This window comes from Agrobacterium sp. V1, from assembly GCF_030518355.1.
Classification (GTDB): Bacteria; Pseudomonadota; Alphaproteobacteria; order Rhizobiales; family Rhizobiaceae; genus Agrobacterium; species Agrobacterium cucumeris.
The window spans coordinates 1,844,423-1,901,207 of the sequence record NZ_JAULSF010000002.1 but is presented as its reverse complement, the minus strand read 5'-3'; the positions used below and the strand labels follow the sequence as shown (position 1 = coordinate 1,901,207).

54 protein-coding genes (2 of these 54 cut by a window edge) are annotated in these 56,785 nt (G+C 59.8%); 20 read left to right on the top strand and 34 right to left on the bottom strand.

Translation table 11 applies throughout. The features are described from left to right. The 5 genes from QSV77_RS22525 to QSV77_RS22505 form a co-directional block, all read right to left on the bottom strand. A protein-coding gene (locus QSV77_RS22525) for a HAMP domain-containing sensor histidine kinase (RefSeq protein WP_302735113.1) crosses the window boundary here: on the bottom strand, positions 1-652 show its 5' portion. It extends 686 nt beyond the left edge of the window; the window shows 652 of its 1,338 coding nt (coding positions 1-652); its start codon is at positions 650-652; its stop codon lies off the left edge, out of view. 37 nt (positions 653-689) lie between these two features. Beyond that, positions 690-1,343 carry a response regulator transcription factor gene (locus QSV77_RS22520; protein ID WP_142842513.1) on the bottom strand — a complete coding sequence of 218 codons (654 nt, stop codon included), beginning with the start codon at positions 1,341-1,343 and terminating at the stop codon, positions 690-692. Between the two features lie 66 nt (positions 1,344-1,409). After that, positions 1,410-3,077, bottom strand: coding sequence for a phosphoethanolamine transferase (locus tag QSV77_RS22515; protein ID WP_142842512.1), 1,668 nt, complete (start codon positions 3,075-3,077; stop codon positions 1,410-1,412). A gap of 183 nt (positions 3,078-3,260) precedes the next feature. Then, a complete protein-coding gene (locus QSV77_RS22510; protein ID WP_302735112.1) occupies positions 3,261-3,524 on the bottom strand; it encodes a hypothetical protein in 264 nt (87 codons plus the stop codon). Between the two features lie 252 nt (positions 3,525-3,776). After that, a complete protein-coding gene (locus tag QSV77_RS22505; RefSeq protein ID WP_302735111.1) occupies positions 3,777-4,691 on the bottom strand; it encodes a LysR family transcriptional regulator in 915 nt (304 codons plus the stop codon). A gap of 155 nt (positions 4,692-4,846) precedes the next feature. Between QSV77_RS22505 and QSV77_RS22500 the strand changes: the two genes are divergently transcribed. From QSV77_RS22500 to QSV77_RS22475, 6 genes are all read left to right on the top strand, one after another. After that, positions 4,847-7,009 carry a TonB-dependent siderophore receptor gene (locus QSV77_RS22500; protein ID WP_302735110.1) on the top strand — a complete coding sequence of 721 codons (2,163 nt, stop codon included), beginning with the start codon at positions 4,847-4,849 and terminating at the stop codon, positions 7,007-7,009. Positions 7,010-7,036: 27 nt separating this feature from the next. Continuing rightward, a complete protein-coding gene (locus QSV77_RS22495; RefSeq protein ID WP_302735109.1) occupies positions 7,037-7,939 on the top strand; it encodes an iron-siderophore ABC transporter substrate-binding protein in 903 nt (300 codons plus the stop codon). Continuing rightward, entirely contained in the window at positions 7,936-9,903 is a 1,968-nt protein-coding gene (gene fhuB / locus QSV77_RS22490) for a Fe(3+)-hydroxamate ABC transporter permease FhuB (RefSeq protein ID WP_302735108.1), read from the top strand. Before QSV77_RS22495 ends, fhuB begins: the two co-directional genes overlap by 4 nt. Positions 9,904-9,933: 30 nt before the next feature. Beyond that, positions 9,934-10,743, top strand: a complete 810-nt coding sequence (locus QSV77_RS22485) for an ATP-binding cassette domain-containing protein (protein ID WP_302735107.1) — start codon at positions 9,934-9,936, stop codon at positions 10,741-10,743. Positions 10,744-10,991: 248 nt separating this feature from the next. Next, positions 10,992-11,519, top strand: coding sequence for a DUF992 domain-containing protein (locus tag QSV77_RS22480; RefSeq protein ID WP_142842507.1), 528 nt, complete (start codon positions 10,992-10,994; stop codon positions 11,517-11,519). 97 nt (positions 11,520-11,616) lie between these two features. Continuing rightward, on the top strand, positions 11,617-12,012 hold the full coding sequence (locus tag QSV77_RS22475) for a cytochrome c family protein (protein WP_302735106.1): 396 nt from the start codon (positions 11,617-11,619) through the stop codon (positions 12,010-12,012). A 3-nt stretch (positions 12,013-12,015) separates the two neighbouring features. On the opposite strand, the gene recX is transcribed toward QSV77_RS22475, so the two are convergent. The 6 genes from recX to QSV77_RS22445 all read right to left on the bottom strand — a co-directional run bounded on the left by recX (position 12,016) and on the right by QSV77_RS22445 (position 18,090). Then, positions 12,016-12,606: a recombination regulator RecX gene (recX, locus tag QSV77_RS22470; protein WP_110759016.1), complete on the bottom strand. Its 591-nt coding sequence runs from the start codon at positions 12,604-12,606 to the stop codon at positions 12,016-12,018. 70 nt (positions 12,607-12,676) lie between these two features. Beyond that, a complete protein-coding gene (locus tag QSV77_RS22465) occupies positions 12,677-13,597 on the bottom strand; it encodes an SMP-30/gluconolactonase/LRE family protein (protein ID WP_302735105.1) in 921 nt (306 codons plus the stop codon). A gap of 34 nt (positions 13,598-13,631) precedes the next feature. Further along, positions 13,632-14,579, bottom strand: a complete 948-nt coding sequence (locus tag QSV77_RS22460; protein ID WP_065116281.1) for an ABC transporter permease — start codon at positions 14,577-14,579, stop codon at positions 13,632-13,634. Beyond that, complete coding sequence (locus QSV77_RS22455) at positions 14,576-15,517, bottom strand: ABC transporter permease (RefSeq protein ID WP_142842503.1); 942 nt, start codon at positions 15,515-15,517, stop codon at positions 14,576-14,578. The genes QSV77_RS22460 and QSV77_RS22455 overlap by 4 nt, the downstream gene beginning before the upstream one ends. Beyond that, positions 15,514-16,977, bottom strand: a complete 1,464-nt coding sequence (locus QSV77_RS22450) for an ATP-binding cassette domain-containing protein (RefSeq protein WP_302735104.1) — start codon at positions 16,975-16,977, stop codon at positions 15,514-15,516. The genes QSV77_RS22455 and QSV77_RS22450 overlap by 4 nt, the downstream gene beginning before the upstream one ends. A gap of 99 nt (positions 16,978-17,076) precedes the next feature. Further along, positions 17,077-18,090 carry an ABC transporter substrate-binding protein gene (locus QSV77_RS22445; RefSeq protein ID WP_302735103.1) on the bottom strand — a complete coding sequence of 338 codons (1,014 nt, stop codon included), beginning with the start codon at positions 18,088-18,090 and terminating at the stop codon, positions 17,077-17,079. A 302-nt stretch (positions 18,091-18,392) separates the two neighbouring features. Between QSV77_RS22445 and QSV77_RS22440 the strand changes: the two genes are divergently transcribed. Continuing rightward, positions 18,393-19,628, top strand: coding sequence for a GAF domain-containing sensor histidine kinase (locus QSV77_RS22440; RefSeq protein WP_302735102.1), 1,236 nt, complete (start codon positions 18,393-18,395; stop codon positions 19,626-19,628). A gap of 1 nt (position 19,629) precedes the next feature. Beyond that, positions 19,630-20,352 (top strand): response regulator transcription factor, encoded by a 723-nt coding sequence (locus QSV77_RS22435; RefSeq protein WP_262517580.1) that lies wholly within the window; start codon positions 19,630-19,632, stop codon positions 20,350-20,352. Positions 20,353-20,354: 2 nt separating this feature from the next. Here QSV77_RS22435 and QSV77_RS22430 read toward each other — a convergent pair whose 3' ends face one another. Both QSV77_RS22430 and QSV77_RS22425 read right to left on the bottom strand, forming a co-directional pair. Next, entirely contained in the window at positions 20,355-21,371 is a 1,017-nt protein-coding gene (locus QSV77_RS22430; protein ID WP_302735101.1) for a DNA topoisomerase IB, read from the bottom strand. A gap of 102 nt (positions 21,372-21,473) precedes the next feature. Next, on the bottom strand, positions 21,474-22,700 hold the full coding sequence (locus tag QSV77_RS22425; protein ID WP_302735100.1) for a PQQ-dependent sugar dehydrogenase: 1,227 nt from the start codon (positions 22,698-22,700) through the stop codon (positions 21,474-21,476). A gap of 183 nt (positions 22,701-22,883) precedes the next feature. On the opposite strand from QSV77_RS22425, the gene QSV77_RS22420 reads away from it, so the two are divergent. Next, on the top strand, positions 22,884-23,069 hold the full coding sequence (locus tag QSV77_RS22420) for a hypothetical protein (RefSeq protein ID WP_065116289.1): 186 nt from the start codon (positions 22,884-22,886) through the stop codon (positions 23,067-23,069). Here QSV77_RS22420 and QSV77_RS22415 read toward each other — a convergent pair whose 3' ends face one another. Genes QSV77_RS22415 through QSV77_RS22405 form a run of 3 tightly spaced genes read right to left on the bottom strand, consistent with a single transcriptional unit; the run spans position 23,070 to position 25,002 of the window. Beyond that, positions 23,070-23,696 carry a class I SAM-dependent methyltransferase gene (locus QSV77_RS22415; RefSeq protein ID WP_302735099.1) on the bottom strand — a complete coding sequence of 209 codons (627 nt, stop codon included), beginning with the start codon at positions 23,694-23,696 and terminating at the stop codon, positions 23,070-23,072. It abuts the gene before it with no gap. Positions 23,697-23,704: 8 nt separating this feature from the next. Further along, positions 23,705-24,373: a pseudouridine synthase gene (locus QSV77_RS22410; protein WP_302735098.1), complete on the bottom strand. Its 669-nt coding sequence runs from the start codon at positions 24,371-24,373 to the stop codon at positions 23,705-23,707. Positions 24,374-24,414: 41 nt separating this feature from the next. Then, complete coding sequence (locus tag QSV77_RS22405) at positions 24,415-25,002, bottom strand: YigZ family protein (RefSeq protein WP_302735097.1); 588 nt, start codon at positions 25,000-25,002, stop codon at positions 24,415-24,417. A gap of 67 nt (positions 25,003-25,069) precedes the next feature. On the opposite strand from QSV77_RS22405, the gene QSV77_RS22400 reads away from it, so the two are divergent. Further along, a complete protein-coding gene (locus QSV77_RS22400; protein ID WP_302735096.1) occupies positions 25,070-26,299 on the top strand; it encodes a TIGR03862 family flavoprotein in 1,230 nt (409 codons plus the stop codon). Here the strand turns inward: QSV77_RS22400 and QSV77_RS22395 are convergent. The 3 genes from QSV77_RS22395 to QSV77_RS22385 all read right to left on the bottom strand — a co-directional run bounded on the left by QSV77_RS22395 (position 26,291) and on the right by QSV77_RS22385 (position 29,459). Then, a complete protein-coding gene (locus QSV77_RS22395; protein ID WP_269701579.1) occupies positions 26,291-27,352 on the bottom strand; it encodes a glycine betaine/L-proline ABC transporter ATP-binding protein in 1,062 nt (353 codons plus the stop codon). The two genes, QSV77_RS22400 and QSV77_RS22395, sit on opposite strands and share 9 nt — an antisense overlap. Further along, the gene (locus tag QSV77_RS22390) at positions 27,345-28,232 is read right to left on the bottom strand and encodes a proline/glycine betaine ABC transporter permease (RefSeq protein ID WP_302735095.1); all 888 of its coding nucleotides are present in this window, start codon (positions 28,230-28,232) and stop codon (positions 27,345-27,347) included. Before QSV77_RS22390 ends, QSV77_RS22395 begins: the two co-directional genes overlap by 8 nt. Before the next feature lie 228 nt (positions 28,233-28,460). Beyond that, positions 28,461-29,459, bottom strand: a complete 999-nt coding sequence (locus QSV77_RS22385; protein ID WP_142842492.1) for an ABC transporter substrate-binding protein — start codon at positions 29,457-29,459, stop codon at positions 28,461-28,463. Between QSV77_RS22385 and QSV77_RS22380 the strand changes: the two genes are divergently transcribed. Both QSV77_RS22380 and QSV77_RS22375 read left to right on the top strand, forming a co-directional pair. Continuing rightward, the gene (locus QSV77_RS22380; protein ID WP_302735302.1) at positions 29,359-29,700 is read left to right on the top strand and encodes a hypothetical protein; all 342 of its coding nucleotides are present in this window, start codon (positions 29,359-29,361) and stop codon (positions 29,698-29,700) included. The genes QSV77_RS22385 and QSV77_RS22380 overlap by 101 nt on opposite strands. 133 nt (positions 29,701-29,833) lie before the next feature. Next, the gene (locus tag QSV77_RS22375; protein WP_302735094.1) at positions 29,834-32,809 is read left to right on the top strand and encodes a PAS domain-containing protein; all 2,976 of its coding nucleotides are present in this window, start codon (positions 29,834-29,836) and stop codon (positions 32,807-32,809) included. Between the two features lie 23 nt (positions 32,810-32,832). On the opposite strand, the gene QSV77_RS22370 is transcribed toward QSV77_RS22375, so the two are convergent. The 10 genes from QSV77_RS22370 to QSV77_RS22325 all read right to left on the bottom strand — a co-directional run bounded on the left by QSV77_RS22370 (position 32,833) and on the right by QSV77_RS22325 (position 45,324). After that, positions 32,833-33,777: a glyoxylate/hydroxypyruvate reductase A gene (locus QSV77_RS22370; protein WP_302735093.1), complete on the bottom strand. Its 945-nt coding sequence runs from the start codon at positions 33,775-33,777 to the stop codon at positions 32,833-32,835. 127 nt (positions 33,778-33,904) lie between these two features. Continuing rightward, positions 33,905-36,253, bottom strand: a complete 2,349-nt coding sequence (locus QSV77_RS22365) for a polysaccharide biosynthesis tyrosine autokinase (RefSeq protein ID WP_142842488.1) — start codon at positions 36,251-36,253, stop codon at positions 33,905-33,907. A 108-nt stretch (positions 36,254-36,361) separates the two neighbouring features. Beyond that, positions 36,362-37,267, bottom strand: a complete 906-nt coding sequence (locus QSV77_RS22360; RefSeq protein WP_269701588.1) for a UTP--glucose-1-phosphate uridylyltransferase — start codon at positions 37,265-37,267, stop codon at positions 36,362-36,364. Between the two features lie 67 nt (positions 37,268-37,334). After that, complete coding sequence (locus tag QSV77_RS22355; protein WP_302735092.1) at positions 37,335-38,330, bottom strand: glycosyltransferase family 2 protein; 996 nt, start codon at positions 38,328-38,330, stop codon at positions 37,335-37,337. Then, the gene (locus QSV77_RS22350) at positions 38,330-39,274 is read right to left on the bottom strand and encodes a glycosyltransferase family 2 protein (RefSeq protein ID WP_302735091.1); all 945 of its coding nucleotides are present in this window, start codon (positions 39,272-39,274) and stop codon (positions 38,330-38,332) included. Before QSV77_RS22350 ends, QSV77_RS22355 begins: the two co-directional genes overlap by 1 nt. Next, positions 39,271-40,269 (bottom strand): glycosyltransferase family 2 protein, encoded by a 999-nt coding sequence (locus tag QSV77_RS22345; protein WP_302735090.1) that lies wholly within the window; start codon positions 40,267-40,269, stop codon positions 39,271-39,273. Before QSV77_RS22345 ends, QSV77_RS22350 begins: the two co-directional genes overlap by 4 nt. A gap of 17 nt (positions 40,270-40,286) precedes the next feature. Continuing rightward, on the bottom strand, positions 40,287-41,468 hold the full coding sequence (locus QSV77_RS22340) for a glycosyl transferase family 1 (RefSeq protein ID WP_302735089.1): 1,182 nt from the start codon (positions 41,466-41,468) through the stop codon (positions 40,287-40,289). 61 nt (positions 41,469-41,529) lie between these two features. Next, on the bottom strand, positions 41,530-42,321 hold the full coding sequence (locus tag QSV77_RS22335) for a family 16 glycosylhydrolase (protein ID WP_302735088.1): 792 nt from the start codon (positions 42,319-42,321) through the stop codon (positions 41,530-41,532). A 4-nt stretch (positions 42,322-42,325) separates the two neighbouring features. Further along, complete coding sequence (locus tag QSV77_RS22330) at positions 42,326-43,474, bottom strand: acyltransferase (protein WP_368045862.1); 1,149 nt, start codon at positions 43,472-43,474, stop codon at positions 42,326-42,328. Positions 43,475-43,845: 371 nt separating this feature from the next. Then, the gene (locus tag QSV77_RS22325) at positions 43,846-45,324 is read right to left on the bottom strand and encodes a lipopolysaccharide biosynthesis protein (protein ID WP_302735087.1); all 1,479 of its coding nucleotides are present in this window, start codon (positions 45,322-45,324) and stop codon (positions 43,846-43,848) included. A 119-nt stretch (positions 45,325-45,443) separates the two neighbouring features. On the opposite strand from QSV77_RS22325, the gene QSV77_RS22320 reads away from it, so the two are divergent. After that, positions 45,444-46,409 (top strand): glycosyltransferase family A protein, encoded by a 966-nt coding sequence (locus QSV77_RS22320; protein ID WP_302735086.1) that lies wholly within the window; start codon positions 45,444-45,446, stop codon positions 46,407-46,409. A 51-nt stretch (positions 46,410-46,460) separates the two neighbouring features. Then, a complete protein-coding gene (locus QSV77_RS22315; protein ID WP_302735085.1) occupies positions 46,461-47,414 on the top strand; it encodes a polysaccharide pyruvyl transferase family protein in 954 nt (317 codons plus the stop codon). Positions 47,415-47,605: 191 nt separating this feature from the next. Here QSV77_RS22315 and QSV77_RS22310 read toward each other — a convergent pair whose 3' ends face one another. Then, on the bottom strand, positions 47,606-48,598 hold the full coding sequence (locus QSV77_RS22310; RefSeq protein WP_269701602.1) for a glycosyltransferase family 2 protein: 993 nt from the start codon (positions 48,596-48,598) through the stop codon (positions 47,606-47,608). A gap of 109 nt (positions 48,599-48,707) precedes the next feature. Then, positions 48,708-48,986 carry an exopolysaccharide production repressor protein gene (locus QSV77_RS22305; protein WP_142842614.1) on the bottom strand — a complete coding sequence of 93 codons (279 nt, stop codon included), beginning with the start codon at positions 48,984-48,986 and terminating at the stop codon, positions 48,708-48,710. 339 nt (positions 48,987-49,325) lie between these two features. Between QSV77_RS22305 and QSV77_RS22300 the strand changes: the two genes are divergently transcribed. Then, the gene (locus tag QSV77_RS22300) at positions 49,326-49,592 is read left to right on the top strand and encodes a DUF6074 family protein (RefSeq protein WP_271362773.1); all 267 of its coding nucleotides are present in this window, start codon (positions 49,326-49,328) and stop codon (positions 49,590-49,592) included. A 73-nt stretch (positions 49,593-49,665) separates the two neighbouring features. On the opposite strand, the gene QSV77_RS22295 is transcribed toward QSV77_RS22300, so the two are convergent. Beyond that, positions 49,666-50,562 (bottom strand): tetratricopeptide repeat protein, encoded by an 897-nt coding sequence (locus QSV77_RS22295; protein WP_142842476.1) that lies wholly within the window; start codon positions 50,560-50,562, stop codon positions 49,666-49,668. A gap of 135 nt (positions 50,563-50,697) precedes the next feature. Next, positions 50,698-50,925, bottom strand: a complete 228-nt coding sequence (gene rpsU / locus QSV77_RS22290) for a 30S ribosomal protein S21 (RefSeq protein ID WP_006313768.1) — start codon at positions 50,923-50,925, stop codon at positions 50,698-50,700. A 317-nt stretch (positions 50,926-51,242) separates the two neighbouring features. Between rpsU and QSV77_RS22285 the strand changes: the two genes are divergently transcribed. Genes QSV77_RS22285 through QSV77_RS22265 form a run of 5 tightly spaced genes read left to right on the top strand, consistent with a single transcriptional unit; the run spans position 51,243 to position 56,736 of the window. Further along, complete coding sequence (locus QSV77_RS22285) at positions 51,243-52,496, top strand: sarcosine oxidase subunit beta family protein (RefSeq protein WP_046801680.1); 1,254 nt, start codon at positions 51,243-51,245, stop codon at positions 52,494-52,496. Beyond that, positions 52,496-52,906, top strand: a complete 411-nt coding sequence (locus QSV77_RS22280; RefSeq protein WP_302735084.1) for a hypothetical protein — start codon at positions 52,496-52,498, stop codon at positions 52,904-52,906. The genes QSV77_RS22285 and QSV77_RS22280 overlap by 1 nt, the downstream gene beginning before the upstream one ends. An 11-nt stretch (positions 52,907-52,917) precedes the next feature. Further along, positions 52,918-53,232, top strand: coding sequence for a sarcosine oxidase subunit delta (locus QSV77_RS22275; protein ID WP_137087356.1), 315 nt, complete (start codon positions 52,918-52,920; stop codon positions 53,230-53,232). After that, complete coding sequence (locus QSV77_RS22270) at positions 53,229-56,189, top strand: sarcosine oxidase subunit alpha (RefSeq protein ID WP_302735083.1); 2,961 nt, start codon at positions 53,229-53,231, stop codon at positions 56,187-56,189. The genes QSV77_RS22275 and QSV77_RS22270 overlap by 4 nt, the downstream gene beginning before the upstream one ends. Then, entirely contained in the window at positions 56,182-56,736 is a 555-nt protein-coding gene (locus QSV77_RS22265) for a sarcosine oxidase subunit gamma (protein WP_302735082.1), read from the top strand. The genes QSV77_RS22270 and QSV77_RS22265 overlap by 8 nt, the downstream gene beginning before the upstream one ends. On the opposite strand, the gene QSV77_RS22260 is transcribed toward QSV77_RS22265, so the two are convergent. Beyond that, positions 56,733-56,785, bottom strand: partial view of a DUF2332 domain-containing protein gene (locus QSV77_RS22260; RefSeq protein WP_302735081.1) — the 3' portion only. The gene runs 1,000 nt beyond the window's last position; 53 of the gene's 1,053 nt are visible here — the last part of the coding sequence; its start codon lies beyond the right edge, outside the window; its stop codon occupies positions 56,733-56,735. The genes QSV77_RS22265 and QSV77_RS22260 overlap by 4 nt on opposite strands.

Here is a 56,785-nt window from a genome sequence, read left to right as displayed (position 1 = left end):
GCAGCAGATTGACCGAGCGGGCGATGGGATGCAGTTCGCCGGGAAAAGGCTGCGTTTCGAGCGGCGCAAGATTGCCGCCATCCTTTTTGCCGATCTCGTCGCGCAGGGTCTGTATCGGTTGCAGGGTCCTGCGCACCACCACGATCACTGCAAAGATGCTGGCGGGAATGAGGATGAGTACGGGCAAAAGCAGCGCACTCCCCGCTTCCTCGATCGCCTCGCGCCGGTTGGCGAAGGCATCGGCGACCTGCAGGAAATAATTGCCGTCCGGCGTTGCAACCGTGTAGATGCGCTGTGTCGCGGTTTCGGAAAAACCGGGATCGAGTGAGACTTCGAAAGGCTCCGTCGAACTATCATGCGAATGCAGCACGACCTGTCCTTCGCGGTCGCGCACCTGATAGGTCAGATATTCCGCACCTTCCGCCGAAGGGTTGAGCTTGCGCGAGGCGGGGGCCGTGTTGTTTTCCCTGAGATCGTCGGCCAGAAGCGGCAGCAGCCTTTCGGCCGTCTCCTGCACGCCGGCATCGAAAATCTCGGCAAATTCGTCCTGCATCACCATGACGCCGAGCCCGCAGGCGAGGAGCCAGGATATGGCGACGACGCTGGTCAGCGCCGTCACGAGCTTGCGGGTCATGCTGGTCGGTCTGGCCATCTCTGCCTACTTGTTATTTACTTGCTAGCCGTCTGGCTCACTTGATCGTGTAGCCGACGCCGCGCACGGTCTCCACGCGGTCATGGCCGATTTTCTTGCGCAGCCGGCTGATATAGACCTCGACCGTGTTGCTTTCTATTTCCGCGCCGAATTCGTAAAGCGTGTCGTGCAACTGGGCTTTGGAGACGACGGCGCCGGGATGTTCAACCAGCTTTTCAAGCACGGCCCATTCGCGGGCGCTGAGTGTCTGTGCCGTTCCATCGACCGTGATATTGCGCGCCACCTGGTTGATCTCGATGCCGGGCAGGCGAATGACGGGCGCCGAGCGGCCCTCGTAACGGCGCGAGACCGCCAGCATGCGCGCAGAAAGCTCATCGAGGTCGAAAGGCTTGACCAGATAGTCATCCGCGCCGGCGTTCAGCCCGGCAATCCGGTCGGAAACCTGATCATGTGCCGTTAGGATGATCACCGGTGTGGCGTCGTCGCGCTTGCGCAGCGCTTGCAGAAGGGTGATGCCTTCGCCATCCGGCAGGCGCATGTCGAGCAGGATCAGGCCATAGGCCATGGTCAGCGTTGCCGCCATGGCGTCGTCCAGCGTCTTGAACCAGTCAACAGCATGGCCGGCCGCTGCGACATGGTCTCGCAACGCTTCACCTAAAACATGATCGTCTTCAACAAGCAGAACCCGCAAGACAGCTCCCTTTATCGCGTCGTCCTGCGTATCGCTTTCACGGGATAAGCGTCAAGCACTGTTCGTTCAGCTGCTCTGGCGCTGGGTGCAGCCGCCGAAGACGTCCAGCGAGGGATCGTAGACGGAAGTGGAGACGTTCATCATGCCAAGGATGCTGTGGAAATAATTGTCGTGGGAGCGTCCACCCTCTGCAGCACTTTTCGCAAGGCAGGCCCGGTTAAGCCCCATGGACTTGGCGAAATCATCGTCGAACCAGACCAGAAACGGCACATGGGTCTGCTGGTCAGGGGCAAGCAGGTAGGGTGCGCCATGCAGGTAGACACCGTTCTCGCCAAGCGATTCGCCGTGGTCGGAGGCATAGATCATGCCGGTCGCCAGCCTGTCGGAGCGTGCTTTCAGCTTGTCGATCACGGTCGAGAGGAAGTGGTCGGTGTAGAGAAGCGTGTTGTCATAGGAATTGACGATCTCGGCATCGCTGCAATTGCCAAGCTCGGCTGTGCGGCAATCCGGTGTGAATTTGCGGAATTCGTCGGTGTAGCGCAGATAATAGGTCGGCCCGTGGCTACCCATCTGGTGCAGCACGATGACGCTATCCTTCGTGACGTTGTTGAGCCAGGCGTCGAGCTTGTCGAAAAAGATGTCGTCGCGGCATTCTCCGCCGGTGCAGAAGCGGCTGTCATTGGTGGAAGGCAGGTCGAAATAGGGGATACGGTCGGCGACATTCTTGCTGCCGGTGTTGTTGTCCAGCCATGTTGCGCTGACACCGGCGTGGACGAGGACGTCCATGACGTTTTCATTCGCGAGCGCCTTGCTATGGCTATATTGCGAACGCGGGAATTTCGAGAACATGCAGGGAATGGACATCGCCGTCGCGGTGCCGCAGCTGGTCGTGTTGGGGAAATAGATCACGTCGCGCTTGGCCAGTTCCGGATTGGTGTCGCGCCCATAGCCGTTCAGGGAAAAATTCGCGGCGCGAGCGGTCTCGCCCGCAACGATGACGGTGATGCGTGGCTTATGGACACCTCCAGCGGCGGGAAGAACCTTCGCATCCCTGCCGATTGGGCTGACCTGTATTTCGGCTTCCTGACCGGCCTGCGTGAAATAATGGACGGCGGACATCATCGGCGACAACGGGTTGACGCTTTTGACGATATCCTTGTGCTGCCGGATGGCGGTCGTGAATGTCTTTGAATTCGCAAAGCTGATGATGCCGACGATGCCGAGGCACACCAGGATGCTGATGGTGTTCCACAAAAGCTTATCGAGGATTGGCCGATGCCGGATGCGGATGGCGGCGATGACGATGGACGGCACCAGTCCGTAAATCGCCATGTGCCAGACAAAGCCGGGAGTAATCAGATTGCCCGCTTCCGCCTGCGTGGTTTCCATGGCGTTGCGGATCATGTCGCTGTCGATGACAACGCCGTAACGGTCCATGAACCAGGAGGCGGCAGCCGCTGCGAATATGACGAAGACCAGAAACGGCTTGATGAGATATTTGGCGGAAAAAATGGTGATGAGGGCGCCAAAAAGCGCCGCCATGGCGACATAAAGCGCAACGATGGCAACCGGATAAGCGGAAAGATAGGTGTGAACCTTCGACCAGAATGTCTGGTTCATGAAAAACAGCAGATAAGCCGCCGTCAGCAGGCTGAGCGGCACGCTGCCGATTTCCGGACGATACGATTCAACGCCTGTCGCTTTCGCGGTAAAAAGAGCCAATGCCAGGTCCACCAGATTTCAAATGTGCCGGCGGTGGCGGAAAACGAGCGAAACACCCCGTTCACGCCGCCGCATGGGCCGATGGATGGCGGATGCGTTATTTAGCTGACATCAACCTGAAAGCTCTGTCATGAAAGTGTCATATCAAGGCGTGGGTGCTTTCAGATCGATGGCTGGGCCTTGGCGTTGCGTCACCTAGCTCAGTCCGATTATCCCCGTTGCGGTGGTGCGGGTTGCAAATACGCGTGTTGCCCGGACCGGCAAAAGGCTGCCCGCGGAAAGGTTCTGGAAAGTGACGGTCGTTCCGGAAAGCAGGGTGAGGGAAAGCTGCCCGCCATTGCCGACATAAATGGCACGCGTGGGCGAAGGAAGTGGATTAGTATCGTCGGGCACGATGTCGAAACCGTGGGATGCCGGTGATTCCAGGCCGGCGGTGTAGTGTTCGTAAGTCTCAGCCATTGCTGTCTCCCGTAAATCAAAATCTGCCGTGATTATGCGGCGGATCTGGGTAGCGGGAATAAGCGGGCACGATTTATCTGCGGCGGGTTTTTCGTCTCGCATGCGGTTTTCCCGAATGACGGGTATTTTCCGTGCAATCTCCGGCGTTTGGCTTCACAGGCCTTGTCGCCATTCCCGTCGGGCAATCCGACGTGGCGGATTTTGCGTTCACATCAGGGAGTACGCCGCTGCCAGAGGTGAGTGCTTTCTGCCTTAGCTGCGTGTGTGGAGAATGAAGGCTCTCACTGCCGGAGAAGCTTCCGTTTTTCGATGGGCGATGGCGAGATCAGAGGTGGTGGAGCTTGCGGCAAGCGGCACATAACGTACGCCGGGCAACCTCAGGCAATCGAGTGAGCGTGGCACCAATGCCACGCCGAGACCAATGGCCACCATGCTGGCAATGGTGGTGTAGTCCCGGCCTTCCGGGCTGATCGTCGGCTGGAACCCGGCCTCGTTGCAGGCTTTTATCGTATTGTAATGAAAGCCGACATCCGGCGGCTGTCGCGGGGTGATGAAGGTTTCCCCTGTAAGGTTCTTCAGATCGACCTGCAGCGCAAAGGCCAGGGGATGATTTTCCGGCAGCGCCGCCATCAGCGGTTCGCGCAGAACCACCTGGGTGGCGACCCCTTCCGGAATGGGCGCCGGTGGGCGGATGAAGGCGAAATCCAGATTGCCGTCGGCGATCTTGGCCAGTTGCAGCCGCATCTCCATTTCGATGAGTTGCAGTTCCACATCGGGATGGGAAGCGCGGAAACTGGCGATGAACTTTATCAGCAGGCCGGAATAGGCGGCGGACGCTACATAACCGATGGAGATGCGGCCGGTCTCACCGCGATCCACACGTTTGAGGGCCGCAAGCGTTGCCTCGGCGTTGGCAAGGATTTTCCGGGCATCCTCATAGAGCAGCTGGCCGGGCGTGGTCAGCTTTACCGACCGGCGTGTCCGGTCGAGCAGCGGCATGCCGACAATATCCTCAAGCGCCATGATCTGCTGGCTCAAACCCGGCTGGGCAATGCCGAGGCGGGCGGCGGCGCGCTCGAAATTGCGCTCATCCACCAGCGTGGTGAAATAGCGCAGGTGGCGCAGCTCGAATGTGTCCGCCCGGCTTGCCGGCTTCCTGCCCATCATTGCGGCCTTTCGCAGTAGATTTGAATAATTCCAAGCTATTATCGATCGGGTTTTTCATAATCAATAGTTCTGAAAAAAACCGGCCGGGCTTATTGGATCACAATCTACACCTTGCGTAATAAGATGACTTAAATTCTCCAGAAAAATATCCGTTAATGACGGTGCGGGTTATAAAGGGTCTTGGCGTGCAGGGAAAAACCAAACACATTTCCATTCTGGCCGGCGGCTGCGCCGCCATTGCCTATGTGGCGTTTTTATCCTCAGGCGCTGCCCTTGCTCAAGAAGCCGGGACGACGGTGCTCCAGACCATCACCCTGGAAGGCGCGAAAAAACAGGACCCCAAGGCTCCCGTGAAGGGTTATGTGGCGAAAACCAGCGCCAGTGCCACCAAGACCGGCCGATCCCTGATCGAGACGCCGCAATCGGTCTCCGTCATCACCCGGGATCAGATGGATGCGCAGAATGTCCGCAATCTCAGCGAGGCGCTGAATTATGTGCCTGGTGTCGTCGCGCAGCCGTCAGGCTCCGATCCGCGTTTTGATGCGCCGCGAATTCGCGGCTTCGCCGGAAACCAGCTGCAGTTCCTCAATGGTCTCCGGCTGATGCGCACGGCCGGCGCACCCTCCTATGAGGTCTATGGTTTGGAGCGGGTGGAGGTCATTCGCGGGCCGGCCTCGGTGCTTTATGGTCAGGGTAATCCCGGTGGACTCATCAATCTCGTCAGCAAGCGGCCGACCTTCGAGCGTTTCGGTGAAGTGGGCGCGCAGATCGGCAGCTTCGATTATTACCAATCGATGTTCGATATTGGTGGTCCGGTGGCGGATAGCGACAGCTTCGCCTATCGGCTGACCGGTCTTGCCCGCAATGCCCATGCCCAGACCGACAATCTGCAGAACGATCGTTATTTCATTGCGCCGGCTCTCACATGGCAGCCGGACGAGGATACGAAGCTGACGGTTCTTGCGTCCTATCAGCACGATAATCCAAGTTCACCTTCCGGCCTGCCGCCGGCGCTGACGTATTCGCGGCCTGGCAACATGCTGGACCGCAGTTTTTATGTCGGCGATCCGTCCTTTGATACGTCGAACCGTAAATTCACCAATATCGGCTATGAATTCGAGCATCGTTTCGACGATACTTTCACCTTCCGGCAAAATGCACGTTATTCCAATTTCGACTGGTCCTACCGGGCGCTCGGCATGTCTTCAACCAGCGGCGGCATGATCGGCAATCTCATCCGCCGGAACGCGACATTGCAGGACGAGCTGCTGAATACCTTCAATATCGACAACAGCCTGCAGGCGGATTTTTCAACCGGGCCGGTGGATCACACCCTGCTTGTCGGGCTGGATTATCGTTATTTCGATAACAACGTCAAAACCGAATTCTGGGCCGCGACGCCGCTCAATCCCGTCAACCCGGTCTATGGCGGGCCGATCAGCCTGACCTCGCGCACGCTTTATGCCGATGTGAAGACGGATATCTCGCAGATCGGCCTTTATGCACAGGACGAGATGGCGATTGAGAACTGGCGCATCACTGCTGGCCTTCGGCAGGACTGGGCGAGTACCGGTGGCACGACCTTCAACGGCACGACCTATCGTGCACTCGACAAGGACGACCACAAGCTCACCGGTCGCGTCGGCGTCAGCTATCTCTTCGATGGTGGCATCGCACCCTATGTCAGCTATGCCACGTCCTTCGAACCGGTGCCGCAGCCGGCTGTCGGTGATGCGCCGAAGCCGACCACCGGCGAGCAATGGGAAGCCGGTATCAAATACCAGCCCGAAGGTTTCGACGGTTTTTTCTCCGCGGCGATCTATGATCTGAAGCAGAAGAATGTGACGACGACGGTGGGCGGCGTGACGCAGCAGATGGACGAGGCGCACGTGAAAGGCCTCGAACTTGAAGGCGTTGCAAGCATTGCCGACGGGCTCGATCTGCGTGCGGCCTATACCTACATGGACAGCGAAGTGGCGGGCCGCGTCAACAACGGCAGGGAACTGGACAATGCACCACAGCATGCCGCGAGCCTGTGGCTCGACTATACATTCGCGGAGGATACGGCGCTTGAAGGCTTCGGTATCGGCGGCGGCGTCCGTTATGTCGGAAAGCGTTATGGCGATGCGGCCAATACCTTCGAGATGAAGGGTCTCGCTTTGCTCGATCTCGGTGTGCATTACGAGAAGAACGGCTATCGCGCTTCGCTCCTCGTGCAAAACTTGACTGATAAAGAATATATTTCTAGTTGCTCCACTTTCGGATGCTATTACGGTGACGGAAGAACGGTTATGGGCAAGCTGACCTATCGTTGGTGAAGCCATATCAAGTGAAGCAGCAGGGGCATGACGCGCAAGGATCTATGGATGTCCCCCCTTTGGGGGCGGCGGGAATTTTTAGGCCTGCTCGCCGCTTCGGCTCTTGCAGGCAAGGCGCGGGCGGCGGTGACGCCCCGCATCGCCGCAATCGACTGGGCCATGCTCGAAACCTCCGTGGCGCTCGGCGTCATGCCGGTGGCGGCAACCGAACTCATCCAGTTCAGGGTTGGTGCGGTCGAGCCGGAAATCCCTGAGAGCGTCGTTGATCTTGGTCTGCGCGGCGCACCGAATTTCGAGCTACTGCAATTGACGCGGCCGGATCTCATTCTGATCTCGCCTTTCTACACGCGCTACACCGGCAGGCTGGAAGCGATTGCGCCGGTCTTCTCGCTGCCTTTTTACGTGAAGGGCGAGCCGCCTTTCGGAAAGGCGCTTGCGGCAGTGTCGGCTCTTGGCGAGAAGCTCGGCCGGGCTGATGAGGCGCGCAGGGTTTTGAGCGAAACGGACGCGGCGCTGCAAGCCATGCGCACCCGCCTTGCCGGTTTTTCCGCGCGGCCGACCTATGTGATCAATATTGGTGACGCCCGGCATTTTCGTGCGTTTGGTGCGGACAGCATGTTCGGGGATGTGCTTGGTCGGCTGGGGCTCGCCAATGCCTGGGTGGATCGTTCGCAATTCACTTTCGCAGCGCCGGTGCCGCTGGAAAATCTCGCCGCGTCGCTGGAGGCGCGTATCGTCATCGTCTCCGATATTCCGGTGGAAGCCCGCGAGAGCCTGCGCAACAGCGCCATCTGGCGGGCCCTTCCGGCCGTGCGGGAAAACCGCGTGGTCATGCTTGGCAATATCGGTCCCTATGGCGGCATCACCGCCGGCATGCGTTTTGCGCGGCTTCTGACCGAGGCTTTGACGACGCAGGGAGAAGCCCTGTGACGGCGCGGCCTCTCCAGCTTTTCTGCGGGCTTCTGTTCGTGCTGGCCTGCGGGCTTTCGCTGCATGCCGGCCTGCAACGGCTAACTTTCAGCGCATGGCCCGGCCTGCCATTCGATGCCGCCAAGCTGTCGATGGATCAGGTGATTTTCGCCTTCAGCCTGATGCCGCGTGCAGCTGTCGCCATTCTGGCGGGTGCGATGCTCGGCCTGTCCGGTGCGCTTCTCCAGCAATTGCTGCGCAATCCGATTGCCGACCCTTCGACGCTCGGCATTTCCGCCGGTGCGCAGCTGGCTATCGTCATCGCCACCCTGTTCTTTCCCTCGGTGCTGGATGGCAACCGCGCCTTTGTGGCACTCACGGGCGCTGCCGCTGCCGCCGGCATTGTCTTCCTTCTCGGCTGGCGGCGGTCCTTCGAGCCGGTGACCATGGTGGTATCTGGGCTGCTGGTTGGCATCACTGCCGCCTCCGTTTCGGCGGCGCTGACGCTGGCGCAGGGCGAATATCTGATGTCGCTTGTCGTCTGGAACGGCGGCTCGCTCAGCCAGCAGGACTGGTCGAATGCCTTCTCTCTCGGCTTCCAGCTCCTCGCCGGCCTTGTGCTGACCGGTTTGCTGATAAGGCCATTGACGGTTCTCGGTCTTGGCGATGCCGGTGCGCGATCGCTCGGCGTATCGCTGTTTTCGATCAGGCTGGCGGTCGCGGCCGTTGCAGTTGCGCTTGCCGCCTTCGTTGCTGCCGCGGTCGGCCTCGTCAGTTTCATCGGCCTTGCCGCACCGGCGCTCACCCGGGCACTCGGCGTGCGGCGGTCATCCGCAGTGCTCATGGTTTCGCCACTGCTGGGCGGGCTGCTACTCTGGTTCTGCGATGGTCTCATTCAGCTTCTGGCGAGCACAACCGCCGAAGTTTTCCCCACGGGCGCGGTGACGGCGCTGATCGGCGGACCGCTGCTTCTGTGGCTGTTGCCGAAAATCCGACCGACCGATGTCCACCGCAGCGAAGGCGGCGATGTTGCGGCAAGACGCCGGCTTGCCGCACTGCTGCCGGTGCTCGTCATCATGGCTGTGCTGATCTTTGCAGCGCTGGCCATTGGCAAAGGCCCGGATGGCTGGACGGTGCTGGGTGCCGGTGACCTGCAAAGCCTTCTGCCGTTCCGCTGGCCGCGGCTGGTGGCGGCCATCGCTGCCGGCGGTCTGCTGGCCATGGCGGGTGCGCTTCTCCAAAGGCTGACCGGCAATCCCATGGCAAGCCCGGAGGTAATCGGCGTCAGCGGCGGCGCAGGCCTCGGTTTTGCCGCCGCCATCACGATTTTTCCGGCGGCAGGCCTCTTTGAATTGTTCGCGGGTGCCGGCATCGGCTCGGCGGCGGTCATGACCCTCGTGCTGTTCTTTGCGGTGCGCCGATATCTGGCGCCGGAAAAAATACTGCTTGCGGGTATTGCCGTCAGTTCGCTTTGCTCGGCGGTGCTTTCGGCCCTGCTTGCCATTGGCGACCAGCGCGCGTGGCAGATTCTTGCCTGGCTCAGCGGTTCGGGTTCCACGGCCACGCCCGCTTCGGCGATATTTCTTGCCGTGCTTTCCGTCGTTCTGCTTTCGGGTGCATTGTCGGTGACGCGCTGGCTGACAATCCTGCCGCTCGGCCGGGATGTGCCGCTTTCCCTCGGGCTGCCGCTCAGTCTCGCACGCATTGCCGTCATTGCGGTGGCCGGCATCGCCACCGGTGCGGCCTCGCTGCTTGTCGGTCCCTTGAGTTTCGTCGGGCTGATGGCGCCGCATATCGCGCTTCGCGCTGGCTTCACCACGCCGCGCGACCATCTGCTCGCTTCATTCCTTTTCGGAGCGGTACTGATGGCGCTTTCCGATCTCGGGGCGCGAACGGTCACCTTCCCCTATGAGCTGCCGCTTGGGCTTTTTGCGGCACTGGCCGGTGCGCCTTACCTGATCTGGCTTTCAGGCAGGCGCCAATGATGTGTCTGGGCATTTACGGAGATAAGAACCATGGGTGAGGCAGCGCTTGCCGCCGGCTACGACGATACCCCGCTTTTTTCATTGGATGGGGTGACGATGGAGGTGCCCGGCCGAACATTGCTGCAGCCGCTGACGGCAAGTTTCGCGACCGGCAAGACAATCGGCCTGATCGGCCATAATGGTTCGGGAAAATCGACTTTGCTCAAGATTCTGGCGCGGATCCAGGAGCCAACCGCGGGGAAAGTGTCGTTTGAGGGAAAGGCGCTGGGTGACTGGGGCAATCGGGAGTTTGCGCGAAAACTCGCCTATCTGCCGCAATATACGCCGGCCGCCTCCGGCATGCTCGCCAAGGAGCTGGTGGCGCTCGGTCGTTATCCCTGGCATGGCGCGCTTGGCCAGTTTACCAGGGCGGATCAGGAGAAGGTGGATGAGGCCATCGAGCTGACCGACACCGTGGCCTTCCGCGACCGGCTTGTGGACACGCTTTCCGGTGGCGAGCGCCAGCGCGTATGGCTTGCCATGCTGGTGGCCCAGAATGCCGAAAGCCTGCTGCTGGACGAACCGATATCGGCGCTTGATCTCGCACATCAGATCGAAGTGTTGTCGCTGGTACAGAGACTGTCGCGCGAAAAGGGTCTCGGCGTCATCGTGGTGCTGCACGATGTCAACATGGCGGCACGCTTTTGTGACGAGATCGTCGCCCTGCATTCCGGCAATCTGATTGAAAGAGGAACCCCGCAGGAGATCATGACGCCAGAGGCGCTGAAGCGGATTTATGAGGTGCGCATGGACGTCATGACGCATGCCGCCACCGGCTTGCCGGTCGCGCTGCCGCTTTGAGTTTGTTGCAGCAAAACAACGCCTGAAAGCGCTTGTTGTTGACAGTCATTTTCAACGCATTTTCCGCCCTAACAATGTCTTAATGGCATCCTACCGCCATTAGACATTGTTAACCGCTTTCCTTTCCTTGCATCCAATTAAGTTGTTTTGGATCGATTTCAGGGAACAAACGTTAACAGTGCGGAATTCAATATCCGGAGAGGGCAAGAAGGGCTGCTGCGGGTAGGACTAAAACAGGAGAAAATAAGATGAAAAAGGCTGTTGCCGTAACTTTTGCCGCATTGACGATGGGCCTCGGTGGGGCTGCATCCGCACTGGCTGCCGACCTTGCGAGATATGAGCCCGCTCCGCAGGAGCAGGACGACCGCAACGGCGTCAAGATCGGTTATCTGAGCTGCGATATCGGTGGTGGTGTTGGTTATGTTCTCGGTTCCGCCAAGGAACTGGACTGCACCTTCCAGTCCACGATGGGCGCACGCCGCACCGACCATTATACCGGCGCCATCCGCAAGATGGGCGTTGACCTCGGCTTCACCACACAGGGCCGTCTGGTCTGGGCCGTTTTCGCCCCGACCGCCGGTTACCACCGTGGTTCGCTCGGCGGCCTTTATCAGGGCGCAACGGCTGAAGTGACCGTTGGTCTTGGCGTTGGTACGAACATCCTCGTTGGCGGCACCTCCGGCTCCATCCAGCTGCAGACGGTCAGCGTGACGGGCCAGGTTGGTCTCAACCTTGCTGCCACCGGCACCTCGGTTACGCTGACGGCCATGAACTGACTGGCAAATCGCCCGGTGCTTTGACCGGGCATTCTGTCGCATGTCAAAACGCGCCCTCTTCGTTGTCAGACGGAGAGGGCGTTGTATTATCTGGGTCATGATTTCCGTATTCAGATATATTGCGGCAGCGACCGTGTTTTCCCTCCTCGCGGCGAGCGCCTTTGCCGAAGGCGATGCGGCGCATGGGGAAAAGGTTTTCAGCCGCTGTTCCACCTGCCACAGTGCCGATACGCCGCGCACCCGCATGGGTCCGCATCTGATGGGTGTGGTCGGCAGGCCGATGGCTTCGGTGGCCGATTACGGCCATTATTCGCAGGCGTTGAAGGATGCCGGCGCGGCTGGCCGGGTCTGGACGGAAGACGAACTGCAGAAGTTCATTGCCAGCCCGAAGAAGGCGATCCCGGGAAATGCGATGCGCTTTTTCGGGCTGTGGAGCGAAACCGATATAACGGACCTGATCGCCTATCTGAAAACGCATCCCCTGCCGCAATAATCGTCAGAGCGGTGCTTCCGCGATTATCTCTTCCGCCTCTTCGAAGGTCATCGCCATGACCTTCGCGCCGATCTCGAAGCCGAAGCCATTGCGGGCGAAGGCGGAAAACTCCTTGCCTTTTCGTTTCTCGTCGAGTTCGACACGGCGAAACGGCCCGAAGGCGCGCTTGCGCGCGAAGATGATGGCGGCGACCAGATCGTTGGTCTCCTGCAACGCGGCTGTTGCCGTTTCCCGGGCGATGCCCTTGATCTGAAGTTTCTGCGCCAGCCCACGTTTCGATTTGCCGCTGCGCTGGCCGCTTCGCACGGCAATTTCCGCATAGGCCGTATCATCAAGCGCCTTGATGCCGTAGGCAAAGGTCACGGCAAAGTCGCCGAGCGCCTTTACCTGCGCCGGGCTGATCTCTTCGAATTTTTCCCGTGCCTTGCGCATGATGGCATCGCGCAGCTGCCTTTCCGTCATCATCCGCTGTTCCAGCCGGTAGAGGGCGGAATTGCGCGCCCAGGACAGCATTCGGCTGGTGGGTTCAACGGCCTGCGCTTCGCCGTCGAACTCCATGTCATCAGTCAGGAAGGGGCTGGAATCGTCACTCATGCCGCATTTATAACGCGACAAAGCCGTCTTGCCAGTTCCTTCGCGGTCTGAATTCTACGCTTTCAGCGTCTCAGGGTGTCTGCGCTCCGGTTGCGGCCACATACACCGAATAGAGTGATTTCGTCGCGGTGATGAACAGCCGGTTCTTTTTCGGGCCGCCAAAGGTGAGGTTTGCAACCGTCTGCGGCACCTTGATCTTGCCGATAAGCGCGCCATCGGGCGCAAAGCAGTGAACGCCATCACCGGCGCTGGTCCAGAGATTGCCGGCCGTATCCAGACGGAATCCGTCCGGCAGGCCATTGTCGAGATTGCAGAATTCCCGGCCATTGGTGAGCTTTACGCCGTCCACCACGTCGAAGACGCGAATATGGCGGGGGCGGGAGACATCGTGGCTGTAGGAGCTGTCGGCGATATAGAGTTTCGTTTCATCCGGCGAGAAGGCAAGGCCGTTCGGCTGCATGAAGTCATCGATGGCGATGTCGATCTTTCCGGTTGCGGGATCGAGCCGGTAGACATTGCGCGTCTTCTGCTCCGGCTCGGCCTTGTAGCCCTCGTAGTCTGAGAGAATGCCGTAGGTGGGATCGGTGAACCAGATGCTGCCATCGGACTTGACCACCACGTCATTGGGCGAATTGAGCCGCTTGCCGCCATAGCTGTCGGCGAGAACCGTAATCGACCCGTCGACTTCGGTGCGGGTAACGCGGCGGCCGCCATGTTCGCAGGAAACCAGTCGTCCCTCCCGGTCCCGTGTGTTGCCGTTGGTGAAGTTGGAGGGGTGGCGGAACACCGAGATGCCGCCATCCGGCACCCAGCGCAGCATGCGCTGATTGGGAATGTCGCTGAATAGCAGGCAGTTCAGATCGGCGAACCACACAGGGCCTTCGGCCCAGCGGCAGCCGGAATAAAGCTCTTCCAGCTCGGCATTGCCGACGATCAGATGGCGGAAGCGGTCGTCGTGGATTTCGTAAGGGGAGGTGTTGTCTGTGGTCATGAGCGTGGTCCGCTTGTGGGCTTGTTGTTTGGGGTCAGCGCGTGGCCTTGGGGCCGCTTGCCAGAAGAATGACTGAAATGATGATGAGGCCGGTGAGGATGAGGCGGATGCCGGCGCCGAAACCATAGGTATTCAGCATCGAAACCACCAGAAACATGAAGAGCGAGGCGCCCCAGATGCCAGGCACGTTGGAATCGCCGCCCGCCACCGCCGTGCCGCCGATGACGACGACGGCGATGGACATCAGCAGATATTCCGAGCCCATGTTGAGCGCAGCACCGCCGGAAAAACTGGCGAGAAGATAACCGGCAATCGCCGCCAGCACCGCGCAGAGCACATAGGTGACGAAACGGGTGCCATCCACCGGAATGCCGGTCATGCGGGCGGCAAAGGTGCTCTGGCCGATCGCGGAAATCCAGCGTCCATAGAAAGTGCGATCTAGCAGCAGCCAGGCGACGACCGAAAGCAGCAATGCGACAAGTGCGACGTTCGGAATGCCGAAAGAGCTGGAGATGGCGAAAGTGGCCAAAGTTTCCGGCGGCTTGATACGCAGGCCGCGGTTCGACCAGATGGCGATGGATTGCACGATGAAGCTCATCGACAGCGTCGCGATGATCGGCGGGATGCGTAAGAGCTTGATCAGCGCATAATTGCCGATGCCGATAGCGATGCCGATCAGGATGGCGATCAGCAGTCCGGGCAGGATGAGACCATCGGACACATCCATGAATTTCAGCGCCAGCGTGCCTGACAGCGTCATTGTCGCGGGAACGCAGAGGTCGATATTGCCCGGCCCGAGCGTGATGACGAACATCTGGCCGATGCCGACGATGACGGAAAAGGCCGCGAAGGTGAGTGCTGCATGCGACAGACCGAAGGAGCTTGCTCCGCCGGTGAAGAGCACTGTGATGATCCACACCGCAGCCGTTGCGGCGAAAGACCAGATCCATGGTTTTTTTGTGAGGGATGACAGCCCGTTCATTGATTTTTCTCCCGCTTTTCAAGACGGTTAAGCAGGATGCGCAAGGCAAGCACGATGATGAGGATCGCGCCCTGCGCGCCGATCTGCCAGTCCGGCGAAATGCGCATGAAGGACAGGAAAGAGCCGGCAAGCGTCAGCGTCAGCGCGCCGATGACAGCGCCGATGGGCGATACCCTTCCGCCGACAAATTCGCCGCCGCCGAGGATCACGCCGGCAATCGACAGCAGCGTGTAACGCAGGGCGATATTGGCATCGGCCGCGGTCGTAAGTCCGACAAGGGCGATGCCCGACAGCACCGCGAAGAAACCGGCCAGCGCAAAGGTGGCGGCGCGGATGCCGACCACCGACCAGCCGGAACGCTCGACGGAGCGGAAATTGCCGCCGACGCCGCGCATCAAAACGCCGAAGGAGGAGCGCATGACGATGTAATGCGCGACGACCGCGATCAGGATGCTGGCGACGATGGCGATCGGCACCAGCGGTGGTTTGGCTGTCATCAGTGCCCGAATGAAGGCGGGAGCCTGACCACCCGGCGAGGGCAGAATGAGCACGGCCAGACCGCCCCAGACGAAGCTCATGCCGAGCGTGACGACGATGGAGGGCAGGGCACGGATATGGATGATGGCCCCGAGTGCGGCATAAACCGCAATCGCGCCGGCAAAGATCGCGATCCCCAGTAGTGGCGTCGTCTGCAGGAAGGTGGCGGTGACGCAGGCGCAGAAACTGACGAAGGTGCCCATCGACAGGTCAAGATCGTTGACCGACATGATCAGCATCTGCGCAATGGTGGCAAGCGCGATCGGCACCGCCAGATTGAACAGCAGGTTCATGCCGGTATAGCTCATGGCGCGCGGCTGCATGTAAAAGACGGCAGCAAGCAGGAAGGCGAGCGAGGCGGCGGGAATGATGAGGCGGAGTGCGTTTGCCGAGAGTTTCATGCGTGGTCCTCGCCGGCAAAGGAGGCGGCCAGCACATTCTGCTCGGTAATGTCATCGCCGATAAGTTCCGCCTGAATGGCGCCGTCGCGGAAGACATAGACCCGGTCGCAAAGGCGGATTTCATCCATCTCGGTGGAATACCAGATGAAGGTGCGGCCGTGGGAAGCTTCGGTTCTCAAGATGTCATAGACCTCCTGTTTGGTGCCGATATCGACGCCGCGCATCGGGTCGTCCATCAAAACCGTGCTGGCGGTGGTGGCGAGCGCGCGGGCGAAAAGCACCTTCTGCTGGTTGCCGCCGGAGAGCGAGAGGATCTTGTTGCCCATATCGGGCGTGCGGATTTCGATACGCTGTTTCCACTGCGCGCCGACCGCCTTTTCCTTGTTCCTGTCCACCATGCCTGCCGATGAAATATCCCTGAGCGAGGCGATGGAAAGGTTCTTCAGGATGCTCCAGAGCGGGAAGGTGCCGTTCAGACTGCGATCGCCCGCCACAAAGGCGATATCGGTCTTTCGCGACGGCAGCCAGCTGTTGTTCTGCGCGAGATAAAGATCGAGCAATGCTTCGGTCTGGCCGTGGCCGCCGAGGCCGGCAAGGCCGATGATCTCGCCGCGAAAGGCCTCAAAGGCGAGGCCTTCGCCCCGGCGTGCCGGCATGGAAAGCACTTTTTCGCCTGCCTTGCGGCTTTCTCCCCGCCGCCTGTCCTGTTCCTTGACGACGCTGCCCATGGCTTCGACCAGAGAGCGGGTGGTGAATTCCGCCGCCTTCCGGTCGGCCACCACCCGGCCGTCCTTCATCACGACGATGCGGGTGGCGGTGGAGAGAATTTCCCCGAGAATATGCGAGATCAGCAGGACGGAGCCACCCTCGCGCACGAAACGGCGAACATAATCCATCAATTGTTCGGCAAGGCCGGCATCGAGCGAAGACGTCGGCTCATCGAGGATCACCAGTCTTGGCGCCTCCGGGGTCCGGCAGAAATTGATGGCGATTTCCACCATCTGCCGTTCGGCGATGGACAATTCGGCAATCGTCAGCTCGCAATCGATGCCGTGGCCGGGGAAAATTTCATCCAGTGTCTGCCGGATCGTCGTCAGCGCCCGGCCGCGCCAGTTTCGGCCGCCGATTGCGGCATGCATGATGCGGACATTTTCGCTGATCGTGAGGTTCGGGCAGAGCGACAGTTCCTGAAACACGCAGCGCACGCCACTGGCGCGGGCGGCGGCGATGCCATGCCGGCCTTGCTCGCCGCGATAGGAAACGGAACCTTCATGTGGCGTCAGCCCGCCATTGATGACGTTGACGATGGTGGATTTTCCCGCGCCATTATGGCCGACGAGCCCGAGGCATTCCCCGGCACGGATGATGAGATCGGCTCCATCCAGCGCGCGCACGGCGCCGAACACGACCTTGACGCCGCGTGCGGCCACGACCTCTTCCGCCTCGATGATGTCATTCATGAGCAATTACGCCAGTGATGTGAAAATCGGATAATATCGGTAGTTGCCGCGACACCCGTTTCGGAGCGCCGCAGCTATCTCTGTTGTGAACCGGCCCGCTTATTTGGCGGCGATGGCCTTCTGTGCGTCCGCCTGCGAATATTCGACATTCGCCACGCCGCCCTTCTGGGTAGTCTTGAGGTTTTCCTCAAGATTGGCCTGGTCGATGCGCAGGAATGGAACGGTCAGATCCTTCTTCACATCCTTGCCGTCGAGGATTTGCTGCGCCACCCAGAAAGCCAGCGTCGAAACGCCGGGGGCGATGGAGACGGACATGGTCTCGTAACCGCTGGCATCCTTCTGCTGTTTCCACCATTGCAGCTCGTCTTCGCGGTTGCCCATCACGATGGTCGGCGTCGGGCGCTTGGCGGCGGCGAAAGCCTGTGCGGCACCGTAGCCGTCACCACCCTGCGTCACCACGGCGGCAACTTCGGGAAGGCTTGGCAGGATACCGGCAACGGCGCGCTGCGCGACATCCTGTGCCCAGTCGCCATTCACCGAACCGACGATCTTGAACTGCGGGTTCTTGGCGACACCGGCGGCGATGCCGGCGTGGATTTCGTCATCCACCGAAACGCCGGCAAGGCCGCGAATTTCGAGCAGATTGCCACCCTTCGGCAGGGCCTTGGCCAGATAGTCGATCTGGCTTTCGCCCATCGCCTTGAAATCCACCGCGATACGCCATGCGCAGGGCTCGGTGACGATGCCGTCGAAAGATACGACGATAATGCCGGCATCACAGGCTTCCTTCACCGCGCCGTTGAGGGCAGTCGGCGAAGCGGCGTTAATGACGATGGCGTCATAACCCTGCAAGATGAGGTTCTGGATTTGCGCCGCCTGTTCGGTCGCCTGGTTTTCGGCGGTCGTGAAGGCGTCGGCGGCCGCGACCTGCTTGTCGGCGACAGCCTGTTTGGTGATCTTGTCCCAGCTGGTCAGCATCGCCTGACGCCAGGAATTGCCTGCGTAATTGTTCGAAAGCGCGATTTTTTTGGCCGACGTATCGGCATGAGCGGTGATCGGCAAGGCTGCGCACGCGACAGCGGCCGACGCCAGAAGCATCTTCCTGAAAGCCATTGATTTTCCTCCCTGGTGGCTTGCCCTTTCGGGGCCGGAACCCTCACCCGCCGCAAATCTCCTCGGCAGCAGACGAAATCCCGTTGCACTGGAGCTCCGTTCCCCAGTACAAGCGAGAATGACCAAGAAGATTTGGCTTGTATAGGCGGATCACGGCAATCTTCCTGCGGGTTTCCGCAGAAAGCATGCGGGAACCCGCAGGACGAAACGGCCTTGCCCGGCGCAGAATGGATGATGCGGCGTTGTGACGGGTCATCTCAGCCGCAATGGTCGAAGGCAGACGCTTGGGAGGGCGTCCGCACATGCTGGATACGCCGAAAAGCGCGCTCTTTCATCACTATATGGGCATTTCGCGGCTGCTTGCCGGGCAGCTGGAATTCAATGCCATCATTCAGGCGGTTGCGACAGAGATCAGCCATATCATCCCGCATGACCATATGGATGTCTGCATCAAGCAGCTGGATGACAAATACCATATTGCCTATGAGAGCGGTCTGGTCAGCGCTTGGAGCCGGCAGCCGCCTGCGCTGTTGACCGGCAGTCCGATCCGGTCCCTGCTGTCAGGTGCGGTCGAATATCTTTTGAGCGGCGATGCCTGCGCCGATCCGCGCTTTCATTTCGAAGGCTCGTTTTCAAGCCCGATCATCGAACTTGGCCTGCATAGCCGCCTGCATGTGCCGATGAAGGTGCATGGCGATATCATCGGCGCGCTCAGCTGTTCCTCACATCAGTCGGATGCCTATACGGTGGAGGATGTCGCCAATGCCCGCGCGGTTGCGGATTTGCTGGCGCCCTATTTCTACGCCATCCGCGCCGCCGAGCAGGCGAAAAGGTCTGCCATCGAGGAGGCGCGCGCCAATGCCCGCGAAGAGGGCCTGCGGCTGGGCGCCCTGCAATTGACCGAGGCGCTGGAGGCCGAGCGGCAGCGCATTGGCATGGATTTGCACGACCAGACGCTGGCGGATCTCACACGGCTGGCGCGGCGTATCGAACGCATGAGCCATGCCGCCGACGTTTCGGGCGAGATGCTGGAGCCGGTGGTGCGTAGCCTGCAGCACTGCATGCAGGACCTGCGCGAGATCATCGAGGAGGCGAAACCCTCCATTCTACAATTGTTCGGCGTCGTGCAGGCCATCGAGACCTATGTCGACCGCTCCGTTCGTGACAGCGGATATGTGATTGAATGGTCGGTAACCGATAAGACCGACGGGCTGGTGGAAACGCTCGACAAGACGGTGGCCATCTCGTTGTTCCGCATCGTGCAGGAGGCGGTCAATAACGCCATTCGCCATGCCCAGCCGGAAACCATTGCCGTGACGCTTTCCTCCGTCGATGGCGGGTTGCGGGTGACTGTCAGTGATGACGGCAGCGGCGGCGGTGGTGGTGGGGCCTCCGGCGGTCTCGGCATCGGCAACATGAAGACGCGGGCGCGGCTGATTTCAGCGCGGTTCGATATCGGCGGCAACGGCGCGGGAGCTGGAACCCGCATTACCGTGACGCTGCCGGAAAGCGCTTTCGACCGGCGGGAGGATGTGTGACATGGATGTGCTGATCGTTGAAGACGATGCGCTGCACCGCGCCTATCTGAATGAGGCCGTGCGTGCCGCCCTGCCGGAATGCGACAAGGTACTGGAAGCAGCCAACGGCAGAACCGGCGAAAAGCTGGCGCGGGAGAACCGGGCCGCCCATATCGTCATGGATTTGCAGATGAACGAGCGCAACGGCATCGAGGCGGCGCGCACCATCTGGAAGGAGAGGCCGGATACCCGCATCCTGTTCTGGTCCAACTATTCTGATGAGGCCTATGTGCGCGGGGTTTCCCGCATCGTGCCGGAAGGTGCGGCCTATGGCTACGTGCTGAAATCGGCCTCCGATGACCGGTTACGGCTGGCCCTGCGCAGCATCTTCATCGAGGCGCAATGCGTGATCGACCGGGAAGTGCGCGGCCTGCAGGAAAAGAGCCTCGGCAAGGCGCATGGTTTTACCGATTCCGAATATGAAATCCTTGTCGATGTCGCGCTCGGCCTCACCGACAAGGCAATTGCGCGCCGCCGCAATCTGTCGCTGCGCAGCGTGCAGAACCGGCTGCAAAGCCTCTATGAAAAGCTGAACGTGCATCAGGCGCCGGGTGATGACGATGCGGAAGGCCGGTATAATCTTCGAACCCGCGCCGTCACGGTGGCATTCCTGCGCAAGCTTTTGAATTACAGCGCGCTGGAAAGGGCCGAGCGGGAACTGGCGGAATGGGCGGCAAGCCGCTGAGTTTATGGCAGGAAGGCAAGCAGCCGTCTTTCATCCGCCCTGAGGCCGGAGACGGGCTTTGCCCCGACTTTCAAAATGCGGCCAAGCTTTTTCTGTGCCTTTTCCTCCGTCGCAATCTCAAGGACGGCAGGGTGCACGTAGCTTTTGCGGCAGATGGCAGGGGTATTGGAAAGCTCCGTCGCCGCTGCCTGACACATGCCCTTTATGCTTGGTTTTCCCCCTGCCGCCACATGCTCCATCGCATCGCAGAAGGCTGCAAGCGTGCCGCCCCAGGTGCGGAAGGTCTTGGCGGAAATACCGGCTCCGCCGGTGCGAGAGAGGTAAGCGTTGAGATCGCTGGAATCGACGGAATGCACCCGGTTTTCGCTATCCTGCCAGACGAAGAGCTCCTTGCCGGGCAGATCGGCAATTTCCTCGAGGATTTTCTGAAGGCGAGGGTGGCGCAGTTGCCGTTTCACTTTTTGCCCGCCCTTGGCGGCGAAGCGCAATTCGATGGTTTCACCGAAGGAGACGTGCCGTTTGAGCAGGGTCGTCGCGCCATAGGTGCCGTTGGTTTCGAGATAGGAGCGGTTGCCGACGCGCAGATAAGCGGCGTCAAGAAGGAGGGTGAGCGCTGCCAGCGTCATCTCTTCCCCATGGTCCTGCTTGCCAATATCGGCCATCGCGCGGCGACGAATGGCGGGCAACGCCTTGCCGAAACTCTTGAGCTGGAAGAATTTCGTCTCACCACGCAGCGCATGCCAGTCGGGATGATACCGATATTGTTTTCGCCCACGCGCATCAAAGCCGGTGGCCTGTAAATGTCCTGATGGATCAATGCATATCCACACGTCCCGGTAGGCTGGCGGCACGCCGAGCGATTTGATGCGCTTCAGTTCGATACCGTCGGAGAGAAGTTCACCGCCCGGCAGCCGGTAGCAGAAACCGCGCCCGCGCCTTTCGCGGGCTATCCCCGGTTCCTGATCGTTGACATAGGCAAGTCCGATTTTGGCAAGAAGGCGGGTGGGCGGTTGTGGCATGGTTTTTTCCGGCAGGTTTCACGCTGCGGCAAACGAAAAACAGGCCGCCTTCGTTCCGGCGGCCTGTTGCTTTGATCATCAGTTTTTGCAGCCGATCGTTTTTCAGCTGGCTTTGGCAATCCGGAGAATCTGCGAGTTGCCGCCCCGCTGTTCGGTTACGGCATAAACTGCGCCATCCGGCCCGATCTTGACGTCGCGGATGCGCGCTTCGAGCGGTAGCCGGCTTTCGGTCGCGACCTTGTCGCCATCGATATGCAGGATGACGAGACCCTGGCTCACCAGACCACCGATAATGAAGGCGCCCTTCCATTCGGGAATCTGGTCGCCGCCATAATAGGCCATGCCGGAAGGGCCGATGACGGGGTCCCAATAATAGACCGGCTGTTCCATGCCTTCCTTGGCGGTGGCGCCTTCGCCAACCGACCGGCCGCTATATTCGACGCCGTAGGTGATGACCGGCCAGCCGTAATTGAGGCCCGCTTTCGGCATGTTCAGCTCATCGCCGCCCTTCGGGCCATGTTCCACGGTCCAGAGCCTGCCCTCTCCATCAAGTGCTGCGGCCTGCAGGTTGCGGTGGCCATAGCTCCAGATTTCCGGCAGCGCATTCTGCTGGCCGGCGAAGGGGTTGCCCTCGAAAGCCTTGCCTTCGGCATCAATGCGGAAAACCTTGCCAAGGCCACTCGACAGATCCTGGGCCTGAACGCGCGGTGTGGCATCCGAACGTTCGCCGACGGTGACGTAAAGCTCGTTGTTCGCCCCAAAGACGAGGCGCGAGCCGAAATGCTTGTCGCCGTCATAGGTGGGCATCTGGCGGAAAATCACCGAGACATCTTCCAGTTTTGCCGCACCGCCATCTTCGGTCAGCTTGGCTGAGGCGACGGAGGTGCCGTTGCCGCCATCCCGTGGTTCGGAGAAGGAAAAGAAGATTTTACGCGATGTCTCGAAATCGGGAGCCAGCGCGATGTCGAGGAGACCACCCTGTCCAGCGGATGCCACCTCAGGCACACCCTCTATCGCGGGGCCTGCCTTGCCATCAGCGACGATATGCATGGCGCCTTCCTTGGCGGCGACGATCATGCGGCCATCGGGCAGGAATTCCATCGACCAGAGATGCGGCATACCCTCGGCGACGATGGTTTTTTCAATGTTCGGCTGGGCGGCGGCCTGCGGCGCGCGCGTCTGGCCCTCAAAAGCCGGTTTCTGATCCGGCGCATTTGGCCGTTTCGTTTCGGCAGCCGGGGCGGTCTGGGCGTGGGCAGTGCCAGCAAGCGGCACGGCAAGCAGCGCGCATAAGATCGTCGAACTCAGAAATCGGTTGTTGTGGAACATGGGTCTCCCTTCCTTCGTTTACGTCAGGCAGAGAACCATTTGGGGAGGATTTCGTTTCCTGCGAGAGTTTCAAGAAAACTTGATGAGGTCGTGTACTGTCGCACGCCCTTTTCTCATCCATGCGAATTGATAGGGAACCGGAAGCCCGCCGTCACGTTTGGCCTCTGTCAGACGGAGGACGCCATGCAAATCATCGACAACAAGACAATAAACGGGAACAGAACCAAGCCAATCCTGAACGTCGCGGAATTCTGCCGCCGTTACCGGCTGGACAAGGCGGAGGAGACGAGGCTCAGAAAGCTGTTCGGTGAGTTCGCCTCGCGGCACGAGCTTTTGATGAATGCGCAGCGCAAGCCGAGCTTCCGCTGATCATTCCTCGGGATCGAGAGATTTTCCGAAGATCATGAAGACATCATAACGGGTGTTCTTGCCCATTATCTGATGCGACGGCTTGCGAATGCCCGGCATCGGATCGGCGCGCAGCGGCCATTTCAGAACCACCCGCTTCGTTGCATGTTCAAGCGCCGCCTCCATCAGTTCCACCTGATCGGGATCGGAACCCACCAGTTCTCTCAGCACCCGCATCTCTTTTTTCACCAGCGCCGTGTTGTGGCGCGGCGGATGCATGGGATCGACGATCACCACCTCGGGTGACAGTTCTTGCAACAGCTGGCGTGAATCGCCCTGCAGCAGCGTCATGCGCGCAGCTGCCTCGGCATAGGCGCCGCCCGCTTCAAGGGCGCGGCGAATACCGTCCGCCAGATGGGTGTGCATGCCCGGTGAGCGTTCGATTAGGGTAACCTCCGCCCCGAGCGAGGCAAGCAGGAAGGCATCTCGCCCCAGCCCCGCCGTGGCATCGACGATTTTTGGCGTGCGGCCCTTGGTAAAGCCGGCGGCTTTGGGCAGGGCCTGCCCGCGCCCCTCGCCGGAGCGGAACCGGTGCCCGACCGCACCACCGACAAAATCCACCACGAAGCTTTCGTCTTGTTCTTTCATCGCAGGCCTCAGAACGGGCAGGGCACGGTATAGGTGACGTCACGGCCATCGGGATGGCGGAAGCCGACCTCCTGCGCATGCAACATCAGGCGTGGCGCGGCCGCGAGCGCCTCGCCATCGGCATAAAATTCATCGCCGAGAATCGGATGGCCGAGCGCCTTCATATGTACCCGCAACTGGTGGGTGCGACCGGTGAGGGGCGTGAGTGCCAGCCGGGTTGCCGGAAGCGGCAATCGTTCCAGCACCCGCCACAGGCTTTGCGCCGGCTTGCCATTTTCGTGGTCCACGCGGTGGCGCGGCTTGTTATCGGGATCGATCGCCAGCGGCAGGTCCACCTCGCCCGCTTCATCCGCGACCGTACCCCAGACGACGGCCACATAGGATTTACGCGTCTCACGGTTCTCGAACTGGGCGGCGATGGCGGCATGGGCCCTGCGGTTCAACGACATCAGCACGATGCCCGATGTGTCCTTGTCCAGCCGGTTGATCATCAGCGCTTTCGGAAACTGCTTCTGCACCCGCGTCATCAGGCTATCGAAGAGCGCCGGATCACGCCCGGGCACGGATAGAAGCCCGCTCGGCTTGTCCAGCACCAGCAGATCATCATCCCGGTGGACAATGGTGAGCCAGGGCTCGAGCGGCGGATTGTAGACGGGGTTGGAAAGCTCAGATGACATGGCGCTTCCTTAGCACGAATCTCGCATTCGGACAGGCGTGCTTAGTCGGGAATGTGGAGATTGACGCGCCCGCTGGTCAGGTCGCTTAAAAGCCGGGTGAGCCGTTCGGCTTCCTCGGCCGGAACCGAGAGCAACATATCCGCACCGGTGCCGGTGAAGTCTTCCCTCTCCAGCCGCAGGTTCTGCGTGGCGGCAAGGCGGGATTTTACGAGCGCCAGATCGGAGAAGGGGCAGCTCAGCGTGGCACTGACATAGGCGATGACCGGCGAGGTCTCACCAAGGCGAAGGCAGGCTGCCGCCGTGCCGCCATAGGCGCGCATCAGGCCGCCGCTGCCGAGCAGGATGCCGCCGAACCAGCGGATGACGAGAACGGCGACATTATCCAGCTGTTGGCCGTCAATGGCTTGAAGGATCGGCTTCCCAGCCGTCCCCGAGGGTTCGCCGTCATCGCTGAAACGATAGGTCTGACCGGTGCGCCACGCCCAGCAATTGTGGTTGGCATCAAGGTCCGAATGCGCCACGAGGAAGTTTTTTGCATCTTCCTCGCCGGTTATCGGCGCGGCAAAGGCGATGAAGCGGCTTTTCTTGATATCCTGTGAAAAGGTAACGGGGTGGTCGAGCGTGAACATGGCGGTTCAATATCGCATATATTCACATACGGAAATCGGTATAAGGCTCTCAATGGCGAAGATGGTGATGGAGAGGGTTTTGGCAAAGGCGAGGCAGGTCGCGATTGTTGGCGGTGGGCCGGCGGGGCTGATGGCGGCCGAAATGCTCTCGGCCGCAGGCCACACCGTGACAGTGTTCGAGGCGATGCCAACCGTGGCGCGTAAATTGCTGATGGCTGGAAAATCCGGCCTCAACATCACCCATGCCGAAGATTACGACAGTTTCCGCCATCGTTTTGGCGATGCCGAACCGACGCTGCGCGCCGCTCTCGATGATTTCACGCCTGGCATGCTGCGTGACTGGGCGCATGGGTTGGGGCAGGAGACTTTTGTCGGCACATCGGGCCGGGTGTTCCCAAAGGCCATGAAAGCCTCGCCGTTGCTGCGCGCCTGGCTCGCCCGGCTGGAAGCGCAAGGGGTTACCATCAGGACACGGCATCGCTGGACAGGCTTTTCCGGCGATCAACTGGTTTTTGAGACGTCGGCAGGCGCGGTTGAAGTTAAGGCCGATGCCGTGCTTCTGGCGCTCGGCGGCGCAAGCTGGCCGCGTCTTGGGTCCGATGCCGCCTGGGTTCCGGCGCTGGTGGCCAAAGGCGTGGAGTTTTCTCCGTTCCGTCCCGCCAATTGCGGATTCGACGTTGAATGGAGCGATGTCTTCCGCCAGCGTTTTGCCGGTGAGGCGGTGAAATCCACCATCACCATTTCGCCTGCCGGAGCGTTTCAGGGCGAGTTTGTGATCACGAAACACGGCATTGAGGGTAGCGTGGTTTATGCCCATTCCGCCGCCCTGCGCGACCGGCTGGAACAGGGGGGCAAGGCCTCGCTCACCGTTGATCTTGCCCCCGGACGTACGGTGGAACGCCTCAGCCGGGATCTGGCGAAGCTCGGACGGAAGGAGAGTTTTGCAAACCGCATGCGCAAGGCGGCTGGTCTCTCCGCCGTCAAGGTCGGGCTGCTGCGGGACATCTTTCCCGATATAGCGGCCATGCCGGATGATTTCGTCGCAGCGAGAATGAAACATGCGGAAATACCGCTTCTGAGACCGAGGTCGATCGCCGAGGCGATTTCATCGGCAGGCGGTATCGCCTGGGGTGGCCTCGATGAAAATTACATGCTGCAAAAGCTCCCCGGCATATTCGCTGCCGGGGAAATGCTGGACTGGGAAGCGCCGACCGGCGGTTACCTGCTGACCGCCTGTTTCGCCACCGGCAAGGCGGCGGCGAATGGAATGGCCAGGTGGTTTGAAAGCTCAGCCTGACAGCCGTTCCGCCATCCCCGCTTCCTCGCCGGAGGCAGTCCTGACAAGGCAGCGCATGATGGCATCCGTGGTAACGGAGCCAAGCACCTTGCCGTTTTCCCCAACGACCACAGCGCTGCCGACATTTTCCCGCACGAGGGCGCGCAGGCCTTCTTCAACGGTCATGTCCGCATCGAGCTGAAGCCGCGACTGGCCGGAGAACTCCGGCTGGACAATTGCGCCGAGGCGGATGACCCTGCCGCGATTGACCTCTTCCACAAAGGCCTCGATATAGCTGTCGGCCGGCGACATGACGATTTCGGCCGCCGTGCCCTGCTGGATGATTTCGCCGTCACGCAGAATGGCGATCTTGTCGCCCAGCCGCAGCGCTTCATCGAGATCGTGGGTGATGAAGACAACGGTTTTCTTCAATTCCTTCTGCAACTCCAGCAGTACCGTCTGCATGTCGACGCGGATGAGCGGATCGAGCGCCGAATAGGCTTCGTCCATCAGCAGAATTTCGGCATTGTTGGTCAGCGCCCGGGCGAGACCCACACGCTGCTGCATGCCGCCGGAAAGCTGGTTCGGATAATGGCTGGAAAATCCCTCCAGCCCCACGCGCCGGATCCAGACTTCGGCGCGCTCTTCCCGCTCGCGCTTGTCGATGCCCTGCACTTCAAGACCGTAGACGACATTCTGCAGCACGTTGCGATGTGGCAGGAGGCCGAATTTCTGGAACACCATCGCCGTCTTGTGGCGGCGGAATTCCAGGAGTTCCGCTTCGTTCAGGCGACAGACATCGGTTCCGCCGTAGAGGATTTCGCCGGCCGTCGGGTCGATCAGCCGGTTGACGTGGCGGATCAGCGTCGATTTGCCGGAGCCGGAAAGGCCCATGATGACGGTGATCTGTCCGCCCGGCATGGTGATGTTGATATCACGCAGGCCGAGCACATGGCCATGTTTGGCGTTGAGTTCCGTTTTGGACATGCCGGCCTTGACGGGTTCGACATAGTCCGCCGCCTTGGAGCCGAAAATCTTATAGAGGCTTCGAATTTCGATCGATTGACTAGCCATGCGCCACTTCCCGGTGTTTTTGCAGACGGAGGCCATAGGCCTGGCTGATGCGGTCGAAGATGATGGCGATGCCGACAATGGCAAGCCCGTTGAATACGCCGAGCGTGAAATACTGGTTGGCGATGGCCTTCAGCACCGGCTGGCCGAGGCCCTGCACGCCGATCATGGAGGCGATGACGACCATGGCAAGCGCCATCATGATGGTCTGGTTGATACCGGCCATGATGGTGGGCAGCGCCAGCGGCAGCTGCACCTTGAAAAGCTTCTGGCGCTTCGAAGAACCGAAAGCGTCCGCCGCCTCCAGCACGTCACGGTCGACCATGCGGATGCCGAGATTGGTGAGCCGGATCATCGGCGGAATGGCGTAAATGACGACGGCGATGACACCGGGCACGCGGCCGATGCCGAGCAGCATGACGACGGGAATGAGATAGACGAAACTCGGCATCGTCTGCATCACGTCGAGAACGGGATTGACCACGTTCTGCAGGCGGTTGGAGCGCGCCATGGCGATGCCGATCGGCAGGCCGATGACGATGGACAGCGCGGCGCAGACAAAGATCATCGAAATAGTCTTCATCGTGTCTTCCCACATGCCGAACCAGCCGATGGCGAAGAGAATGCCGCAACAGAGGGCAACAATGGTGGCGCTGCGGCTGGCGAACCAGGCGAGCACACCGACAATAAGAATAACGACCGGCCAGGGTGCGCCGATCAAAAGCCTTTCCGCCCAGATGAGGAAGCTCTGAAGGGGCGTGAACAGCCCCTCTATCGCGCTGCCATAGGTTCGGGTAAATGCCCGGAACCCTTCGTCGATGACTTTTTTCAGCGCACGCAGGGCATCGTCATTCATGGCCGGAAATTTGAAAAGCCATTCCATATCCTGTTCTCCATGACGAACCGGAGGCGGGGATCAATATCCTTTGCGCTCCGGGAGTAAAATCGCCAGAGCGCTGCCCGCATCGTCCGTGACGCCAGGCGGGACGCTCTATTCCTGTGGAACCGGCGCATCGTGCTTTTTTGAGAACCGTCTGGTTTTCAGTCATCGATGTGGTTCGGCGCCGCCTCTGGCGGACGCCGGTTGCCGGGCAGATATGCCGGGCCGACCTTAAAGGGCGGCCTTGACCTTTTGTGCGACTTCAGGAGACACCCAGCCCGTCCAGAGCGCTTCGTTTTCCTTCAGGAATTGCTTGGCACCATCTTCGCCGGTCGCCTGATTGTCGGTCATCCAGGCAATCAGCTTGTTGACAGTAGCGTTGGTCCAGGCGCGCTTGTTCAGATAGTCCATGGCCGGGCCGGCACGGTCGGCAAAAGTCTTGCTGACCAGCGTCTGGACATCGTCCACCTGCCAGGCGTTCGGCTTGGGGTCTGCACAGTCGGCAATCGAAGTGCAGCGTTTCCATTCGGCCGCATCATATTCCGTGCCGAAACCCAGCTTCACCATCTCATATTTGCCGAGCAGCGAGGTTGGCGCCCAATAATAACCGACCCATGGCTGCTTGGCTTCATAAGCCTTGGCGATGGAGCCGTCGAGACCGGCGGCAGAACCCGTATCGATGAGGGTGAAGCCGGCCTTTTCACCGCCGAACGCCTTGAACAATTGCGCGGTGACAACCGTGCCGCCCCAGCCCTGCGGGCCGTTATAGACGGCGCCCTTCGCCTTGTCTTCGGGGGAGGGGAAGAGTTCGGGATGCTTGAAGAGGTCTGGAATGGTCTTGAGATCGGGATTGGCGTCGGCCAGATATTTCGGAATCCACCAGCCCTGGACGGCGCCATCCGACAGGATCTTGGCGGCTGCGACAACCTTGCCGCCTTCGAGCCCCTGCTTGACGATTTCCGGCTGCAGGCTGACCCAGGCTTCGGGGGCGATGTCCGGCTGGCCCTTTTCGGCCATGGAGGTCAGGGTTGGTACGGTGTCGCCGGTGACGATTTCGGCGGAGCATCCATAGCCATTTTCAAGAATGAATTTATCGAGATTGGCGGCGACTTCGGCGGATTGCCAGTTCATGCTGGCAATAGTCACGTTTCCACAGTCGGCGGCAAAGGCTACGCCGCCTGAAAAGGCGAAGCCGGCGGAAAGTATTGTGGCACCCAAAAGTATTTTCATTGTTGTTCCCTCTGGTCGCGGTGTGGCGAAGACCCGCGTGCAAACGGCACCGCGACCGTCAGCACGCGTATTGAGCGTTAATAATTGCTCTGTTGCCATCCCGTTTGCGGCAATTTCTGGCGTATTGAGGATGGCAATTGTCAATCAATTGCCCGGCAAATGCCTGCTGCGGCGGGTGCAGGTGCTAAATTTGCGACATCGGGCGGCGATGTTCCGCAGCCTCGCCGGATGCACCGGCTGACGTGGTGTAAAAAAATGGAACTTTTCCGAAATTTCGAAAAGCCGGGAACAATAAATGGAAGTTTTTGTTTTCTTGGACTTTTATCCGGTTGTGTATTACGGGAGATTTCCTCTCGGTTTTTGTGGTGATGTGAATGACCAATCTTCGTGCTGCCCCGGTATGGCCGATCGGTGGCGGTGAAACGGGCGAACTTGTGCGCCGCTTCGACTGGTCGAAGACATCGCTCGGGCCTATCTGCGACTGGCCGCAAAATCTGAGGCAAAAAGCCAATTCCGTCGTTAATTCTCCCATTCCGCAGGTGCTGATGTGGGGTGCGGATCATGTGATGATCTATAATGACGGTTATGCGGAGATCGCGGGCAACTATCACCCGCGGGCGCTGGGACAAACCGTGCCTGGCATCTGGCCGGAAATATGGGACTGGAACAGCCGCATTCTGGAAGCCGGCTTCCGCGGCGAGGTCATGGCCTATCGTGACCAGCCGATGACGCTGATGCGCAATGGTCTGCCGGAAGAGGTCATCTTCGACCTGTTTTACACGCCGATCTATAATGAGGGCGGGTCGGTGGACGGTGTTTTATGCACCGTGCTTGAAAACACCGACAAGGTGAAGGCGGTGGAGGCGCTGGAACAGAGCCGCAAGGAACTGAGCCGGCTTACCAACGCCCTGCCGATCCTGGTGGGATATGTCGATCGCGATTATGTATATAAATTCGCCAATGACGGTTATCTGGAATGGTTCGGCCGCAGCGCCGACGAGGTGATTGGCCGCAGCGTTCCCGAAATCGTCGGCGAGGCGTTTTTCGAGGCGCGACGGGCCTATCTCGACCGGGCGCTTGCCGGTGAAAAGATTGTTTCCGATACCTCGATCCGCAGACCGGACGGCACCACCCGCGCTGCTGAAATCCGTTATATTCCGCGCTACATCGCCGATGGCTCGATCGACGGCATCTATGTACTGATCATCGATATCGAGGACCGCAAGCGGTCCGAGCAGGAAATCCTGCTCAGCAACAATCGCTTCCGTGCGGCGGTGGATGCCGTGCATGGCGTGCTGTGGACCAATAGCGCCGATGGCAGGATGCTGGGGGAGCAGCCCGCCTGGGGCGCGCTGACCGGCCAGAGCTTCGAGGAATATCAGGGTGCGGGCTGGGTTGAGGCGGTTCATCCTGAAGACCGCGAACATTCACTCGAAAGCTGGAAAAAAGCGGTCTCCGCCAGGGCCACCTACGTGTGGGAACATCGCGTGCGCCGTCATGACGGCGTCTACCGCACCTTTGCGATCCGCGGCGTGCCGATTTTCGACAAGGCCGGTGCCATTGCCGAATGGGTGGGTGTCCACACCGATATTACCGAACAGCGACGGGCGGAAAATACCCTCAAGGAACATGCCAGCAATCTCGAGCGCGAGATACGCCATCGCATCCGGGCGGAAGAGCAGCTTCGCCAGTTGAACGAAGGCCTCGAAGCCCGCGTCGAAACGGAAATGGCCGAACGTCGCCAGACCGAAAGAGCCTTGCAGCAGGCGCAGAAAATGGAATCCATCGGTCAGCTGACCGGCGGCGTGGCGCATGATTTCAACAATCTGCTTCAGGTGATTGCGGGCAATCTGCAATTGCTGTCGAAGGATGTGATTGGCAATGAGCGGGCCGAGCGGCGGCTGGAAAACGCGCTTGCCGGCGTCCATCGTGGCGCAAAGCTCGCCAGCCAGCTTCTGGCCTTCGGGCGGCGTCAGGCGCTGGAACCGCGTGTCATCAACATCGCCCGTTTTGTCACTGGCATGGATGATCTGCTGCGTCGTTCACTCGGCGAGGCGATCGAGGTGGAGGTCATCACCTCCGGTGGTCTGTGGAACACCTATGCCGACCCCAACCAGGTGGAAAATGCGCTGCTCAACCTGGCGATCAATGCGCGCGATGCCATGGAAGGGCACGGCAAGCTGACGATCGAGGTCGGCAATGCGGTTCTCGATCGTGATTATGCCCGCAAACATTCGGAGGTTTCGGCGGGTCAATATGTCATGCTCGCCGTCACCGACACCGGCTCCGGCATGTCGCCGGAAATTCTGGAAAAGGTCTTCGAGCCGTTCTTTTCCACCAAACCGGAGGGCAAGGGCACTGGCCTTGGCCTTTCCATGGTCTATGGTTTTGCGAAACAGTCCAGTGGCCACGTCAATATCTACAGTGAGCTGGGGCAGGGCACGACGGTCAAGATGTATCTGCCGCGCTCGGCTGCCGACGAAGACCGTGAAGTGGTGGTGCATACCGGTCCCGTCGAGGGCGGGACGGAAACCATCCTTGTCGTTGAGGATGATGAAGAGGTGCGCAGCACCGTTGTCGAGACGCTGAGCGATCTCGGTTACCGTGTACTCACCGCCCGCGATGCGCAGGCGGGTCTGACGGTGGTGGAAAGCGGCATCCCGATCGATGTCATCTTCACCGATGTGGTTATGCCGGGGCCTTTGAAAAGCCGGGAAATGGCGCGCCGCGCACAGGAGCGACTGCCCAATCTCGCCGTTCTCTTTACCTCGGGTTATACGGAAAATTCCATCGTGCATGGCGGCAAGCTGGATGCCGGGGTGGAACTTCTCTCCAAGCCCTATACGCGCGAAGCGCTGGCGCGGCGCATCCGCCACGTCATCGCCAATCGCAAGCAGGTTTCGTCGTCGAAGGCACGGGCGGCATCTGCGCCAGGTCATTCAAAGCCAGCCGAAGCTGCGCGACCCTCGAAAAATAAAAACAGCGCGATACGCGTCCTTCTGGTCGAGGACGACGAATTGATCCGCATGAATTCGTTGGAGATGCTGTCCGATAGTGGCTTTATCGTCATTGAGGCCGGAAATGCGGCACAGGCGCTGAAGGTGGTCGAAGCGGAACATATTGACGTTCTCGTCACAGATATCGGCCTGCCAGACATGAAGGGCGGCGAACTGGCGGTGGAGGCCCTGCGCCGCAAACCGGGCCTGGCCGTGGTTTTTGCGACGGGTGATAGCCATCTGCCCGAAGGTGCGCCGGAAAATGCGGTACTGCTGACCAAGCCCTATGACGAACAGCAGATCATCTCGGCTGTCGAATTGGCCCATGCGGGCGGAACGGTGGCGGCCGAATAGGCCGCCTGTCGTTTTTTGCGGGGTCAGTAACCACGCGCCATATCGACCGTTTCCGGCAGCGCACCTGTTTCGCGCCATGTGCGAACATTGCTGGCAACGATCCGGGCTGAACTTTCGCGGCTTGTCGGCGCGGAAATGTGCGGCAGGACGGTGACTTTCGGGTGCTGCCAGAAGGCGGAAGAGGCGGGCAATGGTTCCTGCTCGAAAACATCGAGCACGGCATGTGAAAGCCTGCCGGAATCGAGCGCCGCAATCAGGTCTTCGGCAATGATGACCGCGCCGCGGGCGAAGTTGATGAGCGCTGCGCCGTTTTTCATCACGGCAAGACGGCCGGCATCGAGAAGGCCGCGTGTGGCATCGGTGAGCGGCACGAGGCAGACGAGAATGTCGCTTTTTTCCAGCAGTGCCTGCAGCCCGTCATCGCCGGTCAGCGTTTCCACGCCGTCGATCGCCTTGGCCGAGCGGCTCCAGCCCGCAACGTTGAAACCCGCATGGCTTAGGCGTTCCGCAGCAGCGGTGCCAAGCGCACCGAGGCCGAGAAGGCCGATGGTCATCTCGCGCGGATGGCGATAGTCGAATTCCTGCCAGAGCGCCTTCTGCTGGTTGTCGCGATAGGCCGGCATGTCGCGTTGCAGATAATAGGTCCAAGCCAGCACGGCTTCGGCCATGACGCGCGAAAGCTCCGGATCCTTCAGCCGGACGATGGGTGGCGCCTTGTTGCCCAGTTCCAGCACCAGCCGCTCAACGCCCGCCCAGAGACTGTGAATCCATGTCAGGCCCGGCAATGCGGCAATGTCGGCCGGATCAGGATTGGCGACGATGGCGAAATCCACGGCCCCTCTCTGTTCGCTGGTCAATTCGGAAAAGGAGAGGATTTCCTCCTGCGGCATGGCGGCACGAAGTGCGTGCTTCCAGACGGCCTCCGCTTCCGCATTCATCCGCGAAACAAAGGCGATGGGTGATGACATGAAACTGGTCCTGCGTGATTGTGACGTTGTCGCCATCAATGCGCAGTTTTGTAGGGTAATGCCATAGGCCCGTCGTTCTAAACTTAAATAGAATGGGAACGGCCCGGGAAACCGGGCCGTTCTGTTATCAGGCGTTTTCCTTCACCGGCGGCTTTGCGTCGCCGTAATAGGCCGAGAAGCTCTCGTGATAATGCTCCGAGCCACCCGGGCCGGCATAACGCTGCAATTCCGTCATGTCGGTCTTGTTGAGCACGATGCCCAGCGTCTTGTTGGCGATTTGCGGTTCGTTGGCCATCAGGTTCTGCACCATCTGGATCGGCGTCTTGCCCCATTCGGTGACGAAGACGAAACCGTCCACCTGCGGTGCAAAGGCCTTGGCGTCGATGACGGGGACGACGGGTGCAAGGTCGACGATGATGTAGTCGCAGGCCTCACGCGCCTGATCGATGAACTTGCGCATGCCGGAAGAAGCCAGCAATTCGCTGGAATGGGCGAACTGGTTGCTGGTAGAAACCGGCAGGATGCCCATTTTCGTGCGCGTATCCACCTTCACGGCCTGTGTCCACGGAACCTCGTCGAGGACGACTTCCACCAGACCGGCGGATTGCCGTGTGGTCAGCATGCGGCTGAGGCCGGGATTGCGGATATCGGCATCCACCACCAGCGTGCGTTTGCCGGTGGAGGCGATCAGTCCGGCCAGATTAAGCGCCACGACCGACTTGCCTTCGTTCGGCAGGCAGGAAATGACACCGATGACCCGGCACTGGCGTTCCTGAATGACGACATCCGCCGTCAGTTTCACATTGCGCAGAGTTTCCGCAAAGCTGGAGCGCGGGCTGTCGACCGCAAGGCGCAGCATCTTCTGGAAAGAGACCTGGCCGCTTTCATCAAGCGTAGCATTCTCGCCGCCGGGGGTGGCGGCGCTGGTGCCCGGTTTTGCCGTTTCCACGCCCCTTTCGCCGATAAACGGCAGGTAGCCCAGAAAACGCATGCGCAGATTGTCGCGCACATCGTTGCCGGTGTGGAAAAACCGGTCGCGGAACTCGAGAAGTGCTGCGATACCGCCGCCAAGCATCAGGCCGAGAATGACCGAAAGCGCCATGGTCATGGTCTTTTTCGGACTGGACGGCGCGGTCGGCAGACCGGCTTCGGAGATGATGCGGGCCTTTGCGATCGGCAGCGACTGCTTCTGCGAGGCCTCCTCGAAACGGCCGAGATAGGACTGGTAAAGCGTGCGCAGTGCGGTTGCGCGCTGCTCGAGCTCGCGCAATTGCACCATGGTGATATTGGCCTGCGAGTTGCGGCCCGCAACGCCTTCGATATTGTCGCGCAGCGACTGCACGCGGGAATTGGCAACGTCGTACTCGTTCTTCAGGCTGCCGGTCAGCTGCTGCAGTTCCTGATAGATCTGCCGCGAAACCTCTTTCTTCTCGGCGTCCAGCGCAACGGCCTGCGGATGGTCCGCGCCGAATTGCTGGACGATGCCCTGCTGCCGGTCAGAAATGGTGATGTAGCGCTTGCGAAGATCCTGAATAACCGAATTGTCGGTGTCGCGTGCCGAAACAACGGCGTTATCGACAGCCACGTCAGGTCCCCGGTCGATAATCGACTTATACTGATTATAGCGGGCCGAGGCCGTTGCGGCATCCGCCTGAGCGGCAATCAACTGGCCGTTCAGATCAGCAAGCTGGCCTTCCGACATCAGCTCGCCGCGCGAGGAGACGATGTTATTGTCCGACTTGAATTTCTGCACCGCCAGTTCAGCCGCCTGGGCGCGCTGGTTAAGGTCGGTCATGCGCTCCTGCAGCCATACCGAGGCGCGTTCGCTGGCGTCGAAATTGGCGTTCAGCTGTTCTGTGAGGTAGGCCTGCGCATAAGTCTTGGCGATCTGCGCGGCCAACTGGCGGTCGGTCGAGCGGGTGGAAATAGCGATGACCGAGCTGCGGCCGACGCGTTCCACCGTCAGCGACTGCTGCAGCACGGCAGCCGCCTTTTCGCGGCGTCCGGCGCGAATCGCGGCTTCGGATGCGGGTGGGTCGCCGGGCAGGACGAGATCAAGCACGCCGCGCACGGAGGATTTGACGAGCTCGACCGGCGACATCGGCGGATTGACGATGATGTCGTTCTCATCGAGCTTGGCCTTGTCGACCACGGTCAGCGCCATTTCCTTGGATTTAAGGATTTCCACGGCGCTGGCGATGCGGTTGTCGACGATCTGCGCGGCGGGCACCGGTGATTCCTCTTCCGCATAACGGGAAAGGCTTTCATCCAGCAGCACCTGCGTCATCGCGGTGTAAACGGGGGTCGCAAGCACCAGATAAAGGCCGGCCAGAACCACGGCGGCGATGACCGAAGCGGCAATGACATTGGCACGGCGCACCACGGCGGCCCACAGGCGGTCGAGGTCGATAAACGTGTCGGAATCCTTGCCGGACTCCGGAAAACCGATGTTGGATTTAAAGGTCTTGTGGTGCATGGACCTACCTTGTGAATTAAAAATGGTACGCGGGAAGCCGAGCCCTTGCTCGCCTTCCCGCCCCCCGTTATTGGTGCGCCAGCCGCCTCCCCGGCGGCGCGATTAAAGTCAGGCCGCCCGAACGCGGCTTTCGTGGTTTGCCACCAGTTCCTTCACGGAAGCGAGAACCTGCGCCTCCATGTCGGCGCGCATAAGCGAGAAAGCGACGTTGGCGGCTATGAAACCCTGCTTGCTGCCGCAGTCAAAGGTGCGACCACCATATTTCTGCGCATGGAAAGCCTGCTTTTCGGCAAGCCGCTTCATGCCGTCGGTCAGCTGGATTTCATTGCCCGCGCCGCGTTCCTGCTTTGCAAGAATATCGAAGATTTCCGGCTGCAGAATGTAACGGCCATTCAGGTAATAATTCGAAGGCGCCTTGGATGGTTCCGGCTTTTCGACCATTTCGGTGACGGCGAAGCCATGATTGACCTTCTGGCCGACGCCAACGACACCATAGGACGACACTTCTTCCGGCAGGCATTCCTCGACGCCGAGAATATTGCCGCCGACTTCGTCATAAAGTTCCATCAGCCCGGCAATGCAGCCGCGCGCGCCATAGGAAACCATGTCAGGCAGAAGCAGGGCGAAAGGCTCCTTGCCCACCAGTTCACGCGCGCACCAGACGGCGTGGCCGAGACCGAGCGGCACCTGCTGGCGCGTATAGCTCACTGTGCCGGCAACCGGCAGCATCTTTTCCAGCTGCAATACCTGCACCGTCTTGCCGGAGCGGGTGAGCGTATTGATGAGCTCAGGCGCGCTGTCGAAATAGTCTTCGATGGCGGTCTTGTTGCGGCTGGTCACAAAAATAATGTGCTCGATGCCGGCCTGCATGGCCTCGTCGACAGCATATTGCACGACCGGCCGGTCGACGATCGTCAGCATTTCCTTCGGCATCGCCTTGGTGGCGGGCAAAAACCGTGTGCCGTTGCCAGCTACGGGAATGACGGCTTTTCTGACAGTTTTGTTCAGGTCCATCGCGTTCTCCTTCATCAAGGTTTGATCTGTCCCCAGTCCCCGCGCAGATTTCGTCCACGCGCAAATTTCACGAAATCTGTCTTTTCACCCCTGTATTTGCTGCGGGCGCAAACATGGCGTCCCGCAGCCTCCTCAGCCGCACTGCAATCGGCATTCGCAAATGCCCCAGCACGGCAGGATCCCTTATCGTGGTCTTCAAGGCGCCGAGTACCGAACGGCTCTTGATGTTTTCCACCAATGTCAAAAAATTATGCGCCAGCTGCAGGCTGCGGGCTCTCGCCTGCTGCGCATCCATGGCGGCCGGCAGCAAAGTGTAATGGCTCAGGAATTCCTGATCCGCCCGCATCATCGCTTCGACGTGATGAAGTTCGAGTACGCGCGAAATCGAGCCTTCGCGGATATTGTAGATGTAACCCGGTTTGGGTTCGATGACGCAGAGACCACCGGCGGCGAGCGCTGAGGCGAGCAGGATGTAATCCTCGCCAATGCGAATATCCTCGCGGAAACGCAGTCCCTCGGCATTGAGTAAGTCGCGCCGGAACATCGGCTTCATATAGCCGAAATTGAAAGTGGCGCGGAACAGGATGTTGGAGGAAATGAAGTCCTCAAGGGTGAGAACCGCCCGTTCCTCCAGAAACTCTTCCAGAAACATCGTCTCCATCGGCCTGCCGTCGGTATAGACGACATCGAGATTATCGACCGCAATCGTGGCACCTGCGGCTTCCGCCCGGCACATCATGCAGGCGGAACGCTCGGGGCGTATGACATCGTCGGAATCAAGCACGGCGATCCAGCGTCCGGTCGCGACTTCGATGCCGGCATTGCGGGCACCGCCCGGTCCGAGATTTTCGGCAAGAGCAAGCAGACGGACACGCGGGTCGATGACGGCGATACCTTCCACGAGCGCAATGGTGTCATCGGCGGAACGGTCGTCGACGACGATCACTTCCAGCGTCACACCCTGCTGGCCGAGCGCGCTTTGAATGGCGGCTTCGATCGTATCGGCGGCATTATAGGCGGCGATGACGAAGCTGATATCGGGCGACGGGGCAAGGTTCTCCATCAGGTCGCCTCCACCGCGCCATATTGGCGGATTTCGCGCACGCCGAAGGCGCCGCTCACTGAGCCCATATGCAGCGCGCCACGCAGTGCATAACGGTTGCGGCGAACGGCGTTAAAGCTGTTCAATGCGGCGAAGACGGCGCAATAGACCACTTTCGAACCTGCCTTCAGCACCTGAACCACACGGTGTGCACCGGGTTTCTTTTCAGCCAGCACCCGGCCATGGGTCTGGCCGGAGCGAAAGCGGCGTTTGGCAAGCCACATGAAACTTGCGCGATTTTCCGGCACCGGCTCCGACAGCGTGGCATCGTCCGCAAAGACGATACGGCCGCCGGCGGCGTGAAGATGCGAGAAGAAATGGGTGTCTTCGCCACCGCTCTGGCCGAGCGCCAGTGCGAAGCGCCGGCCTTTCACCGAGGGCGCATCCATCTTAAGCAGCGTGTTGCAGGTATACCCGGTGATGATCTCGCCATTAACCCAGACCGGAACCGTGGAGTGGAAATCACCGCGTTTCATCCAGCCCGGCGCGTTTTCGCGGTAGACGGCCGTCACCGGGCCGAGAACGGTTTCCGCACCGGTTTCATCGGCCTTTTCCAGAAGGGCGGCCAGCCAATGCGGCGGGGCGGTTTCGTCATCGTCGATAAAGGCCAGATAATCCGCCTTGCATTCCGACAGGCAGGCATTGCGGGCAATCGAAATATTCGACTTCGGGCAATGCACATAGGTGATCTCGAAGGGGGCGGTTTCGCGCAGCCGATCGACGCTTGCCTTGGCGCTCGGCTCCTCATCATTATCCGCGACAATCAGCCGAACTGTCACGCCTTCCGGCACGTCGAGTTCGAAGAGTGACAGAAGTGTGGCGACGAGTGCCGGGCGTCTGTAGGTGCAGATGCCGATATCGACGGTTTTCGAATCATCTGGGCGGGTGACGGTGTTGTCGGTCATGAGACAGCCTTTCTTCCCCGGAATTTCAGGAGTTCCAGCCAGAAACCGGTGGACCAGGCCAGATGCATCACCATCGCCGAAAAGGCGGCGAGCGGGCCGTATGGGTTTTTCTGACCTATTGCCATCCACAAGCCATAACCGACACATGCGGCGATCCAGAGGCCAAGCGGAATAAGTGCGGCCCAGTGCACAAGCGACAGCAAGGCGAAGATGAAGACCGGCAGCACGGCCAGCGGAATCATCTGGCGGATTTTCGGAATGGAGCGATGTTTCAACAGGTTCTTCGCCCGGCCGCGGCCATAGGCGAGATATTGCCGGAACAGCGGCATGACGCTGGCGCGCGGATAATAGGTCATGCGGGTCTTGTCGGTCATCCAGATGCGGAAACCGGATTTGCGCAGCCGGAAGTCCAGCTCGGCATCCTCATTGTGGCTGAAGCTCTCATCATAACCGCCGACTGCATCGAAAGCGGCAATCCGCATCAGCGCGTGGTGGCCATGGTCTATCCAGTGGCCTTTCGCGCCTTCGCGGTGCTTGGAGCCGCCATTGCCGAGCTTGGAATTCTGGGCGATGGCCGTCGCCTTCTGGAACAGGCCGTGGCCAACGGTATCCATGGCGACGACGACGGAGTCCGCGCCGGTGCGCTCCGCATCCTCGATCAGCCGCTGGCAATAATCATCGGGATAATCGCCATGGGCGTCGATGCGGATGAGATAGTCGAAATCCTCGCCGAAGGTGGCGACGGCAAGGTTGATGCCGGCGCTCTGGATGCGCTTCGGATTGGCAAGCAGCGTGACGCGCTCGTCCTTTGCCGTAAAGGCGGTGACGATATCGCGTGTTCCATCCGTGCTGCCGCCATCGGCAACCACGATGCGGAAAACGCGACCGTTCATTGCGACGGTGAACTTGTTGAGCAGCCCCTCGATCGTAGTTGCCTCGTTGAGGCAGGGAATGACGATCAATGTTCTGATGCCGGAATTGCCACGACCTTCCATGATTTGCCCCCTACGCATTACACGGGTGAAAACTGCGCTTCACGGGCATGGCCGGAAGCGGATTTTGCAAGTGAGGACAAGTGCTGGACCAGCTGACGGCAATCGTCGCGGTCGGTGAGCCATTGTTTGCTGTCTATTGCCGAGAGGGTGTCGAAGGCGTCCGCGTAAGTTTGCGGCGTCATCTGGCCGAACAGGGCGGCGAGGTCCTCCGGGCGGGCATTTTGCAGGATAAAGCCGATATCGCGCCTGTCGATGAAGCGGGCGGTTTCCGTGCCGGCAAGCGCAATCGGCAGGGTGCCATAAAGGCAGCCCTCATACAGCCGGTTGGGCAGCAGCCAGCTGGAATTCTGGCCTTCCTCGAAAAAGTCGATCGCCCAGGTGAACTGCACCTCGTTGTAGATGGCGGCAAGGTCTTCGGGGTTCTTGTAAGGCCCATGGAAATGCACATGCGGGACGGCAGCCACGAAGCCGTCGAAATCTGAAAATTCCGAATAGGCCGGCCGGCCGCGCAGGATGATTTCGACCCTGCCATCCATGCGCTTCGCGAATTCGGCAAGGATTTCGAGCGATTTGCGGCAGCGAAGCGCGCCGAACCAGCCGATTTTCCATGGCTCATCCGGGGCGGGCGGGCGCGGTTGCGGCGTGGCGGCAACGGTGGCGTCAAGCGCCAGCACCTTGTTTTCCTGTAGCAGCACGGGAAGATTAAGGCCGGAAACCGGCTTGAAATAATGCTCCACGAAAGCCGGGGAACTCGTCACCAGCAGTTTGGCGTCGCGGGCGAAATAACGCTGCGCGGCATTCAGCATTTGTCCGGGCTTGCCCTTGTTGAGAAGCAGGCGGTGAATGTCGAGACATTCATAAACCAGCGCCGGCTGCCGGTCATAGATCGACATGGCGCGTTTTGCCAGCGCCAGCATTTCCAGGTTTCTGGCGAGGATTACATCGGGCGTGGGGGTGTCGTGGAGGGTTTTGCCCAGCGAAAGGCTGGCTTTCGCCACCGCCGCCATGCGCTGCAGAAATTGCCCGTCGGCGGTTTCCCCAAGCACGACGGGCACGACGCCTTCAATCTCTGCCAGCCGGTTCTGTCCGCGCCGGAAGCCGGCCAGCGTGACGCGCGCCCCACCCGCAAGCAGGGTCAGCACCCGCCGGCGAATGGCGGGGTCCGACAGATCATGCGCGAGATAAAGAACATGGGTCATGCAAGGGTCCGGTTGGTTCATGCGTCAGAGACGCCGCGGATGACGGGTTGGTTCAAAAAAATCAGTTGAGGGCGCAGGCGATGGATTCCGGGAACTGGCATTTGTCGCCGAGCGCCGTGAAGGCAAACCGGTCAACGATCATCTGCGTCGCGCCGGAGTAGGAAAACTTGCCCATCCAGTCCTTCAGCGTGTCGGTGCCCCACAGGCTGAAGAAAATCTTCTGGGCGTTTTGCGGGATTTTCGTCTCGTCGGTCACTTCATGGACGAGCTTGCCGTTGACGTAATAACGCAGGCGCTGCGGCTCCCAGACGAAGGCATAATCGTTGAAGCCGGCATCGGCTCCGCCTTCCACCGGTACCAGCTTCTCATTGCCGCCCTTGGCGGAAATATACTGGTTCAGCTGTACCTGGCCCGTATTCCTGCCCAGCACCTCGAAGTCGATTTCGTCATGCGGCTTTTTATCGGTCGGGCCGATATAGGTGAAGAAGGCCGAGTTCAGGCCCGAGCCGGTGGCAGCCTTCATGCGTGCCTCATAGGTGCCATAGCGATAACGGCCTTTGGTCTGGATTTCACCGCAGGCGAAATTGCGCTCGCCGGCCTTGGCTTCCTCGAAACCAAGCGTGAGTTGGCCGTTTTCCACCGTCGCCAGCTTCTTCGACCAGGTGCAGTTCTGATGCGCGCCATTGTTCCAGCCATCGGAGACGTACCAGAAGCTTCTGTCCATCTGGTCGAAGTTCTCGATGAAGGACGTGCCGTTGCCTTCCTGTGCATGAAGCGGTGCTGCCAAAGCCGTGGCCGAGAGGGCTGCGGCGAGAAGAATGCGTGTCTGAACGCGGGTGACAAATGTTGTCATTGGTTCACCTCTGTCGTTGCGAATAAAGTGTTTCGGATGTGGGCGGGCCGATGATGGCGCCCCGTTTTGCCGCAAAATCGGCTTTCGGCTTGGGTTTGCCGTTGCGGCTTCCCGTCAATACGCCATAGACGGCCGGCAGGTATTTGCGGGTCTGTGCGTTGCTGACCACCAGAATGGCAAAGGCCGACAGCGTCGCGCTGATATAGAAGGCGGGATAGAAATCCGGTCCGCCCCTGTTCCACACCATCCACATGATGACGAGCAACGGGTAATGGGCGCAGAATATCCAGAAGCTCAGGCTGCCGGTTTCGGCAAGCCGCTGGCCAAGCCGGCTGCGGATCAGTATCGAGGAAGAGACCCAGAAGCCGAGCGCGCCGAAGACGGCCAAAAGATTGCGCGACATGTTGAGCCAGAAGGTGAATTCCGGGCCGGTGAAATAAAGGCCGGTGGCCAGCATGGCCGAAGCGGCAAAGGTCAGCGCCATGATCGGCACGGCGTAAGGATCGAGTGCCTTGACATCGACCCGATGCAGGGCAAGTGCAATGCCGAGCGAAAAACTGAAAAGGATGGATTTCTTCTGGACGATGAAGATCGTCAAATCAGGCATGGCGGTGATGATGAGCAGGATTGCCAGCGTCGGCAGCGCGAAACGGCGCATCAGAAAGGCAAGCACCGGCGACAGCAGAATGCAGACGAAGAGATCACGCAGGAAATATAGCGGCACGTTGACCGGCAGCTCTTCAAGCGCCGTTCCGTGACTGATGATTTCCCGCGGGCTGGCGTTCCACAGATCAGGGAAATAGCCGACGCCAAGGTCGAACAGCTGGATAAGCAGCACGGCGGCAAACAGCGCGCCATTCCACAGAAGGAAGGGCAGCAGCACGGTTTTCGACTTGGAGCGGATCGTCGCCGGATAATCGAAACCGCTCATGCCGCGGCGAAACAGCAGATAACCGGAAATGGCGCTGAGACAGGGCACGCCGATGCGGAACAGTGCATCGCCCAGAAAAACCCGCAGCCAGTCAAAGAAGCCATAAAGGCCAAGAAATGGGCTGGTTTCGGCATCGTGCGGCACATGGACGAACACGATTCCTGAAATCAACAATATGCGCATCAAATTGATACGGGAGGATAGGTTCTGATCGACAGTCACATCAGTCACCCCTATTGGGCGGCGTCTCCCCACGCCGCGTTGCAACCAGAGCGAACTTAAGCCCGCACTGGAAAGTCTGGTTTCGACTTTGGGATAAAATGTGGCGACGCGGGAAAAACACAAGATTAGATTTTGCGGGTGATTGTCTGGCCTTAGCGCTATTTCTGCGGCCGAGAAAAATCAAAGTACTGAAATAAATAGAGTTTTTTAAAAATCACGCATCATTAAAAATCGCTGAAGCGTGTGAATTTGTCATTTGTCGTGATGTTGCGCTGCAAAAAGAGAGGCGGCGCCACCTTGTCGAGTTCAATGAAATCACCGCGACAAGGTGGCTTAACGGCGGAAATGAGGCGCGTTTTTTCGCGAGATTTCTAACCTTGGGTTGCGGCGCCCCGCATGCGCCGCGATTTCACCATTCCGAGAATTTTCCCCAGCAGCGCGCGTTCCGTCAACAGGATCAGCACCGCATAGATGACGCCGCCGACGGCCGCGCCGACGAGAACCTGAAGGGTGGCGCTCGGGATGCGGTCTGCAAGCACATGAAGCAGATAACGCACCGAAACCGCCATGATCAACGCTGCGATCATTGGCCTGCTGCTGACATAGAGGCCGCGGAGAAACGGCGTGTTGCTTGCCTTGAACACCGCCCAGGAATAGGCGACCAGCGTCACCGCATTGACGATGCAGAGCCACACCATGGCATCGATCAGCGTGCCATAAATCGCGGCCAGCCAGACGGCTAGCGTGGTCACGATGGCGCGGAGCGTCGCAGACCAGAACAGTACACGGCCGTAACCCGCGCCCTTCAAATAGGGGATGAACGTGCTGCACGGCGTCAGAATGGCCTTTGACAGGGCGAGCAGACCGAGGACCGGCCAGGCATAGGCCCAGTTTTGCCCGAAGATGACCAGCATGGCTGGTTCGGCCACTGCCCAGAGGCCGAACATCATCGGCGCAAGCAGTACGGTCAGCACCTGCGTGCTGAACATCAGGGCGTCGCGACGGCGCTGCGGATCGTCCATCATTCGGCTGAAGGCGGGAAACAAAACCCCCATGACGGCGGATAGCACCACCTGATTGGGAATGCTGGCAAAGCGGTTGGAGGCGGAATAGGCGCCGGCATCGGCAAGGCCGAGATGCCGGGCGATCACCACCATCGGCGACTGGAAAGTGACGAAATTGGCGATTTCCGACCCCATAAGCCCGGAACTAAAACCGAGAAGCGGCACCAGACGGCGCGGTTTCATGACGAAACGCGGGCAATAGCGGGAAACGGCGTAAAGCCCGACCAGCCGGATAAGTGCTGCGGCAAAAAGCTGGATGATGAGCGCCCAGACCCCGAAGCCGAGAAGCGCCATCGCCACGGCGACGACCGCCGCGATGCTTTCCGACGCCATGCTCCACAGCGCGTCCTTGCTGAAGTTCATGCGCCGGGCAAGCAACGAATAGGCGACATCACCGGCCAGCTGCAGCGGAATGAGAAAGGCCATGATGCGCAGGAGATAAGCGCTCTCCACTGCGCCCAGCAGGCCGCCAAAAAATTCCGCGAAGATGTAAAGCACAGCGGCCATGGTGCAGGAAATCGCCAGATTGGCCCAGAAGACGGTATGGATCGTATCCATATCCTCTTCTTTTTCGACGATCAGCGCCGATGTCAGCCCCGCGCCGGCAATCATGGTCAGGAACTGTACAACCGTAAGTCCTACCGCAACGACGCCGAATTCTTCCGGGGAAAGCAGTCTTGCGAGAATGGGGACCGTGACAAACTTAAGCCCGAATGTCCCTGTTTTTGACAGGACGCTCCACCCCACATTGGTGGTGATGGTCTTTACATTTGGAGCTGGGGGCATACAAGCATCCTGTTTCTGGAGGCCGGCGGGGAGGATCGCCGGTTGGGAGTTGCCGATACCATCGGGGCCGCTTTTAGGATCGGGCCCGACACTTCTTGATCAACGCAAGGGGCGAAACAATGGCAAGATTTACTGTCGTCATTCCCTATTACCAAAAGCAGCACGGAATTCTTGGACGTGCACTCGCATCGGTTTTTGCGCAGACTTACCAGGATTTCGATCTTGTCATCGTCGATGACGAATCGCCATATCCGATCGAAAGCGAACTTGCGGAACTTTCGCAGGGTGAGAAAGACCGGATTCTTGTCATTAAGCAGGCCAATGGTGGGCCTGGCGGCGCGCGCAATACCGGTCTCGACAATGTGCCTGCTGGTAGCGACTACGTCGCTTTTCTCGATTCCGACGATATCTGGACACCCGACCATCTGCAGAATGCTGCCTTCGCGCTTGAGACCTATCGCGGCGAGTGCTACTGGGCATCGATGCAGGCAAGTGACGAATTTTATTATCATTTTGCCATTTCGGAACTGGAAAAGAACGAAGGTGCGGCAAGGCTTTCCGAGAAGCCGCTGGTGATCGAACTGCCGGATCTGGCAAGCGTCATGCTGCGCAACTGGAGTTTCCTGCACCTCTCCTGCATGGTGATCGGCCGTCCGCTGTTTGAAAAGATACGCTTCGATCCGGCGCTGAGACTGGCTGCGGAAGATGTGCTGTTTTTTTGCGATTGCATCCTTGCATCGAAGCGGACGCTTCTATGTGACGATGCCGGTGCGATGCGCGGCATGGGCGTCAATATCTTCCACAGCATCGACAATACCTCGCCGGAATTCCTCCGTCAGCAGTTCAATACCTGGGTGGCGCTCGACACTCTGGAGGGACGTTTTTCCCGTCGGCCGGCCGATGTGGCGTCAATCGCTTCCTATAAAAACACGGCCCGTAAACAGGCGCTGTGGAGCCAGGCGGGCAATCTGAAACGGCGTAAAATTCCCGAATTCGGGTTGCTCCTGAAGTGGGCAATGCGCGATCCCGCACTTCTTCGGGCCGCTTTTGAGCTCGGTGCAGGAAAAATCGTTCGCACAAGATGAGCGAATTCTCGCCTGCAAGAATTTATATGTTTTTCACCCAGGAGTGACCTCATGAAACCTTACCACTGGGAATCGCATCATGGCAATTTCGGTGACGATCTCAATCTGTGGCTGTGGGATTTTCTGCTTCCAGGCCTGCGCGATGTGCATGACGATGTGATGCTTGTCGGGGTCGGCACCGTTCTCAACGACACCCTGCTGCCGGCAAAGCAGCGCAAGCTGGTGATCGGCAGCGGTTATGGTTATGGCGCGGTGCCGGATACGGGCACCGGGTTCTGGGATATTCGCTGTGTGCGCGGCGAAAAAACCGCCGCCAAGCTCGGGCTTTCGCCGGAAATGGGCATCGTTGATCCCGCCGTCATGGTCACCGAGATGCCGGACTTCAAAGGCCTGCCGAAAATCCACAAGAAGACCTTCGTTCCCCATTGGGAATCGGCGGAATTTGGCATGTGGGAAACGGTGTGTGAACCGGCGGGGCTGACCTATCTCGACCCGCGCGGTGAGGCGAAGGCGGTCATCCGTGCCATTGCCCAGTCGGAATTTATCGTCGCCGAATCCATGCATGGTGCAATTCTTGCCGATGCCTTCCGCGTGCCATGGGTGGCGGTCAGCACATCCCCCTCGATCAACAGCTTCAAATGGAGCGATTGGGCAGGCACCGTCGGCGTGGAATATCAGCCGCGTTACGTACCGGTTTCCACCCGTGCCGAGGCGGCAAAAAAGGGCTCGCGCTTCTGGGGCATGAATTTTCCGCCGCCGCCAGCCCCCGTTATTGCCGAGACCAGCTCAGTTCCGGTGCATGAGGGTGATGTTCTGGTGCGGCCGCAGGAAACGCAATCGCTGTCGCTGCGCAAACTGGCAAAGCAGGTACTGGCCGCACCTTCCACCCTGGCGCTGTGGCAAGCAAGCCGGGCGGAGCCGCGTCTCAGCCCGGATGGCAGGCTGGAAGAACGCAAGGAGCGTTTTTCCGCCGTGCTGGAAACGATCAAGCGGGATTATCTCTAGGGGCGAAAGCACCGGATGGGGTAAAATTTGCCTGGAAGAGAGGTCACCGACCTCTCCGTCGTCATCCTCGGGCTTGTCCCGAGGATCCGCAGCCGACCGATTTTATGCGACGTGATTAGATCCTCGGGGCAGGCCCGAGGATGACGTCAGAGTATTGAGCGCGGTGTTGCCCAATCCAGTCCATTCTTCCCTCACGAAACCGGTGTGCCATCCAGAAGATATCGCACATCCCGCACCGGCTGCGACGGCTTGCGGAAACGCGCGGTCTTGTCGGTCAGGATACCGCGTGTGATGGCGGGCAGGGCAGGCAGACGCGCAAGAGCGTGGGTCAGCGCGCCACCCATGCCTTTCTGCTTTTTCGCATCGAGAAAATGGCGAAGCTCGAATTTGGCGCGGATATGTTTTTCATGTTCTCGAAGGATCGCGGCCTCATCGGCGGACAGCCTGCAGCCGGCAAGGATGGCCCTGTCCGCCTCGTATAAGCGGCGAAGGTCCTCGGTGCTGTGACGTCCGCTCAGCGAATTACCGCGCACGATCGCGCCGTAACCGCAATGGCGGATGACCTTGTAGCGAGCGCCGGCGGCAAGCGCGCGAACGTAAAGCTCGTAATCTTCGCCCAGCCGCAGGGCCTCGTCGTAGCGCAGCGCATGTTTGTCGAGAAAGTCGCGGCGTATCACCGGTTTCAGGAAACCCGTCTCTCCGCGCTCCACGCCGGGCCTGGAAATATTGCCTTCCACGAATTCCGCAAGCGACAGAAACCGGGCCTCAGGTTCAAAGCGCGCCGGCTGCATGGAGGATGCGCCCGGAACCGATTGCTGGATGAAGGCGATATTGTCGGCGACCAGATCCCAGTCGTCATCAGCCAGCATGGCGGTGAAACGGCCTCTGAAAAAGAAGTCGTCCGCATCGAGAATGCTGATAAGCGGCGCAGAGGAAATCGAGATCGCATGGTTGCGGGCAGCGGAAGGTCCGCGATTGACGTCGAAGCGCACCACCCGCAAGCGACCGGTACCGTCATCGGCCGCATGCGCGACATCGCTTGTCGTATCGGTAGAACCATCGTCGATTACCACCACTTCGCCGACCTCCGGCTCCACAAGCGCGGAGCGGATGGCGATATCGATCGTTTCGGAGGCATTTTTCGCAGCGATGATGACGCAAACGGGCTGTGAACCACTCACCATGGGATGTCCTTATGCTTTGACGACCGTCAGGATTTGGCCAGCAGAAAGTGTCAGGGATATGGATGCAAGCGATATTTTTGCGACGCAACAAAAGCCGATGTTTGAAAGCTCACATATCGCTCAGTTTCGCGCCATGCGGCGGGGCGCTTTTGGCTGTCTCGGCCGTCATGGTTTCAGCGCTGCGATCATGCGCGAATGTCTCACGCAACCGGCGCTTTTCGCGGGCGACCAGAACCAGAATTACAATAAAATAACCGACTTGCAGAAGGACGGCGCAGATGAGGGTCTGGATGAACGCCGTATAGAACGACCCGTGAATGAAATATGTAGCAACCGCAAAGGTAAGCAATGCACCGATCATGCTGAAAAAGACACGAGGTGCATACATGGTGCTCTCCTCCCGAGAACGATTTCTCCGTTTTTGGCTGCGCTGCGGCATTTTTTTTCTTTGCAAGAAATATACGATGAGACTGGTGTTGTTTCAACACACATATACTTCTTCTATCTGGCGCAGCATGAAATTTCGGTAATCTTGATTGGTAAATTCCTTGGTAATCGATGATTTCCCTCTGTCGGGTCTGTTTTGAAACCCGGTTTCTGGCTTCGGACAGGCATAGAATCGCTCTTTGACCGGCTATTGCGGGCTGTCGCCGCCGCCCTGCAGACTTCGTTAACCATCTCGCCTTTAAAAAGTCGGTATTGATTCCTCGAAGAGCAGGGTGCCCGCGTGACGACGAGTTCAGAAGTAATCGCCTTTCCGGCAAAGAACCGCATTGCCGACGTAAAACGGTGTGCAGCCATGCTTGACCGTCTGCATGGTGTGGAGGCGAATGATTTCTGGCGCAGGGAGTGCCGTGAGCTGGCCGCCTATCTGACGGGATTAGGCTATGAGGACGCCGCCATGCGGCGCGAGGTCATGGAATTTCAAAACGCGGTGCAGGCCGAATTGTGGTCGGGCGATGCTGCCCCCGAGGCGCGTCGCGACAGCCATTGAGGCTTTGATTTTCTCATGAAAAAGCCGGCGGGTGCTGTGCTCCGCCGGCTTTTTTGTTGGTGTCCGTCTGGCTTCAGGAGGCGCTGGCGCCGCGTGTGCGGGCAACACCATCGAGCGCCGGCTTGTATTTCGGATCGAGCCGCGCCGCGTGGGAATAGGACTTGGCGGCCTTGGCCATCTCGCCGCGGCGCTCATAGACCAACGCCTGGTTGGCCCAGGATTCGGCGACATTGCCATCAAGCGAAATGGCGTGATTGAAATCCGCGAAGGCGTTTTCATCGTCGTTCAAGGCGACATAGGAGAGGCCACGGCCGTTATACGGTTCCGGCGAGGTGGATGACAGGGAAATCGCCTTGGAGAAGTCCTCGATGGCCTGGGCGTGCTGGTTGCGCAGCTGGTAGATCAGGCCGCGATTGTGCCATGCGCGTCCGTCGGTGGTTTCAAGCTCGATGGCGCGGGAGAAGTCGTTGAAGGCTTCGTTGACCCGTCCCGACTGGCGGTAAAGATTGCCACGGCCGATCAGCGCCACATCGTAGCTCGCATTGATCTGCAGGGCGGCGTTATAGTCCTGCAGGGCCTGCTGCTGCTGACCGGAGTTGCGATAAACGAGCGCGCGGTTGGCATAAGCCTGGTAGAAGCGCGGGTTCAGCTGCAGTGCCTTGTTGAAGTCTTCGATGGCGCGGCGGGAATCACCGGCGCGGCCGTAAGCCGAGCCACGAACATTGTAGCCTTCCGGATCCTGCGGATTGGCGTTGATGACCGAGGTGAGCGAGGCGATGTTTTCCTGCGAACCCTGGGCGCGGTCGATCCTGAACACGTCTTCCGTCTGGTTGGATGTGGCGCAACCGGAAAGACCGGCAAGCACGGTGCAGACGACCAGAGAAGCGCGAAACCCCCTGTTGTTTTTCAATGGCACCCGGCGCGTGGAGGCATCGGAGTTTTTCACAACACAGGCATCGACAGCGATCATTCGGTGTGGGTTCCCTCGCAGGCCGGTCTCATAATCGTTGTCCCACGATTTGTCTCCGACCACAAACACAAAGAGCGGCGGCGAATTGATCGCCCCCGCCCAACAAGCATTCAAAAACGTCCAAAAGACGGCCTATTAACGGCTCGCGCGCGGGGCCGCAATCAGACCTTCGCGCTGTGCGCGCTTGCGTGCCAGCTTGCGAACGCGGCGAACGGCTTCAGCCTTTTCGCGGGCGCGCTTCTGGGAGGGCTTTTCGTAGTAATCGCGCATTTTCATTTCACGGAAAATGCCTTCGCGCTGCATCTTTTTCTTGAGGGCGCGAAGCGCCTGATCAACGTTATTGTCGCGGACTAGTACCTGCACGTTAAACCCGTTCCTTTAGTTTGGTTATCTTGCTGTGCGAATAAAGGCATTCGCACGCAAACACAAAATCGTTCGCTTGGCCTTTTAGCCGTGCGATTGGTGTCGTGCATTATCAGATCATTTACGCCAAGTCCAGCCGATAACCCGCAAACAACAGCTAAAATGCGACCCCTCCGCCATTCTCGCCGCCATGTCGAAACAAAAGCATTGCGGCGTCGCAAAATGGATATTGCCTCCCATCCCGATTTGCCATGTGTATGATACGGGCCGGAACTATGCTTCCGGTTTCTGGCCGGTTCTTGAGGAGCAGATTGCGAATGCGCAAATATTCCGTTTTTGCCGTGGCGCGTGAGGCGCTCAGGGGTCATAAAGGGTGGGATGCGCAATGGGCATCACCCGAGCCGCGCAAGGATTATGACGTCATCATCATCGGCGGCGGCGGCCACGGTCTGGGGGCGGCCTATTATCTTGCCAAGGAACACGGCATCACCAATGTCGCGGTGCTGGAAAAGGGCTGGCTTGGCGGCGGCAATACCGGCCGCAACACCACCATCATCCGCTCCAACTATCTCTATGAAGAGAGCATGGATATTTACGAGCATTCCCTCAAGCTGTGGGAAGGCCTGAGCCAGGATCTCAATTACAACGTCATGTATTCGGCGCGTGGCGTGATGATGCTGTCGCACAATATTCACGACCGGCAGTCCTTCAGCCGGCACATCAATGCCAACCGTCTTTATGGCATCGACAATGAATGGCTGACGCCCGAACAGGCCAAGGCCTATTGTCCGCCGCTCGATATTTCCGGAAATGCGCGTTATCCAATCAATGGCGCGGCACTTCAGCGTCGTGGCGGCACGGCGCGCCACGATGCGGTGGCCTGGGGTTATGCCCGCGCGGCCTCCGATCGCGGTGTACACATCATCCAGAATTGCGAGGTCACGGCCATCAGGCGCGGACCGGACGGGGCAGTGACGGGCGTCGAAACCAATCGCGGTTTCATCGGTGCCAAGAAGATCGGCGTTTCCGCCGCCGGCCACTCTTCGGTTCTCATGAAGATGGCGGATGTGCGGGTGCCCCTGCATTCCAACCCGCTGCAGGCGCTGGTGTCGGAGCCGCTGAAGCCGATCTTCCCTTGCGTCGTGATGTCCAACACGGTGCACGCCTATATTTCGCAGTCCGACAAGGGGGAACTGGTCATCGGGGCGGGGACCGACCAGTATAATTCCTATTCTCAGACCGGCGGCCTGCAGATCATCACCCATACGCTCGATGCCATCTGTGAGCTGTTCCCAATCTTCCGTCGCGTCAAGATGATGCGGCAATGGGGCGGCATTACCGACAACACACCGGATCGTTCGGCCATCCAGAGCGTGACGCCGGTGCCGAACCTCTTCGTTAATTGCGGCTGGGGTACGGGTGGTTTCAAGGCGACACCGGGCTCCGCCAATCTCTTTGCCCATCTCATTGCCCGCGGCGAACCGCACCGCCTTGCCGCCGGGCTGACACTCGACCGGTTCCGCACCGGCCGGCTCATCGATGAGGCCGCCGCTGCCGCGGTGGCGCATTGATGCTGGCGGCGGCTGTGCTCGCGATCAATATGTCTGGCGCGGCCGTGGCCGTGCCCGTTGGCAGCATCATTCCCGAGGCCAAGGATTTTCGCAGCCAGAAAATTGCGAAGATGCAGGGTGAGAAGGACTGGCCTTTCGTGGCGGAAAAAGGCCTGCTGCTGTGTGCTCCAAGGCTCGCGGACAAGATGGTCTATTTCGTTGGCGAGAATGAGGATGGCGAGCAGGACTATCCCTTCGCGATCGACACCGACATGATGGCGGTTGCCATCGTCAATATGGGCCGGGCCTCGGCGCTACGTCCCTTCGATAATTTCGCGCAGCTTCTGACGCGGCTTTCCCCCTTCGTTGCGATGGGAAAGCGGCTCTGTGACCAACCCGCCGGAAGCGTCCTTCCGGAAAATTCTCTGTAGGTGGAACGACGATGCTTCTGATCCATTGCCCCTATTGCGGGGAAGACCGTTCCGAACTGGAATTCCGCTGGGCGGGCGAAGCCCATATCGCCCGGCCTGAAAATATCGCCGATATCTCGGACGAGGCTTTCGCCGAATATTTCTTCATTCGCGACAATGACAAGGGTCTCGTTTTTGAACGCTGGCGCCACATTCACGGTTGCGGCCGGTTCTTTAACGCCGCCCGCGATTCTGTCAGCGACAAATTTCTGATGACCTACAAGGCTGGTGAGCCAAAACCGGATGCCGAGACGGTTCTTTCCGCAGAAAAGGGAGCGGCTCGATGAGCGGCGATTATCGTATCAAGGGTGCAGGTCGCCTGACGCCCGCCAGAACCGCGCGCTTTACCTTTGATGGCAAGATTTACTCTGCGCTGGAAGGTGACACGGTTGCCTCAGCGCTTCTCGCAAACGGCGTGCATCTGATCGGCCGCTCGTTCAAATATCACCGGCCGCGCGGCTTTCTGTCCGCAGGGCCGGAAGAGCCGAATGCGCTGATCGACGTCTCACGCGACAGCATGCGCAAGCAGCCCAATGTGCGCGCAACGGTGCAGGATGTGTTCGATGGCGTGATCATCGCCTCGCAGAACCGCTTTCCGTCGCTGTCCTTTGATATCAGCGCGATCAACGACTTCCTTTCGCCGATGTTTGCGGCTGGCTTCTACTACAAGACTTTCATGTGGCCGAAGGCCGCCTGGCACAAGATTTACGAGCCGATCATCCGCCGTGCCGCCGGTCTCGGTAAGGCGCCGAGCGAACCGGATGCGGATCATTACTCCGGCCGTTATGCCCATTGTGACCTGTTGGTGGCCGGTGGTGGCGTTGCCGGTCTGACAGCGGCGCTTGCTGCGGCGAAAACCGGCATCAGCGTCATTCTGGTGGATGAGAATGCAGAAATCGGCGGCGCGCTGCGCTTCGACACGGGGGCGGTTATCGATGGCCTGCCCGGCTATGAATGGGCGCAGAAGGTTCTCGCCGAACTGAAATCCCTGCATAACGTCCGTGTTCTGACCCGCACGACGGCCTTCGGTTATTACAACCACAATTTCGTGGCGCTGGCCGAACGCGTGACCGATCATCTCGCCACGCCCGCCAGACACCAGCCGCGCGAGCGGCTGTGGCAGGTGCGCGCCAAAAAAGTCGTTCTGGCGGCAGGCGCGATCGAGCGCCACATGGTCTTCGCCAATAATGACCGTCCGGGCATCATGCTGGCATCGGCCGCACGCACCTATCTCAACCATTACGGGGTGGCTGTCGGCCACAATGTCGGTGTCTACACCGCCCATGATTCGGCCTATGAAACGGCTTTCGACCTCAAAAAGGCCGGCGTGAAGATCGCCGCCATTGTCGATTGCCGCGAGAACCCGGACCGGCTGCTGCTGGACGAGGCGCGGGCTCTCGGCATCGAGGTGCTGGCAGGCCACAGCGTTTATAATACGGCCGGGCGTTTGCGCGTGTCGTCCATGACAGTTGGCCGCAATGGCGGCTCGAACAAGCGCAAGATCGCCATCGATGCGCTTGTGGTTTCCGCCGGCTGGACGCCATCCGTACATCTATTTTCGCAATCGCGCGGCAAGCTGAAGTTTGACGCGGCTAACCAGCGCTTCCTGCCTGACATCCATGTGCAGGACTGCGTTTCCGTAGGCGCCTGCAACGGCACGGATGATCTCTCTGCGCTGATTGCCGAGGCGGCGGCCGCAGGCGGTTCTGCTGTGGAGTTTTCCGGCGAGAATGCTCGTGGCTGGACCGGCGGCATGATCGGCGCTGCCGAGGGCGCGGGTGAAGGAACCGGCGTCAAGGCCTTCATCGATTTCCAGCATGATGTCTGCGCCAAGGATATTCGCCTTGCCGTGCGCGAGGGCATGCATTCCGTCGAGCATATCAAACGCTTCACCACCAATGGCATGGCGTCGGATCAGGGCAAGATGTCCAACATGCACGGGCTCGCCATCGCATCCGAAGCGCTGGGTCGGGATTTGCCGAAGGTCGGCCTCACCACTTTCCGCCAGCCCTATACGCCGGTCACCTTCGGCACACTCATCAATCATTCGCGCGGCGCGCTGTTTGACCCGGCCCGCAAGACGCCGATGCACGATGAAGAGGCGGCAGCAGGTGCGGTGTTCGAGGATGTCGGAAACTGGAAACGCGCCTGGTTTTTCCCGCGCGCGGGTGAGGACATGCATGAAGCGCTGAACCGGGAGTGCAAGACGGTGCGAGACAGCGTTGGCGTCTTCGATGCCTCGACTCTCGGCAAGATTGAGGTGGTCGGCCCTGACGCGGCGAAGTTCCTCAACCTCATCTGCACAAACGCCTGGGATACGCTGAAACCCGGTCGCTGCCGTTATGGCATCATGACCCGTGAAGACGGCTTCGTTTATGATGATGGCGTCGTCGGGCGGCTTGCCGAGGACCGTTTCCATGTGACGACGACGACCGGCGGCGCGCCGCGTGTGCTGCAGCACATGGAGGATTATCTCCAGACCGAGTTCCCCGATCTCAACGTCTGGCTAACCTCGGCCACCGAACAATGGGCTGTCATTGCCGTGCAGGGGCCAAAGGCACGCGAGGTGATCGCGCCTTTCGTCGAGGGCATCGATCTGTCGCCGGAAGCCTTCCCGCATATGGCGGTGGCCGAGGGCAAGTTCTGCGGCGTGCCGACGCGGCTTTTCCGGGTTTCCTTCACCGGCGAGCTTGGTTTCGAAATCAACGTTCCGGCCGATTACGGCGCAGCCGTCTGGTCTGCCATCCGGGAAAGGGCCGAAGCCGTTGGCGGTTGCCTTTATGGCACCGAGACCATGCATATCCTGCGTGCTGAAAAGGGCTATATCATCGTCGGGCAGGATACCGACGGCACGGTGACGCCTGATGATGCCGGGCTCAACTGGGCGGTTTCCAAGAAGAAGACGGATTTCGTCGGTATTCGCGGTCTCAAGCGCCCCGATCTCACACGCTCCGGCCGTAAGCAGCTGGTGGGTCTGAAGACGAAGGACAGGCTGACCGTCCCGGAAGAAGGCGGCCAGATCGTTGTTGATCCGAATCAGCCGAAACCCATGACCATGCTCGGCCATGTCACCTCCGCCTACTGGTCGGAAAATCTCGGCCATTCCATTGCCTTTGCGCTGGTGGCGGATGGCAGGGCGCGCATGGGCGAAACGCTTTATATCCCGCTCGCCGATAAAACCATTGCCGTCGAAGTGACCGACATGGTCTTCCTCGACAAGGAAGGAGCCCGTCTCAATGGCTGATATGCTTCACGCAAAACGCAAATCCGTGCTTGAGGATTTCCATGGCGGCTCGCCCTTCGTCTCGTTAAAACCTGCTGCTTCCGCATCACGGCTGTCGCTGCGCGCACGGGAAAGCGCCGTGCCGGCCCTTTCGGAAGCGCTTGGTCTTTCTTTGCCCACGAGCCCGAAAAGCGCCGTTACGTCAGGTCTGCGTTCCGCTCTCTGGCTCGGCCCGGATGAATGGCTGGTGATCGATCAGGGTGAGAGCGATCTGATGGCCATGCTCTCCGGCGTCTCCGGCCTGTTTTCGGCAACCGATGTTTCTCACCGCAATACAGCCGTCATCATCTCCGGTCCCGGCGCGGAAGCCGCACTTAATGCCGGTTGCCCGCAGAATCTTTCGCCTGCAAAATTCCCGGTCGGGGCCTGCTCACGCACGGTTTTCGGCAAGGCGGAAGTGGTGCTGTTGCGCACGGCGGATGATACGTTCCGGGTGGAATGCTGGCGCTCCTTCGCCGATTATGTCGGCGGGCTGCTGCAGGAGGCGGCTGAGGACGTGGCGGTTTAAATCCGCTGGTCTTTCCAGCCACGCCATTCCACCCAACGCCCGTGAAAAT

Bases quoted from the DNA above. Each gene is read 5' to 3' on its own strand.
- QSV77_RS22320 (WP_302735086.1), top strand. From the start codon at position 45,444: ATGGCAAGATTTACTGTCGTCATTCCCTATTACCAAAAGCAGCACGGA.
- QSV77_RS22505 (WP_302735111.1), bottom strand. From the start codon at position 4,691: ATGATGGGCAGGAAGCCGGCAAGCCGGGCGGACACATTCGAGCTGCGC.
- QSV77_RS22370 (WP_302735093.1), bottom strand. From the start codon at position 33,777: ATGTCATCACCCATCGCCTTTGTTTCGCGGATGAATGCGGAAGCGGAG.
- QSV77_RS22440 (WP_302735102.1), top strand. From the start codon at position 18,393: ATGCTGGATACGCCGAAAAGCGCGCTCTTTCATCACTATATGGGCATT.
- QSV77_RS22455 (WP_142842503.1), bottom strand. From the start codon at position 15,517: ATGAAACTCTCGGCAAACGCACTCCGCCTCATCATTCCCGCCGCCTCG.
- QSV77_RS22465 (WP_302735105.1), bottom strand. From the start codon at position 13,597: ATGACCACAGACAACACCTCCCCTTACGAAATCCACGACGACCGCTTC.
- QSV77_RS22280 (WP_302735084.1), top strand. From the start codon at position 52,496: ATGCTGGCGGCGGCTGTGCTCGCGATCAATATGTCTGGCGCGGCCGTG.
- recX (WP_110759016.1), bottom strand. From the start codon at position 12,606: ATGAGTGACGATTCCAGCCCCTTCCTGACTGATGACATGGAGTTCGAC.
- QSV77_RS22380 (WP_302735302.1), top strand. From the start codon at position 29,359: ATGCTGGCAATAGTCACGTTTCCACAGTCGGCGGCAAAGGCTACGCCG.
- QSV77_RS22460 (WP_065116281.1), bottom strand. From the start codon at position 14,579: ATGAACGGGCTGTCATCCCTCACAAAAAAACCATGGATCTGGTCTTTC.
- QSV77_RS22345 (WP_302735090.1), bottom strand. From the start codon at position 40,269: ATGGAAGGTCGTGGCAATTCCGGCATCAGAACATTGATCGTCATTCCC.
- QSV77_RS22420 (WP_065116289.1), top strand. From the start codon at position 22,884: ATGCAAATCATCGACAACAAGACAATAAACGGGAACAGAACCAAGCCA.
- QSV77_RS22405 (WP_302735097.1), bottom strand. From the start codon at position 25,002: ATGTTCACGCTCGACCACCCCGTTACCTTTTCACAGGATATCAAGAAA.
- QSV77_RS22500 (WP_302735110.1), top strand. From the start codon at position 4,847: ATGACGGTGCGGGTTATAAAGGGTCTTGGCGTGCAGGGAAAAACCAAA.
- QSV77_RS22430 (WP_302735101.1), bottom strand. From the start codon at position 21,371: ATGCCACAACCGCCCACCCGCCTTCTTGCCAAAATCGGACTTGCCTAT.
- QSV77_RS22265 (WP_302735082.1), top strand. From the start codon at position 56,182: ATGGCTGATATGCTTCACGCAAAACGCAAATCCGTGCTTGAGGATTTC.
- QSV77_RS22480 (WP_142842507.1), top strand. From the start codon at position 10,992: ATGAAAAAGGCTGTTGCCGTAACTTTTGCCGCATTGACGATGGGCCTC.
- QSV77_RS22270 (WP_302735083.1), top strand. From the start codon at position 53,229: ATGAGCGGCGATTATCGTATCAAGGGTGCAGGTCGCCTGACGCCCGCC.
- QSV77_RS22275 (WP_137087356.1), top strand. From the start codon at position 52,918: ATGCTTCTGATCCATTGCCCCTATTGCGGGGAAGACCGTTCCGAACTG.
- QSV77_RS22450 (WP_302735104.1), bottom strand. From the start codon at position 16,977: ATGAATGACATCATCGAGGCGGAAGAGGTCGTGGCCGCACGCGGCGTC.
- QSV77_RS22385 (WP_142842492.1), bottom strand. From the start codon at position 29,459: ATGAAAATACTTTTGGGTGCCACAATACTTTCCGCCGGCTTCGCCTTT.
- QSV77_RS22365 (WP_142842488.1), bottom strand. From the start codon at position 36,253: ATGCACCACAAGACCTTTAAATCCAACATCGGTTTTCCGGAGTCCGGC.
- QSV77_RS22295 (WP_142842476.1), bottom strand. From the start codon at position 50,562: ATGATCGCTGTCGATGCCTGTGTTGTGAAAAACTCCGATGCCTCCACG.
- QSV77_RS22475 (WP_302735106.1), top strand. From the start codon at position 11,617: ATGATTTCCGTATTCAGATATATTGCGGCAGCGACCGTGTTTTCCCTC.
- QSV77_RS22335 (WP_302735088.1), bottom strand. From the start codon at position 42,321: ATGACAACATTTGTCACCCGCGTTCAGACACGCATTCTTCTCGCCGCA.
- QSV77_RS22350 (WP_302735091.1), bottom strand. From the start codon at position 39,274: ATGACCGACAACACCGTCACCCGCCCAGATGATTCGAAAACCGTCGAT.
- QSV77_RS22285 (WP_046801680.1), top strand. From the start codon at position 51,243: ATGCGCAAATATTCCGTTTTTGCCGTGGCGCGTGAGGCGCTCAGGGGT.
- QSV77_RS22415 (WP_302735099.1), bottom strand. From the start codon at position 23,696: ATGAAAGAACAAGACGAAAGCTTCGTGGTGGATTTTGTCGGTGGTGCG.
- QSV77_RS22315 (WP_302735085.1), top strand. From the start codon at position 46,461: ATGAAACCTTACCACTGGGAATCGCATCATGGCAATTTCGGTGACGAT.
- QSV77_RS22400 (WP_302735096.1), top strand. From the start codon at position 25,070: ATGGAGAGGGTTTTGGCAAAGGCGAGGCAGGTCGCGATTGTTGGCGGT.
- QSV77_RS22360 (WP_269701588.1), bottom strand. From the start codon at position 37,267: ATGGACCTGAACAAAACTGTCAGAAAAGCCGTCATTCCCGTAGCTGGC.
- QSV77_RS22340 (WP_302735089.1), bottom strand. From the start codon at position 41,468: ATGACCCATGTTCTTTATCTCGCGCATGATCTGTCGGACCCCGCCATT.
- QSV77_RS22395 (WP_269701579.1), bottom strand. From the start codon at position 27,352: ATGGCTAGTCAATCGATCGAAATTCGAAGCCTCTATAAGATTTTCGGC.
- QSV77_RS22355 (WP_302735092.1), bottom strand. From the start codon at position 38,330: ATGGAGAACCTTGCCCCGTCGCCCGATATCAGCTTCGTCATCGCCGCC.
- QSV77_RS22510 (WP_302735112.1), bottom strand. From the start codon at position 3,524: ATGGCTGAGACTTACGAACACTACACCGCCGGCCTGGAATCACCGGCA.
- QSV77_RS22375 (WP_302735094.1), top strand. From the start codon at position 29,834: ATGACCAATCTTCGTGCTGCCCCGGTATGGCCGATCGGTGGCGGTGAA.
- QSV77_RS22425 (WP_302735100.1), bottom strand. From the start codon at position 22,700: ATGTTCCACAACAACCGATTTCTGAGTTCGACGATCTTATGCGCGCTG.
- QSV77_RS22410 (WP_302735098.1), bottom strand. From the start codon at position 24,373: ATGTCATCTGAGCTTTCCAACCCCGTCTACAATCCGCCGCTCGAGCCC.
- QSV77_RS22445 (WP_302735103.1), bottom strand. From the start codon at position 18,090: ATGGCTTTCAGGAAGATGCTTCTGGCGTCGGCCGCTGTCGCGTGCGCA.
- QSV77_RS22435 (WP_262517580.1), top strand. From the start codon at position 19,630: ATGGATGTGCTGATCGTTGAAGACGATGCGCTGCACCGCGCCTATCTG.
- QSV77_RS22485 (WP_302735107.1), top strand. From the start codon at position 9,934: ATGGGTGAGGCAGCGCTTGCCGCCGGCTACGACGATACCCCGCTTTTT.
- QSV77_RS22495 (WP_302735109.1), top strand. From the start codon at position 7,037: ATGACGCGCAAGGATCTATGGATGTCCCCCCTTTGGGGGCGGCGGGAA.
- QSV77_RS22310 (WP_269701602.1), bottom strand. From the start codon at position 48,598: ATGGTGAGTGGTTCACAGCCCGTTTGCGTCATCATCGCTGCGAAAAAT.
- QSV77_RS22390 (WP_302735095.1), bottom strand. From the start codon at position 28,232: ATGGAATGGCTTTTCAAATTTCCGGCCATGAATGACGATGCCCTGCGT.
- QSV77_RS22305 (WP_142842614.1), bottom strand. From the start codon at position 48,986: ATGTATGCACCTCGTGTCTTTTTCAGCATGATCGGTGCATTGCTTACC.
- QSV77_RS22325 (WP_302735087.1), bottom strand. From the start codon at position 45,324: ATGCCCCCAGCTCCAAATGTAAAGACCATCACCACCAATGTGGGGTGG.